This is a genomic window from Nitrococcus mobilis Nb-231 (assembly GCF_000153205.1).
Taxonomy (GTDB): Bacteria; Pseudomonadota; Gammaproteobacteria; order Nitrococcales; family Nitrococcaceae; genus Nitrococcus; species Nitrococcus mobilis.
On record NZ_CH672427.1, the window covers coordinates 2,710,376 to 2,767,326 of the forward strand.

The window sequence follows — 56,951 nt, forward strand, 5'->3', positions numbered from 1 at the left end:
CTGACCCAATTTTGGGCCGCAACGCGGCGATCGGGGGGCAGTGTTAACAGACCCTAGCTCAGACGATATTCCCGGACCATGAAAAGAGCGGCGATCGTGCGTGCTTCGGTCAATTCCTCACAGGTGAGCAAGCCCGCCAGATCAGATAGCGGCCAGGATACTACCTCGAGGGCTTCCGGTTCATCACCCTCGAGGGAGTCCGGATAGAGTTGCTCGGCCAACACCACCTGTGTCTGATGCGCGAGATAGCCCGGCGCGAGGGTCAGTGAACGCAATGGGGTGAGGCGTGCAGCCGCATAGCCTACTTCCTCGCGCAGCTCACGAGCGGCCGCTGAAAGTGGTTCCTCGTCCTGTTCTATCCGACCTTTGGGTAAGCCGAGCTCGTAACGATCCGTTCCGGCCGCGTATTCACGTACCAGTAGCACTGTGTCGCCCTCGAGGATGGGTACGATCAGTACGGCGCCGGCGGATCCGGCGCCCGGTGTGAGCCGCTCGTATTCGGCTTCGACCCCGTTGGCGAAGCGCAAGCTCACGGCTTCCACCTGGAACAGGCGGGAGCGTGCGACGATGCGCCGCTGCACGGTTATCGGTTTGGGTGGCATGCCAGGACTCCAGCGGACGATGCGGCTATTGTACACACCCCTGTCATCGAGATTACCGTCGAGCGCAACGAGACAGGCTTGTTATGGGTTTGGCAATTCGTCGCGTTGCATGGTTCGCTCCGGCACCTCGGCGTGCCTGCCAAGCGTTGACAAGAATCATGATGCTCGCTAAAATTCCTCAAAATTATACGCGCAACCAGCGCGATGTGTTTCGAACCCCCCGCATTAGCCAATCGCTTTCGCCCCAAGCCAGGTATAGTGAGAACACTAAACCTCTCCCGACGGCAGCATTTGGAGGTTACAAACCGTGAGCGGAAATATCGTCCATGCCTCGGACGAGACCTTCGAACAAGAAGTGTTGAAGGCCGCAGAGCCTGTTCTTGTGGATTATTGGGCAGAATGGTGCGGCCCGTGCAAGATGATTGCTCCTATCCTCGACGAGGTGGCCGAGGCGTACGCTGGCAAATTGAAAGTGATCAAGCTGAATATCGATGATAATCCGGAAACGCCACCGAAATATGGTATTCGGGGGATTCCAACGTTGATGCTGTTCAAAAACGGCGAAGTGGAGGCAACTAAGGTGGGCGCGGTGTCGAAGTCACAGCTCACGGCGTTCCTCGACAGCAACCTCTGATTTTGTCAGGGCGGTCGATTGGGCCGCCCTCTTCGCTCCGATATTGGCCAGTCCGTTCACCAAGCCGCCACAGCACCAGGCCTCGAGTGCGATTGTGGCAGCGAAAGCTGATAGGGCGCTCTCGCAACGCGCCTGCAAGACCAGCGCCAGGGGCTGGGACCCCGTGCGCCGGGTTTAGACCGACCTAACCCATGAAGCACTAAACAATGAATCTCACGGAACTTAAGCAGAAACCCGCCACCGAGCTCGTGGAGATTGCCCAGTCCCTTGGAATCGAGGGTATGGCACGGTCGCGTAAACAGGATGTCATCTTCTCCATTCTCAAGGCGCAAGCCAAGAAAGGTGAAGACATCTGGGGCGATGGCGTTTTGGAAATTCTCCAGGACGGCTTCGGTTTCCTGCGTTCTGCCGACAGTTCATACATGGCAGGACCGGATGATATTTATGTCTCCCCGAGCCAAATTCGGCGTTTCAGTTTGCGTACGGGAGATACGGTAGCAGGGAAAATTCGCCCGCCAAAGGAAGGCGAACGCTATTTCGCACTGCTGAAAGTCAACGAAATCAATTTCGAGAAGCCGGAAGCGGCTCGTCATAAGGTTCTATTTGAGAATTTGACGCCGTTGTTCGCCAAGTCGCGGCTCAAGATGGAGCGGGGCAACGGCAGCACCGAAGACCTCACGGCGCGGATCATCGATCTGGTCGCGCCCATAGGCAAAGGTCAGCGTGGCCTCGTCGTCTCACCGCCGAAAGCCGGCAAGACGATGATGCTGCAGAACATCGCTCAGTCCATTACTTCCAACTACCCCGAATGCTACGTGATCGTCCTGCTCATCGACGAGCGACCCGAGGAGGTTACGGAGATGCAGCGTTCGGTTCGTGGTGAGGTGGTGTCATCAACCTTCGACGAGCCCGCCAGCCGGCACGTACAGGTCGCCGAAATGGTGATCGAGAAAGCCAAGCGCTTGGTCGAGCACAAGCAGGATGTCGTGATTCTGCTCGACTCCATTACCCGCCTGGCGCGCGCCTATAATACGGTGGTGCCTTCATCCGGCAAAGTACTCACCGGTGGTGTGGATGCCAATGCGCTGCATCGGCCGAAGCGGTTCTTTGGGGCGGCTCGCAACGTCGAGGAAGGCGGGTCTCTGACCATCATCGCGACCGCTTTGGTGGAGACGGGCTCGCGGATGGACGATGTCATTTACGAGGAGTTTAAGGGCACGGGTAATATGGAGCTGCACCTGGATCGGCGTATTTCGGAGAAGCGTATTTATCCGTCGATCAATATCAATCGCTCCGGAACCCGGCGTGAGGAGCTCCTCATGGGGCCTGACGAGTTGCAGAAAGCTTGGATTTTGCGCAAGCTGCTGCACCCCATGGACGAGCTGGCGGCGATCGAATTCCTTTTGGATAAACTCAAGGACACCAAGACAAACCAGGAATTTTTCGAGTACATGAAGCGCTGATCGGGTTGACCCAAAAACTTCGGGAGCCCAAAGCGCTTTTCCTGAGTTTGTTTGCTGGACTACTGGTAAGCGTTTGGAGCGCGCCCAGCGCCGTTTCGTACCCATGGATTGCGTATTCGACCCGCGGCGCTCGAGCCTGCTGGCGAGCCACCGGTGCGTATCGATTCCTGCGGCGGGTGGGCAGCCCGAGCCGCTCTAGCCCGGGAACTTCATGAATCGCAAAAACCCTCGCTTACCAATTGAATCCACAGAAGATTTTGCTCAGTCGGGCGTGGTCACCGATACGCCGCTCCTTCACAAAAACTCCTGTGAATCCACAAGCTGCGCAATCATTAATCATCGCGCGGATTCATGAGACTTCCGGGCTAGATGCCGCGCAACAAGAAGCGTCAGAAGCGCCAAGCGGCTTGGAGCGAGAATACGTCGGCCGATACTTTATAAGTGCCAGTGAGATTGCCTCGCGCGCTGTTGCCCTCATCGCCGGCCTTCAAATTGCTATCGGCATCACTGAGAAAGGCGTGTACCCAGCTACCGGTGATATCGAAATTGGCAACTGGGCTGTAGGTGGTTCCCAGGGCAAGCCACTTACGATCCGAACCCGGTATTCGGGGGGTGCGATGCCGCGGGTCGGGGATCGGCGTTTGATCGTAGGCGAGCCCTGCGCGCAGCAGCCAGCGATTCGTGAGGCGGTAGCTCGCTCCGATCGATGCGAACCAAGTATCTTGCCAGTCATTGTCGGTTACGCTGTTGGGAGTGTTGTTATCGAATTTCACCACTAGGCGGCCGAACTCACTCCAGTTCGTCCACTGAACCTCGGCCATCAGCGCCAGCCGTTTAGTCGCCTGATGCAATACTCCGAGACTCGCTGTGGCCGGCGTGGTGAGATCCGCCTTACCGACGGTATCGGTGAAAGCGCCGCCGAGCGCTGCACCGAGCGTATTGGCGATCCCTGCTTGGTCCGGATCGAAGCTGGCTTTACCCTTGAGCGTATGCTCCACCTTGGAGCGGTAAGCTATGCCGATGCGCGTGTTAGGGGTGAGCTCGTAGAGCGCTCCGAGATTGAAGCCGAAACCCCAGTCATCGCCGGTGACGCGGGCGAAGCCGTCCTGATTGCCGGGATTCGCGCCCGGTAGGCCCTGCGCCGCACCGATCGTGCCGAAGTCAATGGCGTTGGTCAGCCGCGCATTGGCGTATTGTGCGATCAACCCAGCCCCGACAGAGAGTTGGGGGGTCGGCTTGAAGGCCAAGACCGGGTTGATGGCCACGGTGGTGAGGCTTGTGTCCACGGCATGGTAACGCCCGATCCAAGCGCGATTATAATCGGTTTTGAGACCCCAGAAGGAGTAAACGCCCAAGCCTAAGTCGAATTTCTCGTTTAGGCGCCATTTGGCGGTCAGTGCCGGCACGAGTGCGTTCACGTCGCCATCATCGGTGGGGCCCTGAATAGGCGTACCCAGCGCGGTGCTGGCGTTGGCGTGCTTGAGTCTGATTTCGGGATCGATGTAGCTCAGGTTGCCGGTTAACTGGTTTTCCGGTAAGTGCCCGATCGTTGCCGGATTATAAGCCATATAGGAGGCGTCTTCGGCGCCGGCGCTGGCGCCGGCCATCGCGTTACCCAAGGCTTTGGCACTTTGCTCGCGAATTTGAAAGCCGGAGGCGGCTGCGGTGCCTACCGAAGCTGCCAATGCAATCGTCATAAATGGCCTTGCCAGTCCCCGGTGCTTGACAGTCATTGTCATGGTACTTTTTTTCCGTCCGTGAATTTTTGTTCGCATCGTATAACATGGTGCCCGTTAGCCTATTTGTAGGCACGACGCTTTGCCAATGTTCCATCCTTAACCATGAGCGGGTCGCCAGAATGTGTGTAGGATGACGGTATATAATTGTCCGGTTCAAGATTCCATGATGCATGTCACTATGATGGCCTAAAAGACTTAGGGTTGTTCCGCAAGCCTTGCGGGTAAAATGCTCAAGCGGTTTCACAGTTGGGCTCGCTTGCGCGTCTGAGCAAGGTTAGGAAGGTCAGTGCGTAAGCGTTGTCGGCATCGGCTAACCGCGATTGCCGAGCGCTTTCTTGCCACTCGGCTGCATCGAGGTGCGGGAAAAAAGCATCACCCTCGACCCGCCCGTGCACTAGGGTCAGATAAATGCGATCGGCCCGGGCGAGAAAGAGCCGGTATATCTGTTCTCCGCCGATAATCATGATTTCCGATGCTCCTGCGGCTACCGCCAAAGCCGCTTCGAGGTCATGTACGAGCATGCAGCCGGGTACCCGATGAGCGGGGTTTCGGCTTAGCACGATATTGTGCCGTCCCGGCAGCGCTCGCCCGATGGTGTCATGGCAGCGCCGGCCCATGACGATGGGCTTGCCCCGAGTGAGCGCTACAAAATGACGCATGTCCGCCGGCAATCGCCAGGGCAGCCCGTGCGCTCGCCCGATGACTCGGTTTTCCGCCATAGCGGCAATCAAAGAAATAACGGGGCGCTGAGAATTGTGGGTCATTCAGGTGGATTCCCCCTCCTAGAGGGTTATGCCGGTGGCGCACAACATACAAGAATATTAGCTTGTCTGCCTTGCGCCGCATCTCGGAGCGCACGGTACTTGCCAGATGTCAGGTCGGCTCGAACAGCTTGCTCATCGCTGAGGCTTCGCCACTTTGATATGCTCTCGTTCCAGTGGCGAGTCATGCAATTTAACAGGTTGTTACCATTATGGGTCTTTCCTCCGAACAGGTTCATTGGTTATTCGGGGTGTTTCTCGCGCTCATCGTCAGCCCCTTGATTTTGCATGATATTCAAGTCTTTCGCCGCCAAAGGTCGGCGCTTCTTATTCCCTGTGCCTTGCTGATTGTAGGCATTGCACTTCTTCTCGATCCCATGATCCACGGCAGCGCACTTCCCGCGAACTACTCCAAAGAAACCGATCAGCATATTTTTTTATCAGCGCTATTACTATCAATCGGAGTGATTGAGGGTGCCCGTTGTTTTGGGAAATTGCCAGCCCTCTTATGGTCCATGGCGTTGCCGGTAGGCCTATTTCTAGCTGGGATAATTTTCTTTTTCCACGCGCAGCATGATACCCACGTATCGATGCTGCTGTTAATTGTTCAGCATAGAATTATGGGCGTAACCCTTATAATAGCAGCGGTAACAAAGGCCGTGGCAGAGTTGAGGCCGCAGCCTGGGTTGCATGCCGCCTGGCTCATCGTTATTCTTGTTTTTTCCAGTGAGCTAATTCTTTACACGGAAGGGGGGTCAATATTTGATGCTTTCAGTGTTTCAACGCAATAGCCCCTACTAAGGGCGCCGTTCGTCCACTTGGCTTTTAAATGGATACACAGGAAGCATTTGATCCAAAAGCGGTGCTCGGAAGTGAAGCATTTTTATTATTTCTCTCTGTAGAGATAAATTGACTTAATATTTCAGATATTTCGTAGTGGACTTCAGGGGGTTTATATGAAAGCAATCAAAGTGAAAAAAATAAAAAACAATATCCTTGCGCTCGTATCTTTTTTGCTTTTCGCGAATTTTGTGCATGCTCATGACCCAGCAGAACATGCAAAAAAATCAGAAAAGCCAGACTGTGCAGCGATAGAATCAATGAATCAATCAGGGGTGGACAAAAATGACCCTGTTCTGATGGCAATAATGATTAAATGTAAAAAGATCAGGCAGTCCGATATGACTGATTATCATACCTCGGAACAAACGACTAAAGAAGTTGAGCACGATACTGACCATCATGGCAAGTCAAAAGAATCATCTGGCCACCATTTCTACCATTAATTGCGCGGCTCGAGAAAGGTGAATCTATCGTTATTAATTGGCTCATCGTTTCTAACTAGGAAGGGTGTAATGGGTAAGGCAAGATGAAAATTATAAAAATGATTGTATTGTTAAGTGCCATCGGCGTGCTGGGAGTTGCAGGTTTTATCTATTCGGGGCTGTACCCGATAGGTGCTGATGTTCCCCATAACGCAGTAACCTATTGGGTTTTGGAAACACTCAGAGAGCGCTCGATCAAACGCGCCGCCAGTGATATCAATGTTCCAGATTTAAGCGATCCTGAACTTCTGCTCTCGGGTGGTCCAGATTATAATGAAATGTGTTTGGAGTGCCATTTAAAACCTGGAAAAAATAAAAGTGATATGAGTGTTGGGCTTTACCCTAGCCCGCCCAATTTATCACAGGATGGCGATGGAAATGATCATAACCATGATGAGCATGGAGATGAAAAATACACTGCGCAACGTCAGTTCTGGATAATCAAGCACGGCATTAAAGCCAGCGGTATGCCAGCCTGGGGTGAGACTCATGATGATCAGCGCATCTGGGCTATGGTTGCATTTTTGCAGAAATTGCCGAGGCTTACGCCAGAGCAATATCAAATTATTACCGCTAGGTCAGACGGTGAAAATAACCACTCTCATTAATAGAGTGTTATTTGGAAAAATTTTTGAGGCCGTGGCATACGATCATTTTTGATCGCAACGAGCTGACTGTTCGGTAAAATAGCGCTTGTTGCCGCTCACCCGAATGGTGAGCTCATGAGGCCGGACCGCTTTCTTATCCGCTGGACCCTGCAATTGATCACCGGACAGGTTCTCGCCAGTGGGGTATTCGAACCATTGTACATGGTTTAGGACACTTCACGTCGACACGAAATTTTCTACTATATGTGTGGCTAATCGGAGCCGTTCTTGCGCCAGAAATTCTTTAGCTGGGTTTGTGCCTAATTCGGTACAATTATTCTTGTTGCGTCAGCGGTAAGCGTGCATATATATGTATGTCAAGTCCCGAGCGCTTGCATTACAACCCATTGCAGCGGACCATGATGGGTAAAGGCATCACCTTATACATAAGTCCATAATATTAAATTGAAACAATATGTTACGAACTGACCCGCTGAACGCCGACTGGGCAGATGGGATCAGTGTTTTCAATCACTTGGCTGGCACCAGCGCGACCTGAGTCGACTGGAACAGACTTGTGTGTAATGGAATGGGGTAAAGGACGCGGTCATACATGCGCTGCCCGGCGACTGGACCAGGGCGGTTTCCCCCTGAAAAAGTCCGTTCATGCTAAGGTTCTTCGGCTACTCCTCAGGGCGGGCTTGTCGAAGCGCTCAGAGCGAACGGATCAATTAAAATTAGCATCGCTTAAATGTTTCGAGATTGGCGGAGCCCAACCGCCTACCGTTCGTTATGGCTACACGGCGATCGGAGCTTTGATGGCCGGATGTGGATCGTACCCGACGATCTCGAAATCATCATAGCAATAGTTGAAAATCGAGTCGGGTTTGCGCTTGATGATCAGCTTCGGCAATGGGCGGGGCGCCCGGGAGAGTTGGAGTCTGGCCTGTTCCAGATGGTTGGAGTACACGTGGACATCGCCACCGGTCCAAACAAAATCGCCGGGCGCTAGGCCGCATTCTTGGGCGATCATATGGGTGAGCAAGGCGTAGCTGGCGATATTAAACGGGACGCCTAGGAATACATCGCAGCTGCGCTGGTAGAGCTGGCAGGACAACTTACCATCGGCGACATAGAATTGGAACAGGGCATGACAGGCGGGCAGGGCCATCCGGCCTTGGGCAACGTTTGCTTGCGGGCTTAGGGATTCCTCCGGAAGGTATGCGACGTTCCAGGCGCTAACGATATGACGGCGCGAGTTCGGGTTTTGCTTGATGCCGTCGATCACGTCTGTAATCTGATCGATTGTGCTGCCATCCTGGGCCGGCCACTTGCGCCACTGTGGTCCATAGATGGGGCCTAGCTCGCCGTTCTCATCGGCCCATTCATCCCAAATGCTTACTCCGTTCTCTTTTAGGTAGCCGATGTTGCTCTCGCCGGAGAGCAACCAGAGCAACTCATGGACGATGGAGCGCAGATGCAGCCGCTTGGTGGTGAGCAGGGGCAAGCCCTGCTGCAGATCGAAGCGCATCTGATAGCCAAACACGGACAGCGTACCGGTTCCCGTGCGGTCGCTCTTGCGCACACCCTGGTGAAGGACATGGCGCAGCAGTTCCAAATACTGTTTCATGAGAACGTCCGTGGCCTGTTCGGTGCGATTGCGCTCATTGTCGGCACCGCTGCCATGGTTACGTTGCCTTGGACGGCTATCATACGTTGGTCGATCCGGCGCCTGCGAGTTGGCCCCGATAAGCCCAGGCGAGCAAACCCAGGCCGGCGATGATCATTGGCAGCGAGAGGATCTGCCCCATGGTGAGCCAGCCAAAAGCGAGATAGCCGAGTTGGGGGTCCGGCATGCGCACGAGCTCTACCAGAAAGCGAAACCCACCATAGCAGAGCAGGAACAATCCGGATACCGCACCGGCCGGCCGTGTTTGCCGGGAGAACAGCCAGAGAACGGTGAACAGTATGACGCCTTCGAGCAGGAACTCGTAGAGCTGCGAGGGGTGCCGGGGCTGAAAACCCAGTGGCGGGTAGACCATTCCCCAAGGCAGGGTTGTTGGCGCACCCCAGAGCTCACCGTTGATGAAGTTGCCGATGCGTCCGGCTCCGAGCCCGATGGGCACTAGTGGAGCCACGAAGTCGGCCACTCGCCAAAAGGACGTCTTGATGCGCCGTGCGAACCACCAAGTCATGGCTATGACGCCGAGCAGCCCTCCGTGGAAGCTCATCCCGCCGTGCCAGATCTGGAACAGAGCCAACGGATTGGCGAGCAGCTGATCCAGGCCATAGAAGAGCATATACCCCACGCGCCCGCCGATTACGACCCCCAACGCGACGAACAGCACCAGATCGTCCACTTGCTGGGGCTTGAGCGGGGAATCGGGCTGCCGTGCCCGGCGCCGACCCAGCCACCAGCCCGCTATGAAGCCGATGGCATACGTGATGCCGTACCAGTGAACGGCTAATGGGCCGAGCCGAAAAGCGATCGGGTCGATGTCCGGGTAGTGCAGCATTGGCGATCTCCGTGGGCCGTTTTTTGGCAGATGCTGCGCACGAGTAGCCCTGACGGGCAATCGGCTCGATGCCGTCTGCATCTTAAGAGCGCAGTACGTCGGGCGAGCGGCTCGCCGTCATCATCATGCAATTGGATTCCATTGAATGGCTTACCGCGCATGGATTGGGCGATGGTATCCAGTCGGCGTTAGTTTTGCGACCTGCGGGCATTCGCTACAATCGACGGTTCCAAGGAGGAGCTTAACCAGCTATAAGAGGCTAGTACTACAGTTGCAAATAATCATTGTCGAGATGTCCGTCGATGATTATTTGCAACTGTAGTACTAAGCCGAACAAGGAGTACCCCATGGCCGCAACCATGCCAACTCTGCGCCAGATGCTTAGCGAACTGATTCGGCTGCCGTCCGTAAGCAGCGTCGATCCGGCTTTGGACCAGGGTAACCGTGCCGTGATCGAGCGGCTGGCGCAATGGCTCGATTCCTTGGGCTTCACCATTGACATACGCGAGTTGCCCGGCCAACCGCACAAGGCGAATTTGGTGGCAACGCTTGGCAGCGGTTCGGAGGGTCTGGTCCTGGCGGGCCATGCCGACACCGTTCCATACGACGTCAATCGCTGGAGCACGGATCCTTTCCAGCTCACGGAGCGGGACGGGCGTTTATATGGGCTCGGCGTCAGCGACATGAAATCCTTTTTTGCCCTTGTGCTCGAAGCGGTCCGGGAGGTGCGGGCGCAGGATTTGCGCCGGCCGCTGACCATTCTCGCTACGGCCGATGAGGAAAGCGGCATGGCCGGTGCCAAGGCTCTGGTCGACGATGGCCGGCCGATCGGTCGCTACGTTTTGATCGGTGAGCCGACGGGACTGCGGCCGATCCATTTGCACAAAGGCGTTATGATGGAATCCGTGCGGCTGATCGGCCGTTCCGGCCATTCCAGCGATCCCGGCTTTGGCGTCAATGCGCTGGAGGCGATGATCGTAGCGCTCAATGAAATCCTGGCCTGGCGTGCGGAGCTGCAGCAGCGCTATCGGGATACCCGATTCCGGGTTCCAGAGCCCACCCTGAATCTGGGGCATATCCACGGCGGTGATAATCCCAATCGCATCTGCGCCGAGGCAGAGCTGCATTTTGATCTACGGCCGTTGCCCGGTATGGATCTGGATGAGTTACAGACGCAGCTGGTCGAGCGCCTTGAGCGGGTGCTGGCCCACTCGGCTGCGACGTTAGAGATACGCCCCTTGTTTCCGGGGTTGCCGCCGCTGTCGACACCGGCGGACTCTTATATCCTCCAGGTTGCGCGGGAGCTGACCGGAGCCGAGCCCGGCGCGGTTGCCTTCGGCACCGAAGGCCCGTTTTTTGCAGCGTTGGGTATGGAGGTGGTGGTGCTGGGCGCCGGGGATATCGATCAGGCCCATCAGCCCGACGAGTATTTATCGGTGGATCGCATTGCCCCCATGATCGATTTACTCCAGCGGTTCATCCGCCGTTTCTGCTTGGAGCCACCAGTAGTCGGGGGGGCGGGATGAAGCGGGAGTCGACCCGTTTCGTTGACTGGTTCCGCCACAGCTCGCCTTACATCAACGCCCATCGGGGCCGGACCTTTGTCATCGCCTTTGGTGGTGAAACGGTGGCCGATGGGACTTTGCCGGCACTGATCCACGATCTTGCGCTGCTGAGCAGCCTCGGCGTTCGGTTGGTACTGGTGCCGGGCGCGCGGCCCCAGATCGAGCAGCGGCTGCGTGCCCGCGGCTGCACGATGCGCTATGTCAATGGGCTGCGCATTACCGACGAGCTTGCTCTCGCTTGCGTGAAAGAAGCGGTAGGCACGGTTCGTGTGGAAATCGAAGCGTTGTTGTCCATGGGGCTTGCCAATTCTCCTATGGCCGGCTTGCGTATCCGGGTGGCATCCGGCAATTTCGTTACCGCCCGCCCGTTGGGCATCCGCGACGGCGTCGATTATCTGCATACCGGAGAAGTGCGGCGAGTGGATGGGGCGGCGATCCGCCAGCGCCTGGATGACAATGCGGTGGTCCTGATCGCTTCGCTAGGCTATTCGCCCACCGGCGAAGTATTCAATCTTTACTCGGAGGATGTGGCGTTGGCCGTGGCTCGGGAGGTCTGCGCCGACAAGCTGCTGTTTCTGCAAGAGGGCGCACAAGTGTACGAGCGTACCGGCGCTTTAGTGCGGGAGATGACCACCGAGGAGGTGCAGCTTTATTTGCATGAGCATGCCGAGCTGACTCCCGAGCTACGGCGGTTGCTTACCGGAACGCTCGAAGCTTGCCGGGGTGGTGTGCGGCGGGTGCACTTGCTTGGCGGAGGTATCGACGGGGCCTTGCTGCTGGAATTGTTCACGCGCGATGGGGCAGGGACACTGATCACCGCGCGGCCGTTCGAGATCACCCGTGCAGCCGTAATCGACGATATCGGCGGCATTTTGGAGCTCATCGAGCCGCTCGAACGCGACGGCACTCTGGTGCGTCGCTCGCGCGAGCGCCTCGAAACGGAAGTCGAGCATTTTACGGTCATCGTACGCGAGGGCACCATCATCGCCTGCGCCGCGCTTTATCGCATGCCGGATGCAGCCCTGGCGGAGCTGGCCTGTTTTGTGGTGCATCCCGACTATCGAGGCGGCGAACGCGGCGATGCCCTGCTCAGGCAAATGGAGCGTACTGCCGCGGCGCAGGGTGTGCAGACTTTGTTCGTGCTGACTACCCGCAGCGCCCACTGGTTCCAGGAGCGGGGCTTTCAGCCCGCGAGCCTGCAGAAACTCCCAGTCGGCCGGCAGCGGCTCTATAACTTTCGGCGCAATTCCCGAGTCTTCATCAAACAGCTGTGAGGGACGACGGCTACTAGTGGTTTGGCCGCCGGCGCGTTGTAGCCAAACGGACGTCTTGCAGGGCTTGGGGCAGCGCATTGTGGCGTAGCATCGTCCGGATATCGGCCACGTAGTCTGCGCCCCGTTCGGAGTAGCGATTTAGATTGCCGGTCAGGCTCGCGGCATCCGGTTGCTTACCGTGGTTGCGCAGCCGCTCTCGCAGTTGCCGCAGTTGGGCGTATGCCCGGTGGGTGTTGAGGTTGTGGACGTAGCTGTGCACCGAGCCGCGTAGGCTGTCGAACGCACGGACATAATGGCGCAGGTGGCTGGCCCGGCGGTGCGGTGTGAGCCCCTGATCCGGATTCCAGGTCCGCTCGCCGAACAGATTGTTGCCTTCACGGGCAAAGCGAGAGCTGCCCCAACCGCTCTCGCTTGCAGCCTGCGCCAAGGCCAGCGCCGGCGGAATCCGATCGACCCGGCGCAGCAGTTGCGCGCGCACATCCGAGTCGTTGAGATCGCCGTTGATGCCATGATCCCGCGCGATCGCTACCACCTGCTCCCGAAGTGATCCCGCGGGTGGGAGCCCGCCTTGGGCAAAAGCGCGCTTAAGGAGCGAGCGCTCAGCCTGCAGGCGGCGGTTTTCGGCCAGAATCAGGGGGAGGAGGCTGCGAAAGAACAACGATTTCTTGCGGCTTGCGGGTTGCTCGGCCAGGTCGGTGGGTAGTGAGGTCACCGCAAGTGGCGGTACCGCTCCGTGCGGGGGCCAGTCGTAGCCGCGTTCGGCAAACAGCGCCGCCAGTGAATCGGCATCCTCGACTTTGATCGGCTGCAAGTGCACGGTGGCGGGGGGCAGGGCGGCATGATTGGTCGTGCCGCACCACCACAACACCCCGCACAGTGTCAGCCCGGATAACAAGGCCGCACCAATGACCCATGGCGGGTGCATGCGTGCGCTGATTCGGGTGACGACATTCGGTTTTTTCATGCCTTGTTTGCTATTCCATGTCCAGGATGGCCTGCCAGTGTTCGGCGCTCACCGGCATGATCGACAGCCGGTTGCCGCGCCGGATCAGCGGCGTCTCCGCCAACGCCGGATTGGCCTTGAGCTCGGTGAGCGGGATGGTGCGCGCCAGGCGCCGTTTGAAGCGGACATCGACCATGTACCAACGCGGCCGATCGGGGTCGCTTTTAGGATCGAAGTACTTTGACTCGGGGTCAAAGGCTGTGTGATCCGGATAGCCGGCGCGTACGATCTCCATGATGCCGACGACACCGGGCTGCGGGCAATTGGAGTGATAGAGCAGCGCGAGATCACCGGGCCGCATCTGATCGCGCAGCATGTTGCGTGCTTGGTAGTTGCGCACGCCTTCCCAGTGATCGGTTTGCGAGGGCTGCGCGGCGAGATCATCAATGCCGTATACGCTCGGCTCGGATTTCATAACCCAGTAGCTCATGCGCTCCCTGCCTCGGCTGATTCATGATCGATTCGGGTTACTCGAGCACGATCGGTTCTCGATTTGGCATCGAGTCAAGCCCCGCTCGGTCGCGACGCCGGCGAGCGGTACATCCCAGGGCTCGACCGGCAGTTCGACGATTCGCTGAAAGCTAAATGCAATACCTAACAATCGGGGCCGTCGCCAACGGCCACGCTGATGGCGTAAGAAGGCGAACGTGTGGTCATAAAAGCCGGCACCCATACCCAGGCGGTGCCCCTGCTGGTCGAATGCCACGAGGGGGACCAGCACCAGATCCAGATCCCGACAGGCAATTCGATTGGCTTGCCGGGGCCGAGGTTCCGGAATGCCGAACCGATTCGCACGTAAGCGCTCACCGGGCCGATACTGGTAAAAGCGGAGGCTTTTGGTCGGTTTTTTTTGCAGAACAGGTAGATAAATCACTCGCCCGTCCTGATGTGCCCGCTGCAAAAAAGCGCCGAGATCCATTTCCCCGTCCATCGCCCAATAGCAGGCGATACGGTGACTGTGATGGTACCAGCGGCTGCGGCGCAACACCGCCGTTAGCTGGCGGGCAGCGCGGGTGCGCTCGCACAGGCCCAACTGCCGGCGCTGCCGGCGCATCCGGTGACGGAGTTCGGCCTTGGATTCCATGCGCCACCCGTTTGCTAGGCCTAGTCAGCAACGAAGCCAACAGGGTGTCTTTGACGGCTGTATTGAGCAGGTGTGTCGTATAGGCACAAAAAGACATCCCCCGCGCAGTGCCGTGCCGGCATCGCCCTTGAACCCTTTGGTCCAGGTGGGAACACCGAGCGACCCTTTAGGCTTTCCGCTCTGGGGCAGACTTGCTCACCAGTGTCGCTACCGTATTTCCCGCGGCGATTGAATGTCGGCTCAAGAAAACGTAGTGCCTGCGCTCGAACACCGCAGGGGATGTCCAAGGCGGATAATGCCGTACTACATGGCAACTCGTCCAGCCCTTGCGGCGGTGAGCCGATCCGAGCCAACCCTATCTGAACAGGAGAGAGTTGCGGATCCAATAAGCCAGGTGCAGCCCGAACAGTACGATAAGGTAAGAACAAGTAGCTGCCAGCACGTGGCCCCAGATGGAATCTTCACCGCCCTTTACATGGCTGAACACCAGCCAGGCGGAGACAATGGAGAGGATGATGAGCAGGGTCGCGACGATGAGATCGAATTTCAGTACGGTACGTTGGTCCGTTGCTTGTGGTACGACGTGACGATAAAACAAAAAACCGCCTATAAAGATCGGCAAAACGAGTAGCTGTGATGTAAGCATGGCAACACCCCGGTGCAATGCGCTAATGCGGCAGCGTTTAGCTCGACGATTCCCTCATTCGCTACGCCCCCGCGGCCCACTCGAGGAGTGCCGCGAACATGGCCTCGTCGCTTGGATCGGCCGCGACCGCGATAGGTGAGCACAAGCCTTTTGAGCGGGCAACATCAGCAATGCGGCGGCTGCCAAAGACAAAGGTGGACTGGTTGAGCAAATGGCATAGTCTGGGGCCGATTCCGCTCCACAGAGCAAGAAAAGCCTCGCCGCTGGTAATGGCTACGGCATCGGAGCGATTGTGCAGCAACAGTTGCTCAATTTGCTCGAACTGCTCCTTGCTGGGGGGCTGGCGCTCGTAGACCTGGATATAGCTCACCTCAGCGCCCCTTGAGCGCAACACGGAGCCGGCCAACTCGCGCCCCCCCGATCCTCTGAGGATGGCGATCTTCATGCCGCCAACCTTCTCGAGGATGGGGAGTTCCAAGAGTGATTCACTATCAAAGCCGGTTGCTGGGACGATATCGACCGAATAACCCAGACCGGCAATCGCATGCGCGGTTTTTGCTCCGATCGCCGCGATTTTCACCCGACCCTGGAGGCGGCGCTGGGGCTCAAGTTGAGGAAGACCGAAATTGGCGGCGTTGGGGCTGTTGAATATCAGCAGATCGAACGAGGCGAGCTCGGCGCGCAGCCGCGCAAACGAGGGGGTTTTCGGTGTGGCGGAAATGTTGAGCAAGGGGCAGCGCAGTGCGTTTGCGCCCGCGTGCTCGAGCATTCGACAAAACGATTCGGCCTGGTGCGCCGGGCGCGTGACCACGATGTTTCTGTTTTTCAATGAGTCGCGGCCGGCTGGCTTCATCCGATACACCATAGCGAGCTGCAGCGGTCTAGACAGACAAGGCCGCTGCGTTGGTTCGTTAGTCTCGGCTGCCGAAATGTGGACGTTGCTCAACCGGCATCGGTATCGCCGCCGTGCTTGTCGGTGCCGAGCGCTTCGGTCACCCGACGGCTCAAACGGCGCAACCGCTCGCTCACAGCCTCTATTTTGTCGGCACTGCGGCGGGATTCGAGCATCTCATGGGTGATGTTCAGCGCCGCCATCACGGCGATTCGGTCCATACCCACGATCTTGCCCGAGTCGCGGATCTCGCGCATCTGTTCATTGAGATAGGCGGCGGATTCGAGCAGATTGGCGCGCTCCTCATCACGGCAAGCGACAAAATACTCCCTATCCAGGATGGTTACCTTGACGGGTCCGGACATGGGCCTTAATGATTCTCCATAGCTTTGAGACGATTGATCATCGCCTCGATGCGAGTTCGAGCGGTCTCGTTTTTCTCGAGTAACGAGGCACGCTCGGTATTGAGTGCCTCTTGCGTATGGCGGAGCATTTCGTTCTCTTGGCGCAGCCGCTCCACGACCCGCAGCAACGCATCGAGGCGATGCTCTAGCTGGGTGATCTGTTCGTTAGCTGAATCAGTAACTTGGCCTACATCCTTCGTCATATGCTGAATATAGAGTGATGCGCGTGGCCGGTCAACGGCCCAGTCGGGGCCGGCTCTGTTACGATAGGTTTCATTCAATACGCCAGGCGCGCGAAATTGGGCCAGAATGACCATGTTAGAGCTCTATGAACCCCTCGATCAGGCGCTTGCGGCACTGGAGGCGGGTGCGGGCGCCGCTGCAGCCCACGGTCGGCTCTGCGGGATGCTCACGGTCTCGAAAAATGTTGACCGGGCGCGTTGGATTGCCGAGGTGCTGGAGGATACCGCCCCTCGCGGAGACGCGGCCAAAGCCTGTTTGATGTTGCTCAGTCGCCTCTACGAGGAGACCTGTGAGGCACTGGCTGATCCGGAGCTCGGCTGGCGGATTCTGTTGCCGGGCGATTCCGAGCCCCTCGCCTTACGCGCTGCCGCCCTCGGTGCCTGGAGCGAAGGCTATTTGTTCGGTCTGGCCGTGGGCGGGCTGACCGATGGTACCGGCTTGCCGGGCGAGGTGCGCGAGGCCTTGGGCGATCTTGCCGAGATCGCCCAGGTGGATACCGACCCTGAAGTCGACGAAGACAACGAGCAGGCTTATGCGGAGTTGGTCGAATACGTGCGCATGAGTACGCTTTTAATACGCGAGCATGTCGGTGGACCTGATGCCGCTGGTAGGCGGTCCGATGGCCACGAGTCCAAGCCGCGGTTGCATTGACTGAGCTTATCGTGGAGGTGCTCATGGAGCGCAACGAATTTGCCAAGCGCCGAGCCGATTTGAAGCAAATGATGGGCGAGGAGGGTATTGCCATCATACCGGCTGCACCGCAGCGGCGGCGCAACCGCGATGTGTTTTATCCCTATCGGCAGGACAGTGATTTTTTCTATCTCACCGGCTTTGGCGAGCCCGAGGCCGTGGCGGTGCTCATCCCCGGACGTCAGCACGGCGAGTGCCTGCTGTTCTGCCGCGAACGTGATCCCGCCAAGGAGGTATGGGACGGTCCGATCGTTGGCCAAGAGCGGGCGGTCAGTGACTACGGGATGGACGATGCCTTTCCGGTGGACGATATCGACGAGATCCTGCCCGGGCTGATCGAAGGGCGGCGCAAGGTATTCTACACGATGGGCATCGATGCCGAGTTCGATCATCGGGTTATCGGCTGGGTGACTCAGGTGCGCGAGCGGGTACGCTCCGGGGCCCGGGCACCGGCGGAATATGTCTCGCTCGAGCACCTGCTGCACGAGATGCGCCTGATCAAGGGGCGTGCGGAAATCGAGGTGATGCGTTGTGCCGCCGAGATCAGCGCGCAAGCGCATCGACACGCCATGACTGTTTGCCGGCCCGGTCTTTATGAGTATGCGATCGAGGCGGAATTCCACGCCATATTCCGCCGCCACGACGGCTGGCCGGCTTATCCGCCGATCGTGGGCGGCGGCGGCAACGCGTGTATTTTGCACTACATAGAGAACTCGGCGCCTTTGCGCACCGGCGATTTATTGCTAATCGACGCTGGGGTGGAGCTCGACTGTTACGCTTCCGATGTCACCCGCACTTTCCCTGTTAACGGTCGTTTCAGCGGTGAGCAACGGGCCGTCTATGAGCTTGTGCTCGCGGCGCAAGAGGCGGCCATCGCCAAGGTTCGGCCCGGCAATCACTGGAATCAGCCGCATGAGGCCGCCACCGAGGTTTTGGTCGAGGGTATGCTCGAGCTCGGTTTGCTGCGCGGTGAGCGTGACGCCATCATCGAACAAGGAGATTATCGACGTTTTTTCATGCACCGCACGGGTCATTATCTAGGTATGGATGTGCATGACGTAGGCGATTACCGCATCGACGGTCAGTGGCGCGAGCTTGAGCCGGGCATGGCGCTGACGGTGGAGCCCGGCCTCTACATTGCGGCGGGCAGTGACGGCGTAGACGAGCGTTGGTGGAATATCGGCGTGCGCATCGAAGACGACGTGGTCGTGTTGCGAGAGGGTTGCGAGGTGATAAGCGCCACGGCGCCCCGGGCGGTCGATGCGATCGAAGCGCTGATGGCGAAATGAGCGCTGCGCTGGACTACGAGGTTATTATCGTGGGCGGCGGTTTGGTCGGTGCGAGCTTGGCTTGCGCCCTTGCCACGGCGGATGTGCGGGCGGCCGTCATCGAAGCGTTTCCGCCCGAGGTCGATGCTCAGCCGAGCTTCGATGAGCGCCAGATTGCCTTGGCGCCGGCAACACGACGTATTTTCGAAGCCCTGGGGTTGTGGCCGGCGATTGCTGTGGAAGCCACGCCGATCCGTGAGATCCATGTCTCCGAGCAAGGTGGTTTCGGGATCACTCGAATGTCGGCTGTCGAGGAGGGGCTCGATGCCCTAGGCCATATATTGCCTAGCCGCCGCATCGGTGCGACGCTGTTCGAGCGGTTGCGCGCGCGGCCCGAGATCACCCTCTATTGTCCGGCCAAGGCGCAGGATGTGACGGTGGATGCGACGGCGGCAACCGTGCGGATCGAGAGCGAGCAGGGGATGCGAAGCCTGCGCGCGCCGCTGCTCGCCGTCTGCGACGGTGCCCGCTCCAGCATTCGCGAACGGCTCGGGATTCGATTGCGGGAGCGCTCTTATCAACAGGTGGCCGTGATCGCCAATGTGACGCCCGAGCGCAATCCCGAGGGGCGAGCCTACGAACGTTTTCTGGCGGGTGGCCCGCTTGGGGTATTGCCGGCCGCCGGGGGCGGGTGTGCGGTGATCTGGACGGTGCCGGCGGCAGCGGCCGAAGCGGTGCTTAAGTTGGATGAATCGGAGTTTTTGGCGCGGTTACAGGCGGCGTTCGGCTATCGTCTGGGCCGTTTCCTTGCTGCCGGTAAGCGTTCGGCCTATCCTTTGGCGGTCTTGGTAGCTGAACGCTGTGCGGCGCAGCGGGCGTTGGTGATCGGTAACGCCGCGCATACCCTGCATCCGGTGGCCGGGCAGGGTTTCAACTTGGCGCTGCGTGATGTGGCCGTTCTTGCCGAGCTCGTAACGGATACCCTCGAGGCGGGTGGTGATCCGGGAGAACCGCGGCTGCTAGAGCGCTATCAGCGTTTGCGGCGGGTCGATTACCAGCGGACGTTGGCTTTTACTGATGGAATCGTGCGGCTTTTCTCCAATCGGCTGCCCGGTTTGACGCTGGCGCGCAATCTCGGGCTGCTGCTCCTGGATTTGTTTCCGGGCAGTAGGCAGGTGCTCATGCGTCAGGCTATGGGGCGCTCAGGCTGGTTGCCGCGGCTGGCCCGCGGTCTGCCGCTTAATCGCACGGGGCGGAGGACGCGCGGATGAGTCGCACCGATGCGGATGTGGCGATTCAGGGCGCGGGTATGGTCGGTTTGCTACTCGCTGCGGCCTTGGCGCGCCACGGGCTACGGGTGATGTTGCTGGACAACGCAGGCTTGCCGCAGTGGCAAACGCAGCCGTATAGCCAACGGGTCTGCGCCATCAATCTCGCCAGCGAGCGCTTGTTGCGTGTACTGGGGGTTTGGGATGCGTTGCAGCGGGTCAGCCCCTTTCGAGCGATTCGGGTCTGGGATGCGCTCGGCGGTGGCCAGATTGTCTTCGATGCCGCCGATCTGGGTGAGCCGCATCTGGGCCATATCATAGAGAATGATCTGATTCGCAGCGTGCTGCATCAATCGGTCAGGGCTGCAACGGGGGTTCAAATTCGGATTCCGGCGTGTGTCCAACGTTTGGAGCCCGATGATGAGGCGGTGACCCTGCGGTTGAGTGACGGCACTCGCCTTAGGGTTGCTCTGGTCGTCGGCGCCGATGGCGCCCGTTCGGCAATTCGTGAGCTGCTCGGTATCCCGGTACGGCTAGGCCGTTATGCACAAAAGGCGATCGTGGCGCCGATTCGTACCGAAATTGCGCATGGGGAGATTGCTCGGCAATGGTTCCTACCCGGTGGGCCACTGGCTTTTTTGCCGCTTGCCGACGGGCGTTGCTCGATCGTCTGGTCGCTGTCGAGCGCGGAGGCAGAGGCTCGCCTCGCCTTCGACGAGACTGCTTTTTGTGAGGCGTTGGTGCATGGTTCCGCGGGCAGACTGGGTAATGTCTTGGAAGTGGGCGAGCGCGGCGCGTTTCCGTTATATCGGCTGCATGCGGCACGCTATTGTACCGAGCGGGCCGTCCTGGTTGGCGATGCGGCTCATGTGATTCATCCGCTCGCCGGCCAGGGCGTCAATCAGGGTTTTCAGGACGCTGCGGTGCTCGCCAATGCGGTGATCGATGCCCAGCGACGTGGCCGGGATATCGGCGGCCGGCTGGCGTTACGGCGTTACGAACGGGCCCGGCGCGGCGACAATCTGCTCATGGAATGGTCCATGGAAGGATTTCACCAGTTGTTTACGCGCCGCCGCCTACCCCTGGTTCGGTTACGCAGCTTGGGGCTCGGGATGACGCATCGCAGCGCCTCGGCAAAGCGGTTTTTCATGCGTAGGGCGATCGGGGCGGACGCTTCGATTCTGCCGTGACATTGAGATCGAACCACGCGAGCAAGGATCATTATGGGACAGCATACGCCACTCTACGGAAAACATTGCGAGGCGGGTGCCCGTATCGTTGATTTCGCGGGCTGGGACATGCCGATTCAGTATGGCTCGCAAATCGAGGAGCACCGGGCGGTGCGCCGCGACGCCGGTATGTTCGACGTCTCTCACATGGCCATCGTCGAGATAACCGGCGCGCGGGCCCAAGAGTGTCTGCGCCACCTGCTGGCCAACGACGTGGCGAAGCTCAAAGAGCCGGGCAAAGCTCTTTACACTTGTTTGCTGAACGAGCAGGGCGGCGTGCTCGATGATCTGATCGTCTATTATCTCGCTGAGGGGCGCTACCGCACCGTAGTCAACGCGGCCACGCGGGATAAGGATCTGAGCTGGATTAAGATCCAAGGCGAGCGATTTCAGGTCCAGGTCGAATATCGCGCTGATCTGGCGATGCTCGCGGTGCAAGGCCCCCAAGCGCGTGAGAAGGTGCTGCAAGTCTTGCCCTCCGAGCTGGCCGCCGCCGCGCGGGCACTCGCGCCGTTTACGGGGCTTGAGCGTGAGGGGGTCTTCGTTTCGCGCACGGGCTACACTGGCGAAGATGGTTACGAGATCATGTTGCCGGCCGCCGCGGCCCCCGCCCTCTGGGAGGCGCTGCGCGAACAAGGGGTGCAGCCGTGTGGGCTAGGCGCGCGTGATACGCTACGCCTCGAGGCCGGTATGAATCTGTACGGCCAGGACATGGACGAGACGGTTACGCCATTGGAGTCTGGGCTAGCCTGGACGGTGGCCTGGGAGCCGGCCGGGCGGGAGTTTATCGGCCGCGCAGCGTTGCTGGCTCAACGCAGCGCCGGAGTGCAGCGCCAGTTGGTTGGCCTGGTGCTCGAGGCGCGCGGTGTGATCCGTGCGCACCAAGTGGTCCGTGACGATGGGGGGCTGACCGGCACCGTGACGAGCGGCAGTTTCGCCCCGACGCTTGGCAAATCCATCGGCCTTGCCCGGGTGCCGGTGGACTTTGGCAGGCGTTGCGAAGTGCAGATCCGCGATCATTTTCTCCCGGCGCAAGTGATCGATCCGCCGTTCGTGCGCCGCGGCCGGGTACTGGTGTGACAACGAGTGAGTAGGGAATCTGACCATGAGCAATGTGCCGGACGATCTGAAATATACCGATAGTCACGAGTGGCTTCGTTTGGAGCAAGACGGTGCGATTACCGTAGGTATCACCGATTATGCGCAGGAATCGCTTGGCGATCTCGTCTTCGTCGAGATGCCGCAGGTGGGCCGCAGACTCAAAGCCGGTGAAGCTTGTGCCGTGGTCGAATCCGTCAAAGCCGCCTCCGACACCTATGCACCGGTTGCCGGTGAGGTCGTCGATACGAATTCTCGCTTGGCCGAGGAGCCCGAGCTTATCAATCGCTCGCCTTATGATGAAGGCTGGCTCATGCGGATTCAGCCGGATGACGCCAATGCGCTGGAGTCCCTGTTGGATCCTGAGGACTACGAAAATGTCCTTGCCGACGCGCGGTGACGTTCGGCAAGCGATTGCGTAGCAATGTCGTCTCCAGGGGTTGGTCATGCCTTTCATTCCGCACACTGAGCAGGATATTCGGGACATGCTGAGCGCGATCGGCGTTGCCGAGATCGCGACCTTGTTCGACGAGATCCCTGCGTCCTTGCACAGCAGCTTGCCTGCGAGCATGCCGTCTCAGGTCACGGAGATGGAAATCGCCCGGGTGCTGCACGAGCGCGCCGGTCGCGATGCGCAACCGGTGTGCTTCATCGGCGCGGGCGCGTACGATCATCACATCCCCGCGGCGGTTTGGGAGCTCACCACTCGGGGGGAGTTCTACAGCGCCTATACGCCCTATCAAGCCGAAGCCTCGCAGGGGACGTTGCAGGTCGCCTACGAATACCAGACCATGATGGTCGGGCTCACCGGCTTGGATGTCTCCAACGCCTCGCTCTATGACGGCGCTTCGGCGCTTGCAGAGGCGGTGTTGATGGCCGTGCGCGGCAATCGCAAGTCCAGCGCTCGGCGGGTGCTGATGCCCACCACGGTGCATCCGGCCTATCGTCGAGTGACCGAGACCATTGTGCGTAATCAGGCGATTCAGTTGGAGACGGTGGACTACGAGAAGTCTGGCGGGAAGCTGAACCGGGCAGCCCTGGAACGCTGGAGCGGCGAGGACGTGACCGCTCTCGTCATCCAGCAACCGAACTTTTTCGGTTGTCTGGAGGAAGTGGACGAACTCGTCGATTGGGCCCATGCGCATGATGCCCTGGTGATCGCGCTGGTCAACCCGGTTGCACTCGCGGTGCTGGCGCCGCCTGGGGAATGGGGGCAAAGCGGCGCGGACATCGCGTGTGGCGAAGGCCAACCATTGGGCATACCGTTGTCCTCCGGGGGGCCGTACTTCGGCTTCATGGTTTGTAAAAATGCCTATGTTCGGCAGATGCCTGGCCGCATCGTCGGCAGGACTGTAGATGTCGAGGGGCGCCCGGGCTATACCCTGACCCTGCAACCGCGGGAGCAGCATATTCGCCGCTCTAAAGCCACTTCGAATATTTGCACGAATCAGGGGCTCATGGTGACGGCCGCCACACTCTATATGAGCCTGCTCGGAGCTGTTGGGCTGGAGCGGGTGGCGGCCGCCTGTCATGCCAATACCCGATCCTTGTTGGAAGCCGTGGCGGGCATTGAAGGGGTGCGTCCGGCCTTCACCGGTCCTCGCTTCCATGAAGCGGTGCTGCAGCTCGATGCACCGGCCGGGCAGGTGTTGGAGCGGATGGCGGGCGCCGGAGTTCTGGGCGGTTATGATCTGGGTCAGAGTTATCCGGAGCTCGGCCAGGCCATTCTCGTGTGTGCCACCGAGAAGCGTACCGACGAAGATACCGCAGCCTATGCACGGGCAATGCAAAAAGCTCTCCGAGTGGCTCGGCGGGCGTGAGACCCTATCAGCGACGAGGCAACAGCAATGACTACAGTCACATTCAAGGGCAACCCCATTCGTCTTAGCGGTGAGCTTCCTGCTGTCGGCTCGAAGGCGCCGGACTTCCGCTTGACCGCAGGTGATTTGACCGAAATCAGCCTAGCCGATCTGCGTGGGCGTAAGCAGATACTCAACATCGTGCCGAGCCTGGATACACCGACCTGCGCCGCCTCCACGCGCCAGTTCAATCAACGGGCGAGTAGCTATCCAGACACCGCTGTTTTGGCGGTTTCGGCCGATCTACCCTTCGCTCAGAAGCGCTTTTGCGAGGTCGAGGGGATCAGCAACGTCAGACCGCTGTCCATGATGCGGGACAAGCAGTTTGCCCGCGATTACGGGGTATTGATCGAGGACGGGCCGTTGGCCGGCCTGACGGCGCGCGCCGTGGTCGTGCTCGATGCCGAAGGCAGTGTGCTCTACACGCAGCTGGTCCCCGAGCTGGCCGATGAGCCGGACTACGAAGCGGTCCTCGCGGCGCTCGGCTGACCGCGGCTTAGACAGTAGTGGTAGTGTGTAGGCAGGAGGAAGCCAGGCGATGCTGATTTTCGAGCACAGTCGGGAGGGGCGGCGCGCATACGCTCAGGCGCCGCAGCAGCAGGCGGAGCTTACCGATATCCCGGCCCCTTACCGGCGCCGCACGCGCGCGTTATTGCCGGAGGTCTCCGAGCTGCAGGTGGTACGCCACTATACCCGTCTGTCACAGAAGAATTTTTCTATCGATACTCAGCCCTATCCGTTGGGTTCGTGCACGATGAAGTACAATCCCCGGGCCTGCAATGCCCTGGCCATGCTCCCGGAGTTCCTGGCTCGCCACCCCTATGCGCCGGATCGTTTCGGGCAGGGCATGCTCGCCTGTCTGTGGGAGCTTCAGGAGATGTTGGCCGCGGTCACCGGCATGCAAGGCGTTTCGCTCGCGCCCATGGCCGGTGCGCAGGGAGAGCTTGCCGGAGTAGCCATGATCCGCGCTTACCATGAGGCGCGCGGCGCACATGAGCGTACCGAGATCATCGTTCCCGACGCCGCCCACGGCACGAATCCGGCTACGGCGGTGATGTGTGGTTATCAGGTGCGCGAGATCGCCACCGCCGCAGATGGGGACGTGGACATGGCTGCCCTGAAGCGGGCGCTCGGACCGCAGACCGCCGGGATCATGTTGACCAACCCATCCACGGTCGGCGTTTTCGAGCGACGGATCGAGGAAATCGCCCGTCTCGTCCACGAGGCCGGCGGACTGTTGTATTACGATGGCGCGAATCTTAATGCCATTCTCGGCAAGGCGCGCCCGGGTGATATGGGTTTTGATGTTATACATTTGAATCTGCACAAAACCTTTTCCACTCCCCACGGCGGCGGTGGGCCTGGGGCTGGCGCGCTCGGTGCCGGTAAACGCCTGTATGAGTTCATGCCGATTCCTATCGTCGCGCGCGAAGGGACGCAGTATCGTTGGCATACCGAGATCGATCGGCCACAGAGCATCGGCCGGTTGTCCACCTTCGGCGGCAACATCGGTGTGCTGTTGCGCGCGTACGTCTATGCGCGGCTGCTCGGTCGGGAAGGCATGCCCCGGGTCGCGGAGTTTGCCACACTCAATGCCAATTATCTTATGGCGCGGCTGCGGGCCGCTGGGTTTCAAATTGCCTATCCACAGCGCCGGGCGAGCCATGAGTTCATCGTCAGCTTGAAGCGGGAAGCCAAAGAGCTCGGCGTTACCGCCATGGATTTTGCCAAGCGTTTGCTGGACTACGGTTTCCATGCGCCTACCACCTATTTTCCGTTGCTGGTCGCCGAGGCGCTGCTGATCGAGCCTACGGAGACGGAGGCCAAGGAGGAGTTGGACGGTTTTGTGGCGGCGATGTGTCGTATCCGCGACGAGGCGCGCGAGGACGTAGCCTTTGTCAAAAACGCCCCTTATAAGCTAGCGGTGCGGCGACTCGATGAAGTGCGGGCCGCGCGTGATCTGAATCTGAGTTGGAAGCCGCTTACATGACCCTTCGTTCGGTCGCCGTCCAACAAACCCGGCGGCCCTAGCCCACCGCTGGTATTGTCGATAATCCGTTGCCAGTGATCGTTTGGGGTGTTTGCTTGATCCCTCGCCACGTCCTTTAAGGCGCCATTGGGCGGGAATAAGCTACCCTTGTGAGTAAGAGTGCAGTTGGTTTTTTTATGGCCACAATCCAACCGGGACCGGCGTTGTATCAGGATGATATTCAGCAAAGGGGATCGATCGAATGACGGCACTGATCAGCGGTTCACTCGCCTTCGACACGATTATGGTGTTCCGTGATCGTTTCGCGAACCACATTCTGCCGGAGCAGGTTCACATTTTGAATGTCTCCTTCCTGGTCCAGCAGATGCGCCGCGAGTTTGGCGGTTGCGCAGGCAATATCGCCTACAATCTGCAACTGCTCGGCGACGCGGCTATTCCGTTGGCTGCCGTGGGCAGCGACTTTGAGGAGTATGCCCGCTGGCTAGCGCGCTGGGAAATTCCGCAGACGCATATTCACCGGATTGATGATCTCTATACCGCACAGGCCTTCATCACCACTGATCTGGACGATAATCAGATCACCGCTTTTCACCCAGGGGCTATGGCGCAGGCGCACGAGGTGGAGGTGCCCGCCGACTATAGTGACTGCGTGGGAATCGTTGCCCCCAATGGCCGGGAGGCGATGCTCAAGCACGCGCAGCAATTTCAGGAGGCGGGGATTCCGTTCATTTTCGACCCGGGGCAGGGCTTACCGATGTTCGACGGTGAGGAGCTCATGCGCTTCATCGATCAGGCGACCTGGGTAGCGGTCAACGATTATGAGTCGCAGCTGTTGCAGGAGCGAACCGGGCTCATGCAGGAGGCGATCGCTGCCCGTATCCAGGCACTGGTGGTGACGCGCGGCGCCGAGGGCTCGTTGGTTTTCACCGATGATGAGTGTTTGGAGATTCCTGCCGTTACCCCGACTGCGGTGGAGGATCCTACCGGTTGCGGTGATGCTTACCGGGCCGGTGTGCTCTATGGATTGGCACGGGGCTTGGATTGGGTGTCCACGGGGCGGATCGCCTCACTTATGGGTGCGGTCAAAATCGCGCACCACGGCACGCAGAACCATCACTTCACCAGGGAGTGGTTTCGTGAACATTATCGGCAAGCTTTTGGGGAGTCTTTCCCGGCAGGGTAGGCGCCGCGCTCGCCGAAAAACTTCCGTTCGTACTCTGCACGTTTGCCCTGAGCGCAGTCGGGGAGCCTGTCTTGAGCCCTTCGGCTACGCTCACGGTGGACTTGTCGAAGGGCAGCCATGAGTAATTCTGATCTTCGAAGAACATCGGCTCCCTGTTATGGCTACGTTGCATGACGTGGGCCGGAATGTCAGAAAGGGGAAATCTGGGTTTTCTCGGCATCGGCCTACAGGGTTTTTCGGAACGGGTGACGGGCGCGCAATCCGGGAAATCTCAAAAACCCTTTTAGGCTGTATCAGTCACCCGCCTGGGGCGCGTATGGCGCTGAACAACGGTTATTTCGATATATTGAGGCTTCTCCGCCTGGATCCGCACGCGAGCATTTAACTTTTCTGTGGTAGGTGATAGGAAATATTTCCATTGCTCACTTTTATGTACTTTTTTTGCTCTAGCTCTTTTATCAGTGCTACTAATTGCTGCTCCGACAGATTTTCATTGAATAGCGAATTAATGGTGTTGGACAGCGTTTTCACCTTCCTCGGCCTCGATTGGCCGCGGCCTGAGAGGTTTTTAACGATAGCAACTACCTTTTCATCGTTCGATGTAGCAGCGGACATCTGGAATGCTGGAATCTCTGCAAGATCCTGCTCCCGCTGTGCTTTTATTTTTTTGCTTTTAAGGTGCTTGATAAGTGGATCAAAGCCCGAGTCATGCGAGATGATATGAAAGTAAGCGTTCGGTTCCTTCGCAGCCAGCTCGCCGATGTAATATGCGATATGGAAATCAAGTGAGTTTTTACCAGAACCGGAAATTTTTATGTATTGTGCGGCATCACCTAAAGCCTGCATCGAGGCAGCGATATCAAAAGGCACTTTAGCTTGGTTTGTGCCGACAAATACAATGACCTTGAACGAATGACATCGAAGAATTTCCAAATTTCTTGGCTGAATGTTTTCGAAATCTATTAGCACATAATTCGTTGTCAAGGAGACCTCCCTTTCTTTTTCCCTTAACCGTTGGCTCAGCCGTGCATTTTAGCACGCCGTCTTGCTGAGCCGGTACCTGCCCCCTGCCAGCTAGACCTATGTGCGGGTCAAGCACGGGTTCGCTGTGTATACCAGCCGCACCTGAACGTAGTAGACGTTGGGCATCCTTCAACGGGCTGTAAGAGGAGCATTTATGCCTGATGAATTAAGTATAAAATAAATTAAACAACCTTATTGTGTTTCGTTGGGGTCGGGGGTTGATTCCGCAGGCTGCGCTTGTAATGCTAACGTGCTTAACTCAAACGTTTGGCAAGACGATGGATTTCTTGCGTATTCTCTTTATTTTTTGAAAAGTTTCTGGTTTGGCAAGTGCGGAGTTTGCTACGTGGGGTTAATTCAAAACTAACAGGAGATAAAGCATGGCTTATACCAATCCGCATAAACATTAACCGACGCAGGCCCAGTCGCGGTGCGTGATGCTTGCGATGCGCCCGGGCTCATCGAGCAGCGCCTGCCAAGCCTGGCATACGCGATTCACGATGTCCTCGTAGTCCTGGAAAACGCGATTGCCCAGGTAAGTCTGGCGCAAGTACTGCCAGACGTTTTCAGCCGGGTTGAGCTCAGGACTGACCGGCGGTAAAAACGCCAGCGAGAGATTGTCCGGCACGTCGAGCTTAGCCGTGGTATGCCAGCCCGCCTGATCCATTAGCACGACGGCGTGCGCGCCGGGGGCAACGCGGCGGCTGATTTCGCTGAGATGGAGCTGCATGGCTTGGGTATTCGCCGTGGGCAGCACCAGCGCTGCGCCGGTATCACGTGCCGGACACAGCGCGCCGAATAAATAGGCATTGTCATAGCGCTGATCGGCGGGCTGGCGCGGGCGCGTAGCGCGCTTGGCCCACTGATAGACCGAGCTATTTTTCTGCCCGATGCGCATCTCGTCTTGAAACCACAGCTCAAGGGGTGTCTCTGGCGCGAGTGTCTCACTCAGTGCGCTGAGTTGTGCTGGGAGGCTTTTTTTTTTAAACGTATCGATCGATTCAGGGCTCTGGCGCGGGTGCCGTGACCGCGCACTCACATGGGCGAAGCCCAACTCCTTGAGTAGACGGCCGACCGTGGCCTCATTGAGCTCGATGCCATAGCGGGCCTCAATGATCGCCTTGATGTCTACACAGCGCCAGCGCACCACCCCATCCACCTCCGGATCGGGGCCGGCTTCCACCAACTCCGCGACCGCCTGCTTTTGTTCCGGCGTCAACTTGGATGGGCGCCCCGGTGGCTGCGTGTTGAACAGCCCTTGCGGTCCGTGCTCATTAAAGGCAAGCACCCAATCACGCAGCGTTTGTCCATCCATGGCGTTCAGCCGCGCCGCTTCGCTTCGACTAAACCCGTCCCGAACCGCCGCCAGCGCCAGCAGCCGCCGGGTTTGATTGGCATCATCCGAGGTCACAGCCAGCTCACGCAGTTCGTCTGCGCTGTAATCCGATCGAAGGGCAACAGCCCGACTCATGAGTCGTAACCTCTCACTGCAACAACACACTTACCATTCTAAATTACACGTCAATGCCTATGCGGGTTGGTATTATGTGACTATTGATGGGGAAAAATACGAGAAAGAGCTGCTGGATCTTGCTAAGCGTCACACAAGCGGCGCTGGCGAGGGCAAGTTGTCGAAGGACGAAGTTGCAGACCTGTTTAAATCCGCCAAGGATGGACAAGGAGTAACCGAAACTGAGAAAAGAACTCTCGCCTATATTCGGAAAAATTTCGAATTCAATGAAGCTGCTGCCAAGGATTTCGATGACGCTTATGCCAAGCTATAATAAAACAGTAATGGGTGAGGTATTTTCTGGGTAGGCTATTGAAAGTTAATAGTGCTCGTCGAAACCAGGTGTTTTGTATTGGTTACAATCTGATTGTCTATGCTGTCGAATAAAGCGTTGGGAAAACGACTTCGGATTCTGTGTCGAACACGGAACCCGAAGTGTCTCAGCGCCGGCATTAGATGCAAGCATGGATAACTGAATACTCTCTGCGATCTTAGTAGCCGCATTTAGGCTACTTTGGGTGTTTGATGACTGTAGATGTTCAGTCCCAGTTTCAGCCGGTTGGCGAAGCTATAGGGAGTGATGCTCCAGCGGAGTTCTGGCACGCGACTACTCCCGATTTTTCGGCAAACCCAGTGCCAGCGCTTTTGCCGGATCCGCATTTTGTACTACGATGCGCTTGTTGCGACTCGTCGCGCCAGTCGCCACGCTCACCTGGGAGCGGGCGACACCGAGAGCGTGGCCAAGAAAGTGCCGCAAGTGCTCATTTGCCTTGCCCTCTACCGGCGGAGCCGTGATACGCAGCCGTAGCCGTCCATCCGCATCGATCTTGAGCTCGTCACGCGCGGCCCGGGGCTGGACTCGCACGGTCAGGATCAGATCCGTTCCCTGCCAGCGCCAACCGACCATCGATTTCAGGGCTCTAAAAGTAAGGGCGGGCGAGCTGGTCGAGCGGTGGCAGGATCAGCATCTTGAGCACTCCTATAGTGATCAGAGCCGCCAAGGGGGAGAGGTCGATGCCACCGATTACGGGGACCACCTGGCGAAACGGTCTAAGCACCGGTTCGGTGAGGCTGTAGAGCAGGAGCATGGCCGGATGATAGGTGTCGGGTTGGACCCAAGAGAGCACGGCCTGGACGATGATGGCCATCAGATAGAGGTTGAGTAACATGCTGAGCAGTTCTGCGGGCGTGCGGATGATCAGGTACGACAGTTTGGGCGTCACTCCATAGATGACCATGATCAAGGCCAGTGACACCATTTGTAGGAGCACCATCAACACCACGCTGGACAGATCGATCCCGGCGAAACCCGGGATGACCCGACGCAAGGGCTTCAAGGCCGGTTGGGTGATTTGGACCAGGAACTGTGAGATGGGATTGTAGAAATCGGCGCGAACCCATTGCAGGAGAAAGCGCAGCATCACAACCAGGATGTAGAGGCTAAACAGGGTATCAATCAAAAAAGCAACTGGGTTCGACAAATAGCTACTCGGCATTTATTGCTCTCCTAGAAGCCGTCCTAACTCACCGGCGCGGGTCGTTGCCGCCTGTAAGGCCTGCTGGAACAGCTTCTGCGCGCCGCCGCTTTCCAGCACGCGGGTCGCTGCCTCCGTCGTGCCGCCGGGAGAAGTTACGCGCAGACGCAGGCGGCCCGGATCCTCATCGCTCTCCAGGGCCATTCGCGCCGCTCCCAGAGCCGTTTCCAGGGTAAGCAGGCGTGCTGTCTGCTCGGGCAGGCCGAGCTCGATTGCCGCCGCCTCGAGGGTCTCCATCAGTAGGAAAAAATAGGCCGGGCCGCTGCCCGACAACGCCGTGACGATGTCCAGCAGCGTCTCATCATCCAGCCATTGAATGATGCCAACGGCGCGGAGCAGAGATTCGGCCAGATCTCGCTGATTCTGCGAAACATACTCGTTGGCATACAGCGCGGTGGCGCCGGCGCGTACCAATGCGGGAGTATTGGGCATGGTGCGCACCACGGCGATCTGACCGCCAAGCCAACGGCTGATATCCGGCTCACGTACACCCGCGGCGATGGAGATTACCAGGCTTTTTTGCTCGCGCAAGATGGGGCCTAGCGGCTCGAGCACGGATTTGATGATCTGCGGCTTGACTGCAAGGACCACCGCAGCGGCACGCAGGACGGCCTTCCGGTTGTCTTCGTGAACGTGGATACGGAAACGGTTGGCCAAGTCCATGCGTTTAGCCGGATCGGGATCGGCGACGTGCACCCGCTCCGCCCGGTAGCCGTCCGCGATGAGACCACCGACGAGACTGTAAGCCATGTTGCCGCCACCGATGAATGTGATGCTCTCCTCCGCCATTACGCCTCCTCAGACCAAGTGCTCTATTGCCATCGAAGCCATTGTGGTCGGTACCGTGCAAGTGTAATAGAGTCGTTGCGATTCTCGTCGATGCCCCCGCAGCTACTGTTGCCAGCGGGCATTGCCATGGATAGCGTAGCCAGCCATTCCGCGCGACCAACTTCATTTGCAAAGCTGCGTTTCGCACGGAAGGGCAGCGGCCTGCTTTCGGCTACGGTGAGCCGCTGTCTTCATCGATCCGTCGCGCACTCGATGAAAAGCCGATCCCGGCGTCGGCTCCCGCGCTGTCATCTCCTTGTGTTCGAACACTGTGACTTCAGTCAAAGTTCTCTGCCGCCGTCTTTGTTTTATTGCTTAGCGTGCGGTGGGCGAGTCCAACGTCATGGGAGGGCGAGATCAGCACGTGCATCAACCTTGATCGGCGCTTCCGAGAGGTGGCTTTCGCCGAAGCCGCTTCGCCCGGTTGTCATGGTGGCCTCGAGCGCCGTGGCGGTTTCTCATCGGCCCCGCACGGCATTTAATACATCCAAGCTCTGAGATGCTCTGATTGGGAGAGGCCCCGAAGTGGATATCGCTGACTTGCTTGCCTTCTCTGTCAAAAACAATGCCTCCGACCTGCACATTTCCGCTGGGTTGCCGCCCATGATACGGGTGGACGGAGATGTGCGTCGAATCAATTTACCGGCGATGGAGCATAAGGAGGTCCATCGCCTGATCTACGACATCATGAGCGATCGCCAGAGGAAGGATTTCGAGGAGAGCTGGGAGACGGATTTCTCCTTCCAAATAAAAGGCCTGGCCCGTTTCCGAATTAATGCCTTCAATCACAACCGGGGCGCCGGGGCCGTCTTCCGTACCATTCCTTCCAATGTGCTCGCGTTGGAGGAACTCGGCGCGCCGGATATCTTCAAGACCATAGCGGATAATCCCCGCGGGTTGGTTTTGGTCACCGGTCCGACCGGCTCCGGAAAATCCACCACCCTGGCGGCGATGATCGATTATAAAAACGAGAATTATCACGAGCATATCCTGACTATCGAAGATCCCATCGAGTTCGTGCACGAATCTAAAAAGTGTCTGGTCAATCAGCGCGAGGTGCACCGGGATACGCTTGGTTTCAACGAAGCACTGCGCTCGGCGCTGCGCGAAGATCCGGACGTAATTTTGGTGGGCGAATTGCGTGATTTGGAAACCATCCGTTTGGCGCTGACGGCGGCCGAGACCGGCCACCTCGTGTTCGGGACGCTGCATACCAGTTCGGCGGCCAAGACCATCGACCGAATCATCGATGTCTTCCCTGCCGCCGAAAAATCGATGGTCCGTTCGATGCTTTCCGAATCGCTGCGCTCCGTGATCTCGCAGACTCTAATGAAGAAAATTGGCGGCGGTCGGATCGCGGCTCACGAGATCATGATCGGAACCCCGGCGATCCGTAACTTGGTGCGTGAGGATAAGATCGCGCAAATGTACTCGGCCATTCAGACCGGTCAAGCCGCCGGCATGCAGACCTTGGATCAATGTTTACAACAGCTGTTACGCAGAAACTTGGTGAGCAAGCAAGATGCTCGCGCCAAGGCGGTCAGCAAGGATATGTTCGCCTGAATACGGGGCGGGCCGGATGACAGGAAGGGGCAAAGGTCAAGCTATGGATTTCAATGCCTTGCTCGAGCTGATGGTCACTAAAAAGGGATCCGACCTGTTCATCACCGCAGGAGCAGCGCCAAGCATGAAGGTGGCGGGTCGGATCATGCCCGTCACCAAGGCGGCGTTGAGCGCCGAGCAAGCCCGCCAGGTCGTATTCTCCGTCATGACGGAACGTCAGCGGGTCGAATTTGAAGAAACTCGGGAGTGTAATTTTGCCCTGAGCGCCAAGGGGCTCGGCCGTTTTCGCGTCAGTGCCTTTTATCAGCGCAACAACGTCGGGATGGTGCTACGGCGGATCGAAACGCGGATCCCCACCATCGAAGAGCTGCGCCTGCCGCCGATCTTGCGTGAACTCGCCATGACCAAGCGGGGTATGATTATTTTCGTTGGTGCCACGGGCACCGGCAAGTCCACCTCACTGGCCTCCATGATCGGCCATCGTAATGAGAACAGCGCTGGTCATATCGTGACCATCGAGGACCCGATCGAGTACATGCATCAGCACCGTGGCTGTATTGTCACGCAGCGCGAGGTCGGTATCGATACCGCCTCTTTTGAGGTGGCGCTGAGGAATACGCTGCGGCAGGCGCCGGATGTCATCCTTATCGGCGAGATCCGTACCCGCGAGACCATGGATTACGCAATCGCCTTCGCCGAGACCGGCCACCTCTGCCTGGCGACTTTACACGCCAATAACGCCAATCAGGCCATGGACCGAATCATCAATTTTTTCCCAGTAGACCGGCATCGGCAACTGTTCACCGACCTCGCGTTCAATCTCAAGGGGGTGATTGCTCAGCAGTTGATCCCGACCCCGGATGGCAAAGGGCGCGTGCCGGCCATCGAGATTCTCATCGGCACGCCGCTCGTCTCCGACAAGATTGCGCAAGGCGAGGTCCTGGAGCTCAAGGAGGTCATGAAACGCTCCCGTGAGCAAGGTATGCAAAGCTTCGACCAACATCTCTACGAGCTCTACACCCAGGGGCAGATCACTTATGAGGATGCGCTGCGCTACGCTGATTCGGCCAACGAGGTGCGTCTGATGGCGAAGCTGGCCCAGGGCAATACGCCGGAGCAGCTAGACCAGACGACCCGGGGTATGCGCTTGCTGATGGACGACGATGTTTAATGGTCGAGCAACACGGTGCGGGGCTTGATGTAAGTGAGGTGCGTGTGGAGGGTGTAGCGGATGCCAAGCGGGGCACTACACTAGAGCGGATCGTCGTGGCGATGGATCAGGAGTCCGTCGACCAAGGTGTGATTTACCCGCCCCGGCAGTTCCCAGCCGAGGAAAGGGGAGTTCTTGGCTTGGCTGCGCAGCGTCTCCGGTGTGCACCACCACACCGCATCGGGATCGAAAATACATATATCAGCCGGTGCTCCTGGCGTTAAACACCCGGTTTCCAGGCCCAGAACCCGGGCCGGGTTGATGGTCACGCAAGCCAAGCCCTGGCGTAGATCGAAGACGCCCTCCTCGACCAGTCGTAACAGCAGCGAGAGCAGCGTATCGACCCCGCAAGCACCCGAGGCTGTGCTGGTGAAAGGACCGTTTTTGGCATCCGAATCATGGGGCTGATGATCAGAGCAGATGACCCCGATGGTCCCATCGTTCAGCGCGGCGCGAAGCGCTTTGCGATCGGCTATACTGCGCAGCGGTGGCTGTAGATGGAAGCGGGCGTCGAACTCAGCGCAGTCCGTCTCTGTTAGAAAAAGTTGATGAATGGCGACGTCCGCCGTTACCGGCAGCCCGCTGTTTTGGGCGCGCGCGATCAACTCTACGCCTTGCTGCGTTGACAGCCGCCCGAAATGAGTACGACCTTGTATATCCGCCACCAGGGCGAGGCTGCGACCCAGCTCGGCGAGCTCGGCCGTCGCTGGGATGCCCGGTATGCCGAGCCGGGTGGCGACGATTCCATCATGCAGGTAGCCGGCCTGTGAGAGCCAGGGATCGGCGGGCGTGAGCAGCACGGGTATCTCGAACGTTGCGGCATACTCGAGTGCGCGCTGCAGCACCAGAGTATCGCGTATGGTGTGGCCCGCATCGGTCATAGCGGCGCAGCCGGCTTGCTGCAGCGCGACCATTTCACTGAGCCGCTCGCCGGCGAGCCCCAAGGTCAGCGCGCCGAGGGGCAGCACTCGGACGCTGTTAGCCTCCTGCGCCCGGCGGTGCATCAATTCCACCACCGAAGGGGTATCCATCACGGGATGGGTATCGGGTAGGCAGGCTAGCGTAGTGATGCCACCCGCTGCGCCGGCACGGGTCTCGCTGGCGATGGTTGCCTTGTGCTCCGCCCCTGGTTCGCCCAGGCGCGTGGCAAGATCGATCAACCCGGGGCAAACGATTTGACCGGTGGCATCGATTTCGAGGTCTACGGTGAGATCGGTCGGGGACTCACCGACGGCCAGAATACGTCCGTCCGCGACCACTACTTCGGCCAACTCATCGCGACCGCTGGCCGGGTCGATCACCCGGCCCCCATGGATACGAATCCGATTCATGCCGGTTCCCGAGGCATTTCTTGGTAGACTCCAAGCGTCATGGACATGACCGCCATGCGTACCGCGATGCCATTGGTTACCTGTTCGAGAATGACTGAGCGCGGGCCTTCGGCGACGCGCGAGTCGATTTCCACACCCCGGTTGATGGGGCCGGGATGCATGACGATGGCGTCCGGTTTCGCGGCAGCCAGTTTATCCTCGGTCAAGCCATAGATTCGGAAATACTCGGGCTCGCTCGGCAACAGCGCACCCTGCATACGTTCGCGTTGCAGCCTGAGCATCATCACCACATCCGCCTCCTGCAGCCCCAGGCGCATGTCGTGGAAAACGCGTACCCCCAAGCTTTCGATGTCACGTGGCAGCAACGTGCGCGGTGCGATGACTCGAATTTCCCCGGTCCCCAGCGCGCTGAGGGCGTGAATCTGCGAGCGGGCCACGCGAGAGTGCATCACATCGCCCACGATCGCGATGATGAGTGGTTCGAAGTCGCCTTTGTGACGGCGGATGGTGAAGGCATCCAACATGGCCTGAGTGGGATGGGCGTGGCGACCGTCGCCGGCATTCAACACGCTGACGCCTGGCCCGACGTGCCGCGCCACGTAGTCAGCGGCGCCGCTCTCGGCGTGGCGGACTACGAACATGTCGGCTTGCATTGCCTCGAGGTTGCGCAACATATCCAGCAGGCTCTCACCTTTTACGCTCGTAGTAGCTACGTTTACATTGAGCACGTCGGCGGAGAGGCGCTTGGCGGCTAGTTCGAAAGTGATGCGAGTCCGTGTGCTGGCCTCGAAGAACAAATTGATCACCGTTCGCCCGCGCAGTAAGGGGACCTTCTTGACCGATTTGTCGATTACCCCCGCGAACGACTCGGCCGTATCGAGGATCTGCAGCAGCAGCTGGCGCGGAAGGCCTTCGGTAGTCAAAAAATGCCGTAATCGCCCATCGGCATGGAGCTGCGTAGTCATGTGCGGCCCCGCTCGATACTCAGCTTGAGCGGTGAAGGTCCCAGCAGTTTGATCTGCTCTGCCGGATTCAGCTTGAGATGCGCGCCTACGACATCCGCCGCAATGGGCAGCTCGCGGCCGCCTCGGTCCACGAGCACGGCCAGGCGTACCGCCGCCGGTCGCCCGTAGTCGAAAATCTCGTTGAGCGCCGCGCGAACCGTGCGCCCGCTATAGAGTACATCGTCGATCAGGATGATCAGGCAGCCGTCCACATCGAAGGGCAGATGGGAGGGTTGCACGCGGGGATGCACCCCGATGCGGCCGAAATCGTCCCGGTGAAAATGGATATTAAGAGCCCCGATCGGGCTCGCCAGACCGAGTAGCCGATGCAGGCGCTCGGCAAGCCAGACTCCCCCGGTGTGGATGCCGATTAAGGCGACCGGCTGCTCCGGGTCGCGCCACGCAACAAGCGCGCGCAGCGCTTGACTCATGTCGGTAAGGAGGTGGTCCACCTCGGGCAACGACTTCATAGTAGCCTTTGCTCGTTGAGCCAGGTCTCGAGAATAATTTGTGCGGCGAATTGATCGACGAGCGCTTTGCCGGTGGTGCCTCGTAGGCGTCGCCCGGTGGCTTGCAGCCGTGCGCGCGCTTCATGCGAAGACAGGCGTTCGTCTACTTGGTGGACGGGTAGCCCGCCGCGCTGCTCCAACCGCTGCGCGAAGGCAACGGCCTGTAGTGTGGTTTCCGAGGCCGAGCCGTCCGTGTGGCGGGGAATACCCACGACCAGCGCAGTGGGTTGCCAAGCCTCGATGAGGTGGAGCAACGCGGCCCAGTCCGGCTGGCCTTGCCGACAACGTAAGGTAGTCACTGGCCTTGCGCCGCCGGTCAGAGGCTGCCCGACCGCGACACCCAAGCGGCGCCAGCCATAGTCGAAACCTAAATAAATCTGTGTAGACACCAGCTTATTGCGGCTCAGGCGTGCCCGGTATCCGACGAGAGCAGGGTCAAATCCACTCCCAGTAGTCGAGCGGCCGCTCGCCAGCGCTCCGGCCCGTCCCGTTCGAAGATGATGGTGGGGTCGGGTGGGCCGCTCAACCAGGCGTTCTGCGCCATCTCGTATTCCAATTGGCCGGTGCCCCAACCAGCATAGCCAAGGGCGACCAGGTACTGCTTTGGCCCTTCGCCTTGCGCCAGCGCCTCCAGAATATCCCGCGATGTGGTGATCGTCACCTCCTCGGAAACGCGCAGCGATGAATCCCACTTGCCCGCCGGCGAATGCAGCACAAAGCCGCGTTCGCGTTGCACCGGGCCGCCCACGTATACAGGTTGTGCACCGATCGTCCTAGGTGCTTCGCCGAATCCCATATGGGTGAACAGTTCGGCGAGCGTCAGCTCCGAGGGTCGATTGATCACGATGCCCAACGCCCCGTCAGCATTATGCTCGCAGATGTACGCCACCGTCTGGGCGAAGTTCGGATCGGACAGTGCCGGCATCGCGATCAGAAAATGATTGGTCAGGTCGCTGGGCTTGTCCATAGACGAAGTATCCGACAGTCTGGCGAGTTCATACAAGCGCCATCAAGCGCAATGAAGCCGTTCAGTGGGGATAGAAATGGCGCGCGTCATCGAATTCCCAGCTTCGCGTAATGACCAGCAAGTCACGGCCTTGGAGCACCGTCTTGGGGATTTTCGCGTACGGCTCCGCTAATTTTACGATGCGCTTGGCGGCCTCGTTCAAAATATTGAAAGGTGAGGGGGCCAGCACGTTGATCGAGAAGACGCTGCCGTCCGGACGCAACGCGACTTCAAGGATGAGTCGCCCCGAGAGGTCACGCTCACGGGCCTCGCGCGGATAATTGAGATTACCGATGCGTTCGACCTTCTCTATCCATTGCCGCATGTATTCTGCAGCGGCGTGGGAATGGGTCCGGGCATCGATGTGCTGCTCGCTGGGATATTGGGCGCTAACGCTTTCCACAATGCTCGAGAGTTCCCTGCGGGCCGCCACGTGGACACTGGTATCGAGGATACCCGCCATGTTGAGGTGCGGCGTCGGCTTCGATAAGGGAGCGGCTTTGGGGGGCGCAGGCTTTTTGGATTCGACGGGACGGGTTTGTTCATCTTGTTTATGCGGTGGTTTTACCGCTCCTGGGGTCGCCTCCGCGTGAGCGGCCGCCGAGGTTGGTTGCCGCTCGTGGGGTTTGGTTTTGAGGATGGTTCTGCCACCCCCATTTTGATTGGCCTGTGCCAAGAAATCGAAATCCCGCGGTGGGGATTCCTGGGGCCGTTGGGCTAAGGTGATCTCGATTGGCGGCGTTATCCGGCGGGTGCGCTCGACCTGCCAGGTAAACCCAAGCCCCAGCAAGACCATCAGGTGCAGGGCGAGCGAGAGCAAAAAGATTAATGGGAGGCGCGCATGGAGGCCAACCTGGGACGCGCCGTTGGTCATTGGCATAACATCCTCTTGCCTGCCTAAACACCGTGCTGAACAGGTCGATCCGTGCGGGCGCAGCGTAGCACAGTCGGGTCGATCATCTCCGCCATGTGCGTCACATGTTTGCTCGATCGTTCTGGAGGTATTGCTCGATTAGGTCGAAGAGCTTGCCGCTGATGTTGATGCCGTAGTGGGCATCGAGCTCGCGCACGCAGGTAGGGCTGGTGACGTTAATTTCGGTCAGATAATCGCCAATGACATCAAGGCCTACGAACAGCAAGCCACGTTCGCGTAGCGCCGGCGCTACCTGCTCGCAGATCCAGCGATCCCGATCGCTGAGCTCGATGCCCTCGCCGCGGCCGCCGGCGGCGATATTGCCGCGGGTCTCGCCATGGGCTGGAATCCTTGCCAGCACATAAGGGACCGGTTCACCCGCTACTAGCAGAATCCGTTTGTCGCCGGAGCGAATCTCCTCGATGTAGCGCTGGGCCATCAGCTGACGCCGACCGTGATCGCTCAGGGTCTCGATGATCACGCTGGTATTCGGGTCGCCCTGCTCGAGCACGAAAACGGATTCCCCACCCATGCCATGCAGCGGCTTGAGGACCGCTTTGCCTTGTTCATGGATGAAACCGCGCAGCTCATCGGCTGCCGCACTCACCAGGGTGGGTGCGCAGCATTGCGGGAAATGAGTGGCAAAGAGCTTCTCTTGCGCATCACGCAGCCCCTGTGGACGGTTGACCACCAGTGTCCCGGCACGCTCCGCCGCCTCCAGGATATAGGTCGCATAGAGATATTCGTTGCTTACCGGCGGATCCTTGCGCATGAGAATCACTTCGAGCTCGGCCAGCGGATGGCGCTGGCGTTTACCCAGCTCGTACCAGCGATGGCGATCGTCCTGGACATGTAACTCGGAGCTATTACCCCAGGCCTGCCCGTCGCGCAACGAGAGATCGCCGAGCTCCAGGTAACGAATAGCCCAGCCGCGGCGTTCGGCTTCCAGGAGCATGGCGAGCGTCGTATCTTTGTAGGGCGTAATGGAGCCGATGGGATCCATCACCACGCCCAGTTTGATCATCGAGTTAGACCTTCCCTGTGGTGACGCCATCGGCAAGCTCTCGGGCTGCGGTCAGCAACGCCAACCGAGCAACCACCCCGTAGGCGTGCAAGCGGTTGGATTCGGCATCGGGGGCGTGGTAGGGATCCGGATCGATACGGCGGCCGATCGATGGCGTTGGTCGTGTATTTGAGGCGGATCTCCTCGAACAATGCACGCACATTGCTGGTCAAACATTCCTCACGCGCATGCCACTTGGAATTGTTCTCTCCGCCATAGCGATGCAGTGGTGTAATCAGCCACGGATCGATATGGATCAGTTCACAGAATTCCTTTACCACCCAGCGATAATAATCGAAATAGTCGCTTTTGCGCCGCTTCGTCGAATCTAACGCAAGCGGAGGTATTACAGGCTGCTCCAGCGCTTCGAGCATAGCTGAGTGGCTGCCGGAGAGATCGTTGTTGCGCAGCATGAGGCCGTGCCCGAAGCCCGCCACGCCTAGACGCGCGCCGGGGCGCACCAGCGGTTCCAAGGTGACTCGGCGTCCGCTGGGCAAATCGAACGGGGTGACTGTGCTAATGGCGGGCCGCAACGAGCCGCTACATAGGGCATAACCGGCAGTAACCAAGAGTGCGTACAACGGGGCGAGGTTTTCTAGGTAGAACAGGTTGCGGATATGGCTGTTGGGCACGATAAGGATATTGTGCGCGCTTGCGCAGCCCCGCTCCATAGCGGATTGGATGGCGCGCACACAAAGTGGCTGGAACTCGGAGTTAAGCTTATTGAAGCCCGCCGGAAACAAATTGATGTCAACCGGCGCCAGTTTGACGCCGGCGTTACGCAGATCGACCGAGGCATAGAACGGGGCCGGCGTGCGTTGCCAGTGTCGACGCAGCCAACTCTCGATGGTGCTCTGATTCGCGAGCAGCAGCGCTTCGACCCGGTGGAGAGGGCCGGTTAAGGCCGTGGTGAGATGCGCAACGGCCGGTGTGGGCATGGTCAGCATATTTGCCTCGTATGCGGCTACCAGCGCGGCGTCAGTTTGATCGACATGCTCTTGGCTCCAGGGTGTCAATTATCCGACGGAGCAATGAGGCTCGGTAAATTGGGGCGTGGGCAAATGCTACTTGAACTCGGAATTATCACGCAATCAGGTGGCGAACCGGGCAATTTCAGCCATGCGATCGTCATGACGCTAGAATAGATAAGGGGACAGCAGGTGGACCAAGCTATCAATAATACCGATTTGGCTGGCCTCAAGGTGATGGTCATCGATGATAGCAAGACCATTCGGCGTACGGCCGAGACCCTTCTCAAGCAGGCGGGCTGCGAGGTGATTACCGCGACGGACGGCTTTGAGGCACTGGGGAAAATCGCCGATCACCATCCGAGGATCATCTTCGTCGATATCATGATGCCGCGGCTCGATGGCTACCAAACCTGCGCGCTTATCAAGCACAACCGGATATTCAAAGAAACCCCGGTCATTATGCTATCCAGCAAGGACGGTCTGTTCGATCGGGCCCGAGGGCGCATCGTCGGCTCCGACCAGTATCTGACCAAACCATTTACCCGAGAGGAGCTGCTGGCTGCGATACGGCGTCATCGAGACAAGGCCGCTTGAGCGCGCCACCGCTGCGAGCCGGCAGCGTGCCGCCTTCGCACCATAACGCCGTGGATCTCTCGATTGTCCGGTCGGCCCCAAGTGAGCCTTACTAAAATGCTAACGCCCATGCCAAGGGAGTACTGCGAATGACCCGGATACTCATTGTGGATGACTCGCCCACGGAGACCCACATCCTCAAGACCATGCTGGAGAAACATGGTTTTGCGGTCAGTATCGCCGTCGATGGCGATCAAGGCATGAGCAAAGCGCGCGACGAACAGCCGGATCTGATTCTGATGGACATCGTAATGCCGGGCGTCAACGGTTTTCAGGCTACCCGCAAGCTCTCCAAGGATTCGGCGACCGCTTCGATCCCGATCGTGATGATCTCTACCAAGGACCAAGACACCGATCAGCTCTGGGCTAAGCGCCAAGGCGCTTTGGACTACATCGTCAAGCCGGTGACCGAAGCGGAGCTGCTAGCAAAAATCGGCCCGGTACTGAAACGCAGAGGCAGCACAAATGGTTAGCCGACAGAGCGCGCCCACACACCCCTTCGAACTGCTCGCCAGGCTTGAGCGGCTAGCTCGCGCGCATCGCGCCGAATCGGCGGATCGGGAAAAGAAGCGGGATGAATGGCGCGGAGTGGGATTTCGCCTCGGCGGGCAGCGTTTCGTCGCGCCGTTGGGTGAAGTCGTCGAGATCCTGACGCCGCCCCGTGTCGCCCGTGTCCCGCATACCAAAAGCTGGGTATCTGGAGTCGCCAACGTGCGTGGCAATCTCCTGCCGATCATGGACCTCAATGCTTATCTCGGCAAGGGTCCGATTAACCTAAATCGACTCTCGCGGGTGCTGGTCATCGAACGGGAAGCCGGTTTCACCGGTTTGTTGGTCGATGAGGTGCTAGGGATGTGTCATTTCCTCTACCCGGAGCAATGGCGGGTACTCGTCGACCCCGGCATGGAGCAGGTGGCGCCTTATTTAGATGGCGTTTTGCACCGCGACGGCAGCGATTGGTTGATTTTCCGCCTGACGCGGCTGACGCAGCACCCGAAGTTTCTCAAGGTGGCGGCTTGAATCCAGTATTCCAATAGAGCGACTGGATGCCAAGGCGACCGATAAACGCAGTTGGCCATGACTTAATCGCATCAACGGAGCCAGCGTCTTCCACGGAGGGGTAAAACCATGAAGACGTCACTACAACCACGGCAGGCGGTAGGGCTGCGCAGGACAGCGCATATTCTCGCCGTTCTGGTTATTCTCGCGACCCTGCTGATGACCGCGAGCCTCGGTTACGTAGTCTATTACGGAAAATTTGCTCGGGAGTCCATCTCGCGGGTCGAAGCGATTCGAGTACAAGCCCAGCAGATCGTCCAGCACACGGCCGAAGCGGTCGACGGTAACGCCAAGGCCTTCGATCGGTTGCAACAGGCCAGGGACGAGCTTCAAGTTAACGTCGAGGCGCTGGCCGCGGCTAAGTCGGTCACCGATCGACAGGTCTCATCCCGGACCGTAGAGGCTTTGCACGATGTGGCTCAACCTTGGCAGAAGATGCGCGGCGAGATCGATACCATTCTCAAGGGCCGCGATCAAGTGCTTGCTGCCGCCTCGGGTATGGGGGCTAAGAATACCCTTGCGCCCGCCCCGGAGCTGATTCAAGTGCAGCAGGCTGCGGAGGCAATTGCCGTCGGCTCCGATAAGCTTCTCGCCCGTGTTGATACGCTGGCCGGCGTCTACCGTAACCTCGAGGATGCGCGTCCGGTCAAGGGTTGGCACGGCGTGGTTTTCGGCGTGTTTGCCTTGATCCTGCTGACATTGCGGGGCGTTGTCTCCTGGCGTTTGTCCCAGAGGGAGCTGCGGGCGGCCGAGGAGGCGCGTGCGCGAGCCGACGAACAGAGCAATAAAACTCAAGCAGCTATCCGCGTCCTGCTCGACGAGATCGAAGGTCTGCGGGAAGGCGATCTTACGGTACAGGCCTCGGTGGGTGAGGCGTTCACCGGCGCCATCGGCGATGCCTTCAACGACGCTATTGAAGAGCTGCGCGGTTTGGTGGCTACGATCAATGAGATCTCAGGAAAAGTCTCTTCCGCCGCGCAGCAGACCCAGGCGACGGCCATGCATCTAGCCGAGGCCTCCGATCACCAGGCGCACCAGATTACAGGCGCCTCGGCGGCGGTCAGCGAGATGGCGGTGTCAATCGATCAGGTCTCACGTAATGCCGAGGAGTCCTCCCAGGTCGCACAACAGGCCGTGGAGATCGCGCTCAAGGGCGCGGCTACGGTCAAACGAACCATCGCCCAGATGGATAACACCCGCGAACAGATCCAGGAGACCTCGAAGCGAATCAAGCGGCTGGGCGAGAGTTCGCAGGAAATTGGCAATATCGTCGAGTTGATCAACGATATCGCCGACCAAACCAACATCCTGGCATTGAACGCCTCGATTCAGGCGGCTATGGCAGGTGAGTCCGGTCGCGGCTTCGCTGTGGTAGCCGATGAAGTCCAGCGGCTAGCCGAACGCTCCGGTAATGCGACCAAGCAGATCGAAGGTTTGGTGAAAACCATTCAGGCGGACACCAACGAGGCGGCGATCTCGATGGAGCAGAGTACCACCGGTGTGGTCGCCGGTGCGCGCCAAGCCGAGGAGGCCGGCGATGCGTTGCACGAGATCGAGAATGTCTCTCAGCACTTGGCGGGTTTGATTCGCAGTATCTCCGAGGCGTCGCGGCAACAGGCCAATGCCGCGGGCAATATCTCCGATTCGATGAACGTCATTCAGGAGATCACCTCCCAGACCTCGGCAGGGACTAACGAGACGGCGAGCTCGATCGGTAACCTGGCGGATCTGGCCGCGGAGCTGCGTGGTTCCGTAGCCGGCTTTAAGTTGCCCGGTCAGCGTGAGGCACAAAATTAAGCGAGGCTTGCGGATATGCTTGCGTATCGTTTTTGGTGGGGCCTATTTCCAGGTTGCGCTCAGCGCGCCTTGGCTTGTGCAGGATGACCGTCGCCGCGACGCGCGCGGGAAGCGTTAATACGCCCTGGTGATGTGATCATGAATAAACAGACTGATTTCGATTACGATTACAGCGCCCTTGGGTGGGTTAAAAATGAGCTCGATGCGACCCTGCGCCAAGCGGCCGAAGCTCTAGAATCGTGTGCCGAGAACTCGACCGATCGCGCCGAGTTGCAGCGCTGCATCACAAGCCTGCATCAGGTGCGCGGCATACTGCAGATATTGGAGCTCCATGGCGCGGCGGCGCTCGCCGAGGAGATGGAGCAGCTCGGTCAGGCGCTGTTGGTCGACCCTTCGATGGGCGGCGAGCTGGCTCAGGAAACCCTGATGCGGGCCATCCTGCAGCTCCAGGACTATCTGGAGCGGGTAGTGAGCGGGCAGCCGGATGCCACCATCCTGCTGCTGCCGCTGATCAACGAGCTAAGGAGCGCGCGCGGCGCTCCCATTATCGCCGAGAGCGCACTGTTTGCCCCGCATCTGAAGCTATTGTGCGAGCAGCCGGAGCAGTCGCGGTGGCCGAGAGACGGCACCGACAGCGTGACGTTAACGGCTCGTCGGATGCGCTCGTTTTATCAGCGTGGACTGTTGGCCTATCTCCGGGGGCAAGACCCAGCGAGCGGGTTGAATCAAATGCGCGAGGCCTTGCTGGCTATGGATCAGGCCAGTCCCGATGATCGTGACGGCACTTTGTGGTGGCTTGCAGCTGGATTGATCGACGTGTTGGATGCCGGGGAACTCGTTGAGCATGCGGCCGCGGCGCGCCGTCTGCTGAGTCAAGTGGAGCACCAGTTCAAAGCGGCGCTGGAAAGCGGTGCCGGGGTCGCCATGGCCGAGGATCTATTGCGTGGCTTGCTCTACCATCTGGCTCTGGTCAGTCCGGTGACGGAGCGAGTAGCGGCAATCCAGACATTCTACGATCTTCCGAGCCTGATGGCCGAGCACGCCCGGATCAAGCAAAGTCGTGAGCGGTTGTTCGGCCCGGGTCGCGATGCCTTGGTCGGTGTAGCCCGTGCTATCTGCGAGGATCTGGCCCATGTGCAAGATACCCTCGACCTGCATGCCCGTGGCAGCGTTCGCAATGCCGAGGATTTGACCACCACCGCCGATTCGCTGAGCCGTATTGCCGACACGCTGGGGGTCATCGGCCTGGCTGACGCCTGCAGTTTGGTGCAGGAGCAGGCGGTGCAGGTGCGTGCGCTGCATGACGAGGGAGGTCTAGAGAATCACCGCGCTTTGCAGGTGGCCGAGGCATTGCTCTATGTAGAATCATCGCTTGCCAATCTGGTGGACGGTCGCCAGCAAGTGGGGCAGGACGACGATGATGAGGTGGGCGCCGCGCAGGGAGCGATCGAGGAGAGCGAGTATCGGCCGGTGTTCATCCAGGCCATCAGCGAGGCGATCACTGAGCTTGGCTATCTCAAAGAGTCGATTGTCCAGTTTGTCGAAAGCGGCGAACGCCAGCGTTTAGAGAGCATCGAACGGCGCTTTGGTGCTGTGCGGGGCAGCCTGATTCTGTTGGAGTTGGAGCGGGTTCCGGAGTTGATCGGGACAACCGAGCATTGCCTGCGTGAGTGTATGCTTAGTACCGCGGAGTTCCCCTCGCCGCAGATACTTGAGGCGCTCGCCGATGCGATCACGGGTGTTGAGTATTACCTGGAGGCAATGCGGGACGGCCGTCCGTACGGCGAGCAGGGTCTCGATGTGAGCGAGGATCGGTTGCGCTGCCTGGTTGGTTTGAGCCCGGGCTCCGGGGAAGCCTCCCAGGCGTTTGCCAGCGAGCCAGCGCCTGCCGTGGCGGAGGAGGCCCGTTCATCGCGCGCGCCCCCGGCGGTTGCCGAGCAGTCGATGTTTTTAGCGGACGCTGGTATCGACTCCTCTAAGAAACGCGGTCGAGTTGATCCAGAAGTACCGGTTTGGGGCGAACAGGTCGATCCGGAGATTCTAGAGATTTTTCTTGAGGAAGCCGACGAGGTCCTGGACACCCTGAGAGAGGTGTTTCCGCGCTGGCAGCGGGAGGTCGACGATACCGAGGCGCTGCTGACGATACGGCGTTTGTTCCATACTCTCAAGGGCAGCGGTCGGTTGGCCGGCGCGCTGTTGCTCGGTGAGCTCGCCTGGTCCGTGGAGAATCTGCTCAATCGGGTCCTCGATCATACCTTGGAGCCCTCGTCGCAGGTATACGCTAGCGTGGCCGAGGCTTTGAGCGTGATTCCCGAACTCATCACGGAGCTGCGCGACGCCACTTCCCCAAGCTGCGATGCCCGGCACTTGATACGCAAGATTTCGATACTGAGCGAGCCCACGCGGCATAACGAGCTGGCCGATCTAACTCCTGGAGCCGCCGGTGCGGCGGAACACTCGGCCAAGACTGAGCGGGGGACTGTTCGGCAAGAGCCTGCCGTCTCAGCGCCATGTGAGCCCGGCCACGCGATGCGGGCGACGCCCGCGCGCGGTGAGTCCGCGCGAGCCGAGAGCGATGCCGAGGCACTGCGTGTGGCGAGGAGTGCGGTCGAAACGCTCGGCAAGACCGGTGACGCGCGATTGGATCCAGTCCTCTACGAGATCTTTGGCAAGGAGACCGGGGATCATCTGGGCTGCATAGAGGAGTTTTTGGCGGAGTGTGAAAAATCGAACACTGGTCAATGTCGGGTTGCCGAGCGTCTTGCGCGCTCGTTGCATACTTTGACGGGCAGTGCGCGGATGGCGCAGGTCGGTCCCATAGCCCAGGTGGGCCGCGAGCTCGAGGAGCTCGTCTCCAGCCGCTATGCCGAGGGCCGCGCATTGGATGCCCCCGATCAAGCCGTGCTCAAACGGGGGGCGCGGGTGATACGGGCGGTCGTCGAAGCCCTGGGTCGAGAGGGGGCGGAACTGCCCGATGTCTCGGAGCTGGTGCGGGACATTGGGACCCGTAGGGCCGCCCTGCCCAAGTCGGCTGCCAAGCACGAGGATCGGTACGAGGCTGAATCATCATTGGCGCCTCCCGGGGCGGATGCGCTCGAAGCTCAGCCGATTGACGCGAATGAACCGGTGCCGAAAGGAGCGTCGGCAGCGCCGGCGCCCCCGCCCGTCCATCCCAGTCCCGAGGCGGCACGAGCACATACCCCGGGCCCTGTCTTCAGCCCCGTGAAACAGTCGGTAGAAGACGCGGAGTTGGTGCAGATCTTCCTCGAGGAAGCCGACGATATTCTGCGTTTTCTCGAAGGTGCAGTGGAGCGTTGGGAGGCAGCACCGGAGGATGAGGCTCGGGTGGCCGAACTGCACCGCTCGTTGCATACCCTAAAGGGGGGGGCACGGCTGGCTGGCTTCGAGGGCATCGGTCATCTCTGCCATGCGTTGGAAAGCGTGCTCGGTGATGTGGGAGCGCAGCGGGTACCTGCCGACGATAGGTTTTTTGATCTGCTCCACGCCAGCTTGGACCGACTGACCGATTTGCTGGAACAAGCCCATGGCGGCGAGCGCTCGTCGACACCGCAGGGGTTGATCGCACGGATCGAGGATCTGCGTGGCACCGGTGTCCCGCTGTCAGCGCCCCGCGGCGACCCGAACCGTGAATTGGTGGAGGTTTTTTTACAAGAGTCTGCCGATATCCTTGCCAACACGGAGACGTTGCTCTACGACTGGCGCCAGAATCCAGAAGCGTTTACCGGCGTGCCTGAGCTGCAGCGGGCCTTGTATACCCTCAAAGGGGGGGCCCGGATGGCGGGGTTCAAGCCGATCGCCGACCTCAGTCAAGGATTGGAGACCCTGCTCGAGGCGGTCGCAGAAGGCAAAGCTGAATTCGGTGAAGCACTGTTCGATGGATTGGAAAGCGCCAATGACCATCTGATGACTCTGCGTAGTACGGCTCTCAACGGGGCCTCTTTGCCTGACGTGCAGCAAGTGTTGGAGGGCCTTGCTCATTTACATCCAGGCGAGCGTGCAGTGGCCGCTGTCGAGCGGGCTGCGGGAGACACTGCACCGGCGGTGGACGAGGCCGAACAAGACAGCAGTCATGCGCCGCGCCGCCAGCCCGATCAGGTCCGGGTCCATTCCCAGCTGCTGGACAGCCTGGTCAATCTAGCTGGTGAAGTCAGTATCTATCGCAGCCGGTTAGAGCAGCAGGGGGGCGATATTGTATTCAATCTGGCGGAGCTGGGGCAGACAGTGGCCCGTCTGCGTGAGCAGCTCCGTGCCTTGGAGATCGAGACCGAAGCCCAGATTCTCTATCGCTTCGAGCGCGAGCATGGCCCAACTGATCCAGGGAGTTTCGATCCCCTAGAGCTGGATCGCTTCTCGCGAATCCAAGAGCTCTCCCGCGCACTGAGCGAGAGCGTTAACGATCTCACCAATATCCAGGGCAGTCTGAACAACCTCAACCGCGAGAGTGAGACCCTGTTGCTGCAGCAGTCACGCGTGAATACCGAGCTACAGGACGGTCTCATGCACACTCGGATGGTGCCCTTCGCCAATTTGGTACCGCGCATGCGCCGGGTGGTGCGCCAAGCCTGTGAGGAACTCGGCAAGCGGGCCCAGCTCAAGGTTTTCGGAGCCCAGGGAGAGATGGACCGTACTGTGCTCGAGCGTCTTATCCCACCATTGGAGCACATGTTGCGCAATGCTGTGGCGCATGGAATCGAGGCCCCTGCCGTACGCGGCAGTTTTGGCAAAGCCGAGCTCGGCACGATTTGCGTAGCTTTGGAGCGCGAGGGAGCCGATGTCACGATCCGGGTCAGTGATGACGGCGCTGGCCTGAATCTGAATGCCATCCGCAGCAAGGCCATCAGCCAGGGGTTGATGAGTGAAGGATCGATGCTCTCCGATAAAGAGATCATGCAGTTCGTGCTCGAACCCGGGTTCAGCACGGCCGAGAAAGTAACGCAAATTGCGGGGCGCGGTGTTGGTCTGGATGTGGTCAACGCCGAGATCAAGCAGTTTGGCCGCAGCCTCGAGATCGACTCGGAGCTGGGTGTGGGGACTCAATTCACCGCCCGTATGCCTTTCACTTTAGCACTCAACCAGGCATTACTCTGCCAAACGGGCGAAGAAGTCTACGCGATTCCGCTCTCCAGCATCGAGGGGGTGGTACGCGTGGGACAAGACGAGCTGCGCGATATTTACACCAGCGCAGACAATGGTTTTTATTCTTATGCTGGCGCGCGTTACGAGGTTCGCAGTTTGGCTGTCATGCTGGGTGTCGGTGATGGTCGTCCGCCGCCCGAACGGCCACGAGTGCCGCTGATTCTGGTTCAGGCCGGAGATCATCGCACCGCTCTGCAGGTGGATGCTCTGTTAGGTCGGCGCGAGATAGTGGTCAAATCCGCCGGTCTGCAGATCAGTCGGGTGCCGGGGCTGCTCGGTGCCACGATATTGGCTGACGGCCGCGTGGTTTTCATCCTCGATGTCGGCGCTCTGGCTCGCTATGACATCGGCTCAAGCGATGAGGACGAGGCCGATGAGTGGCCCATTGCGGCTATGCCCTCGCGCCGGAAGCGCCCGTGGGTGATGGTGGTTGACGACTCGATCACCATGCGCAAGGTGGCGACTCGGCTCCTGCAACGCAATGAGATCGATGTGATCACGGCCAAAGACGGAGTCGATGCCGTAGCCGCGCTGCAGGACGTGGTCCCCGATGCAATGCTACTCGATATCGAGATGCCGCGGATGGATGGTTACGAACTGGCCACTCATATGCGCAATGACGAGCGCCTGCGCGCGGTGCCGATCATCGTCATTACCTCCCGCACCGGCGATAAGCACCGGTTAAAGGCCACGGAGATCGGCGTGGATCGCTATCTTGGCAAACCCTACCAGGAAAGCGAACTGTTGGCGGCTTTGCACGAGCTGCTGACCCCGACCCAGTCACACGCATAGGCCGCAAGGAGCAGGAAATGGCGCATTCCCAGGTCGAGAGCATTCGCTGCCTGCTGATTCCGGTTGTCGAACATAATTTGTTATTGCCGGCCGGTGTAGTGGCCGAAGTCGTTGACTATCAGGAGCCTGACCCCCTTCCCGATCATCTCGCCGATCAGGAATGGTTGCTTGGTTTCGCAGGTTGGCGTGATCAAAAAGTACCATTGATTTCCATGGAGGCGGTGATGACCGGCGAGCGTGCCGCGCCAAGCATCCGGGCCCGGATTATCGTTTTAAAGGGATTAGGTCAGCGATCACAGTTGCCGTATTTCGGTATGCTGACGCGGGAGTTGCCGCGGTTGACCACCCTCTCCGAACCGACCGTTGAGCGTTTAGACGAGTTTGCGCCGCAACCGGGAATTCACTGCCAAGTGCTTGCTGGAGGCGAGCCGGCGTTGCTGCCGGACCTCGAGGAGATCGAATCGCAGATGCATACAGTTTTGTTCGGCTGAGCTCCTCAGTCACTTGCGTTTTGGGCGGGGCACTACCCTAGCGCTAGGGGATGACTCGAACGGGTGGGATGATCTGCTCGGTTCGGTCTTAACCTGAGCTACCGCTGCGGTGTGCTTGTTACGGAGTCGCGTCATTTTACCCTGGGAGGGCCTTTGCAGGATTTGCGAAGGCCCTCCCAAGATACGTGAGTGTGGCTCAGTAGCGGTAATGATCGGGTTTATACGGACCGGTCACGGGTATCCCGATATAGTTGGCCTGTTCTTCGGTCAGTTCAGTGAGCTGAGCATCGATTTTCGCCAGATGCAGCCGTGCCACTTCTTCGTCCAAATGCTTTGGCAGCACGTAGACCCGCTTCTCGTAGTCCCGTTCGCCGCGGAACAGCTCTATCTGGGCTAGGACCTGGTTGGTAAAGCTGTTGGACATAACAAAGCTGGGATGGCCTGTGGCGCAGCCCAGATTAACCAGCCGTCCTTCGGCGAGCAGGATGATTCGCTTGCCGTCCGGAAAGATCACATGATCTACCTGGGGTTTGATGTTTTCCCAAGTATATTGCCGCAGGCTGGTGACATCGAGCTCGCTGTCGAAGTGGCCAATGTTGCACAGGATGGCTTGATTTTTCATGCGCAGCATATGGCCCTGATCGATCACATGGTAGTTGCCAGTGGCCGTGACGAAAATGTCGGCTTGTTCGACGATACCGGGTTGCTCTAGATTGACCACGCGGTACCCTTCCATGGCGGCTTGCAGCGCGCAGATCGGATCGATTTCAGTGACCCACACGGTGGCGCCCAAGCCGCGCAACGACTGCGCACAGCCTTTACCGACATCGCCATAGCCGCAGACGATGGCGATCTTGCCGGCAATCATGACATCGGTGGCGCGCTTGATGCCGTCGACCAGTGATTCGCGGCAGCCGTAGAGATTGTCGAATTTGGATTTTGTCACCGAATCGTTGACATTGATTGCCGCGAACGGCAGGCGCCCTTCCTTTTCCATTTGATACAAGCGGTGGACACCGGTGGTCGTCTCTTCGGTTACCCCGCGGATGCTCTCGAGCAGCCCCTGGTAAAATCCCGGTTTGTCTTTGAGCCGCTGGCGAATGGCTGCGAATGCCGCGCGTTCCTCCTCATTATCGGGGTTATCCAGCACGCTCGGATCGGCTTCTGCACGAGCCCCTAGAGTCGCCACCAAAGTGGCGTCCCCGCCGTCGTCAAGAATCATGTTGGGGCGGCGGTCTTCCGGCCATTCCATGATCCGATGAGTGAACTCCCAGTACTCCTCCAGGGTTTCACCCTTGTAGGCGAATACCGGGATACCCCGCTGGGCGATCGCTGCAGCGGCGTGATCCTGGGTGGAGTAGATGTTGCATGAGGCCCAGCGCACCGTGGCGCCGAGCTCGACCAGAGTCTCGATCAGCACCGCGGTTTGTATCGTCATGTGCAAGCTACCGGCGATGCGAGCACCTTTGAGCGGTTTCTCAGCGCCGTATTTCTCCCGAAGCGCCATCAGGCCGGGCATTTCCGTCTCGGCGATGGCAATTTCCTTACGACCCCAAGCGGCTAGGGTCAAGTCCGCAACATGGTGATCGGTTCGGGTGCTTTCCACGACAGCGTTCATGGTGTTTCTCCATACCTGAACCGAGCGCCGTTGGTTTAAAGGTCCCGATAATCGCCGAGCCTGGCAGGAATCCAAGACGTGTCCTGTTGCAGCGCTCCTCGGCGAGATCGACCATTTCTCGCATAAGCAGGGCGTTAAGGTGAATGTGTTTAGGTGAGGGCGAAGCATGCCATGCTATGAAATCCCTTTTCCCTAATCGTTTGCTTTGGGTAGAACAACTCCTGTTCCTTGCGCTATACGCCCATTGCACCGAACAGCATCGTGCCCTGTCGACTATAATCCGGCGGCTTCCCGCAGCATCTCGGCTTTGTCCGTTCTCTCCCAGGTGAAGTTCTCCTCCTCGCGGCCGAAGTGTCCGTATGCGGCCGTTTCCTGGTAGATCGGTCGAACCAGATCAAGCATCTTCAGGACCGCGTAGGGGCGCAGATCGAAAAACTCGCGTACGAGCTCTACCAGTCGAACCTCGGATAACCGGCCCGTCCCGAAGGTCTCGATACTGATCGAGGTGGGCTCGGCCACGCCGATTGCATAAGAAACCTGAATCTCGCAACGCTCGGCCAAGCCGGCGGCGACAATGTTCTTGGCGACGTAGCGGCAAGCGTAAGCAGCCGAGCGATCCACTTTGGATGGATCCTTGCCGGAGAATGCGCCCCCACCGTGACGTGCCATGCCGCCGTAGGTGTCGACGATGATTTTACGACCCGTCAGACCGCAGTCTCCCACCGGGCCGCCAATGACGAACTTGCCGGTGGGATTGATTAGATACTTGGTCCGCTGGTCGATCCATTCACGCGGAAGAATCGGCTTGATGATCTCTTCAATCACCGCCTCGTGCACATCGGCTTCTTTGATCTCCGGGGCATGTTGGGTGGAGAGCACCACGGTCTCTATTCCGGCCGGTCGGTTATCCGCGTAACGAAAAGTGATCTGACTTTTGGCATCCGGGCGCAGCCAAGGGAGTCGCCCACTTTTGCGTACATCGGCCTGGCGCCTGACGAGGCGGTGCGCATAGGTGATCGGTGCCGGCATCAGGACGTCCGTTTCGTTAGAGGCATAACCAAACATAAGTCCCTGATCGCCTGCTCCTTGTTCCTCCGGTAGCTGTCGATCGACTCCTTGGGCGATATCCGGTGATTGCTTGCCGATGGCGTTGAGCACCGCGCAGGCATCGCCATCGAAACCCATGTCGCCGTGGTCATAACCGATCTCTTTGACCGTCCGGCGCGTTAATTCCTCAAGATCCACCCAGGCGCTGGTGGTAATCTCGCCGGCGATGATGACCATGCCGGTCTTCACCAGCGTCTCACAAGCCACGCGAGCCTGCCGGTCTTGCGTGAGGATCGCATCCAGCACGGCATCGGAAATTTGGTCTGCGACCTTGTCCGGATGGCCCGCGGATACGGACTCTGATGTGAATAGGTATTGATTGCTCATTGTTTCGACTCTCTTGGCCTGATCCGATCGAGTACTGGCCACGGTCCGCTGTTGAGTCCTATCCGAGCCAGGCACTCAAAAGGCCGTATTTCGTAGGAAAAGGGATAACTAAAAATGTGGGTATCGGCACGGTCAAGGCGGTTTTACATCCGACCGTGCGGCATTGCGTGCATTGCTGGAACCTCCCTTTTCCGTGACCAAGCGCCAAACCATCGTCGCTCTAGGTGTGGGGCGGCGCACTACGTTAGGGCCTGTTAACATCTCTTCCGAATTGTGGGAGAGGTTAATGGTTTATCGCAATCGGCCCAACGATAAAGAACCGTGCCGCCCAAGCGCATGGGTTTCATTGTGGCATAGGCTTGCGAATATAAGAGACTTTCCGTCGCATCGCGGGTAGCTTAAAAGGTTCTCCCAGTTCGCCAACAATTTCAAGTCAAGCGATCGGCTCTTTTGAGAATGTCGCCTTGCCTGAGCTGGGCATCTCGGCGAGAATTACGCGCTTGCCAATGCGGGTGCTATAGGCGGTGCTCGCGCCTACGTTATTACAGGCTGCCCTACAGGTGGCGTCTTTGCGGTCCTGCTTAAGAGCCAACAATCGGATCGGGAGCTAGTGAATGCCATCGCGCCGAGAACTTGCCAACGCCATCCGTGCGCTCAGCATGGATGCCGTTCAGCGTGCCAAGTCGGGTCATCCGGGTGCCCCTATGGGCATGGCCGATATCGCTGAGGTGCTTTGGAACGACTTCCTGCGCCATAACCCCGGCAATCCGCAGTGGTGCAACCGAGACCGTTTCGTGCTGTCCAATGGGCATGGTTCGATGCTGCAGTACGCGCTATTGCATTTGACCGGCTACGGTTTGACGATCGGCGATTTGCAGCAGTTTCGCCAATTACACTCCAAGACGCCTGGCCACCCTGAATTTGGCTACACTCTCGGCGTGGAGACGACCACTGGACCGCTCGGCCAGGGGTTAGCCAATTCGGTGGGAATGGCGATTGCCGAGAAAGTCCTGGGTGCACAATTCAATCGACCAGGGCATGCCATTGTCGATCACTACACGTACGTTTTCCTCGGTGATGGCTGCCTGATGGAAGGCATCTCCCATGAAGCGTGCTCGCTTGCCGGTACCTTGGGGCTTGGCAAACTCATTGCAGTCTACGACGATAACGGCATCTCCATCGACGGCAAGGTGGCGGGCTGGTTTACCGATGATACGCCAGGCCGGTTCGAGGCCTACGGCTGGCACGTAATTCGGGAAATCGATGGGCACGATGCCGAGGCCGTGAAGGCAGCCTTTGAACAGGCCCGCAGCGTTGCGGATCGACCCACCTTGATCTGCGCCAAGACCATAATTGGTTTTGGTGCACCGAATGTCTGTGGCACCCACGGAGTGCACGGTGCCCCGTTGGGCGATGATGAGATTCGCGCTACGCGAGAGTTTCTCGACTGGCCGCATCCGCCGTTCCACATCCCCGAAGCAATCTATGCGGGTTGGGATGCACACGAGAGTGGCGCACGCTGGGAACGAGAGTGGGATGAAATTTTCGCAGACTATAAGCGAGCCCATCCTGAGCTGGCGCGTACTTTCGAGCGCCGTATTCGCGGTGACTTGCCGGGATCTTGGCAATCGCTGGCACGGGAGTTGGTACAGCAAGCCGATGAGCAAAGGCGAACTGTAGCCACTCGGAAAGCCTCGCAAATGGCGTTGAACGGGTTCGGCCAGCATCTGCCCGAGTTGATCGGTGGCTCCGCCGACCTCACGGAATCCAATAACACATGGTGGGATGACTGTACGGCGGTGAGCCGGCAGGACGGCGACGGCAACTATATTTATTATGGCGTGCGCGAGTTCGGCATGTCAGCCATTGTCAACGGCATTGCGCTTCATGGTGGTTTCGTGCCTTATGCCGGCACCTTCCTAGTATTCTCAGATTATGCGCGCAACGCTGTGCGTATGGCGGCTCTGATGAAGATCCGAAGCATATTCGTCTATACCCATGACTCCATTGGTCTAGGAGAGGACGGGCCGACGCATCAGCCGATCGAACATCTGGCCACTTTGCGTTTGATTCCGAACATCAGCCTTTGGCGGCCGTGCGATGCGGTGGAGACTGTGGTCGCTTGGCAAGCCGCGCTGGAGCGTCGTACCGGGCCTACCTGTCTGAGTCTGTCGCGGCAGA

General features: G+C 59.0%; 54 protein-coding genes, 1 other RNA gene and 1 riboswitch (1 of these 56 cut by a window edge). Of the genes, 27 read left to right on the forward strand and 28 right to left on the reverse strand.

The features are described from left to right. Positions 1-53: 53 nt before the first annotated feature. Complete coding sequence (gene nudE / locus NB231_RS12315) at positions 54-602, reverse strand: ADP compounds hydrolase NudE (RefSeq protein ID WP_005003331.1); 549 nt, start codon at positions 600-602, stop codon at positions 54-56. A 307-nt stretch (positions 603-909) separates the two neighbouring features. Between nudE and trxA the strand changes: the two genes are divergently transcribed. Next, positions 910-1,236, forward strand: a complete 327-nt coding sequence (gene trxA / locus NB231_RS12320; RefSeq protein ID WP_005003332.1) for a thioredoxin TrxA — start codon at positions 910-912, stop codon at positions 1,234-1,236. Between the two features lie 206 nt (positions 1,237-1,442). Continuing rightward, positions 1,443-2,699, forward strand: coding sequence for a transcription termination factor Rho (gene rho, locus NB231_RS12325; RefSeq protein ID WP_005003334.1), 1,257 nt, complete (start codon positions 1,443-1,445; stop codon positions 2,697-2,699). Positions 2,700-3,088: 389 nt separating this feature from the next. Here rho and NB231_RS12330 read toward each other — a convergent pair whose 3' ends face one another. Together NB231_RS12330 and NB231_RS12335 are read right to left on the reverse strand one after the other, a co-directional pair. Then, positions 3,089-4,438, reverse strand: coding sequence for an OmpP1/FadL family transporter (locus NB231_RS12330; RefSeq protein WP_156777007.1), 1,350 nt, complete (start codon positions 4,436-4,438; stop codon positions 3,089-3,091). A gap of 230 nt (positions 4,439-4,668) precedes the next feature. Next, the gene (locus NB231_RS12335) at positions 4,669-5,202 is read right to left on the reverse strand and encodes a dihydrofolate reductase (protein WP_040662349.1); all 534 of its coding nucleotides are present in this window, start codon (positions 5,200-5,202) and stop codon (positions 4,669-4,671) included. 209 nt (positions 5,203-5,411) lie between these two features. Here NB231_RS12335 and NB231_RS12340 point away from each other — a divergent pair, with 209 nt between their 5' ends. The 3 genes from NB231_RS12340 to NB231_RS17890 all read left to right on the forward strand — a co-directional run bounded on the left by NB231_RS12340 (position 5,412) and on the right by NB231_RS17890 (position 7,132). After that, positions 5,412-5,990, forward strand: coding sequence for a hypothetical protein (locus tag NB231_RS12340; RefSeq protein WP_005003337.1), 579 nt, complete (start codon positions 5,412-5,414; stop codon positions 5,988-5,990). Positions 5,991-6,155: 165 nt separating this feature from the next. Then, positions 6,156-6,485 (forward strand): hypothetical protein, encoded by a 330-nt coding sequence (locus NB231_RS18700; RefSeq protein WP_156777008.1) that lies wholly within the window; start codon positions 6,156-6,158, stop codon positions 6,483-6,485. A gap of 83 nt (positions 6,486-6,568) precedes the next feature. Continuing rightward, on the forward strand, positions 6,569-7,132 hold the full coding sequence (locus tag NB231_RS17890) for a c-type cytochrome (protein ID WP_084766328.1): 564 nt from the start codon (positions 6,569-6,571) through the stop codon (positions 7,130-7,132). A gap of 775 nt (positions 7,133-7,907) precedes the next feature. On the opposite strand, the gene thyA is transcribed toward NB231_RS17890, so the two are convergent. Further along, complete coding sequence (gene thyA / locus NB231_RS12350) at positions 7,908-8,741, reverse strand: thymidylate synthase (RefSeq protein WP_005003347.1); 834 nt, start codon at positions 8,739-8,741, stop codon at positions 7,908-7,910. A 79-nt stretch (positions 8,742-8,820) separates the two neighbouring features. Further along, positions 8,821-9,627: a prolipoprotein diacylglyceryl transferase gene (gene lgt / locus NB231_RS12355; protein ID WP_005003348.1), complete on the reverse strand. Its 807-nt coding sequence runs from the start codon at positions 9,625-9,627 to the stop codon at positions 8,821-8,823. Positions 9,628-9,974: 347 nt separating this feature from the next. On the opposite strand from lgt, the gene argE reads away from it, so the two are divergent. Next, a complete protein-coding gene (argE, locus tag NB231_RS12360) occupies positions 9,975-11,153 on the forward strand; it encodes an acetylornithine deacetylase (protein ID WP_005003350.1) in 1,179 nt (392 codons plus the stop codon). Then, positions 11,150-12,466: an amino-acid N-acetyltransferase gene (argA, locus tag NB231_RS12365; protein WP_005003353.1), complete on the forward strand. Its 1,317-nt coding sequence runs from the start codon at positions 11,150-11,152 to the stop codon at positions 12,464-12,466. Before argE ends, argA begins: the two co-directional genes overlap by 4 nt. A gap of 13 nt (positions 12,467-12,479) precedes the next feature. Here the strand turns inward: argA and NB231_RS16995 are convergent, their stop codons facing one another. From NB231_RS16995 to NB231_RS12400, 8 genes are all read right to left on the reverse strand, one after another. Continuing rightward, positions 12,480-13,430, reverse strand: coding sequence for a glucosaminidase domain-containing protein (locus tag NB231_RS16995; protein ID WP_005003354.1), 951 nt, complete (start codon positions 13,428-13,430; stop codon positions 12,480-12,482). A 10-nt stretch (positions 13,431-13,440) separates the two neighbouring features. Then, the gene (locus tag NB231_RS12375; protein ID WP_005003356.1) at positions 13,441-13,899 is read right to left on the reverse strand and encodes an EVE domain-containing protein; all 459 of its coding nucleotides are present in this window, start codon (positions 13,897-13,899) and stop codon (positions 13,441-13,443) included. Between the two features lie 21 nt (positions 13,900-13,920). Next, complete coding sequence (locus tag NB231_RS12380) at positions 13,921-14,553, reverse strand: 5-formyltetrahydrofolate cyclo-ligase (protein WP_005003357.1); 633 nt, start codon at positions 14,551-14,553, stop codon at positions 13,921-13,923. Positions 14,554-14,646: 93 nt separating this feature from the next. Further along, positions 14,647-14,835: non-coding RNA, 6S RNA (gene ssrS, locus NB231_RS17895), on the reverse strand. Positions 14,836-14,908: 73 nt separating this feature from the next. Beyond that, entirely contained in the window at positions 14,909-15,199 is a 291-nt protein-coding gene (locus tag NB231_RS12385) for a hypothetical protein (RefSeq protein WP_005003360.1), read from the reverse strand. Positions 15,200-15,260: 61 nt separating this feature from the next. Next, the gene (locus NB231_RS12390; protein WP_040662356.1) at positions 15,261-16,052 is read right to left on the reverse strand and encodes a uroporphyrinogen-III synthase; all 792 of its coding nucleotides are present in this window, start codon (positions 16,050-16,052) and stop codon (positions 15,261-15,263) included. Positions 16,053-16,141: 89 nt separating this feature from the next. Next, positions 16,142-16,456: a cell division protein ZapA gene (locus NB231_RS12395; RefSeq protein WP_005003364.1), complete on the reverse strand. Its 315-nt coding sequence runs from the start codon at positions 16,454-16,456 to the stop codon at positions 16,142-16,144. A gap of 5 nt (positions 16,457-16,461) precedes the next feature. After that, complete coding sequence (locus NB231_RS12400) at positions 16,462-16,698, reverse strand: TIGR02449 family protein (RefSeq protein ID WP_040663978.1); 237 nt, start codon at positions 16,696-16,698, stop codon at positions 16,462-16,464. 106 nt (positions 16,699-16,804) lie between these two features. Here NB231_RS12400 and NB231_RS12405 point away from each other — a divergent pair, with 106 nt between their 5' ends. The 10 genes from NB231_RS12405 (at position 16,805) to NB231_RS12450 (ending at position 27,323) form a co-directional block, all read left to right on the forward strand. Continuing rightward, the gene (locus tag NB231_RS12405) at positions 16,805-17,389 is read left to right on the forward strand and encodes a UPF0149 family protein (protein WP_050756105.1); all 585 of its coding nucleotides are present in this window, start codon (positions 16,805-16,807) and stop codon (positions 17,387-17,389) included. Between the two features lie 23 nt (positions 17,390-17,412). Continuing rightward, positions 17,413-18,717, forward strand: coding sequence for an aminopeptidase P N-terminal domain-containing protein (locus NB231_RS12410; protein ID WP_040662359.1), 1,305 nt, complete (start codon positions 17,413-17,415; stop codon positions 18,715-18,717). After that, positions 18,714-19,967, forward strand: coding sequence for a 2-octaprenyl-6-methoxyphenyl hydroxylase (ubiH, locus tag NB231_RS12415; RefSeq protein WP_005003373.1), 1,254 nt, complete (start codon positions 18,714-18,716; stop codon positions 19,965-19,967). The genes NB231_RS12410 and ubiH overlap by 4 nt, the downstream gene beginning before the upstream one ends. Continuing rightward, the gene (locus NB231_RS12420) at positions 19,964-21,154 is read left to right on the forward strand and encodes a UbiH/UbiF/VisC/COQ6 family ubiquinone biosynthesis hydroxylase (protein WP_005003375.1); all 1,191 of its coding nucleotides are present in this window, start codon (positions 19,964-19,966) and stop codon (positions 21,152-21,154) included. The genes ubiH and NB231_RS12420 overlap by 4 nt, the downstream gene beginning before the upstream one ends. Positions 21,155-21,187: 33 nt before the next feature. Continuing rightward, positions 21,188-22,273, forward strand: a complete 1,086-nt coding sequence (gene gcvT / locus NB231_RS12425) for a glycine cleavage system aminomethyltransferase GcvT (protein ID WP_005003377.1) — start codon at positions 21,188-21,190, stop codon at positions 22,271-22,273. A gap of 25 nt (positions 22,274-22,298) precedes the next feature. After that, the gene (gene gcvH / locus NB231_RS12430; protein ID WP_005003382.1) at positions 22,299-22,691 is read left to right on the forward strand and encodes a glycine cleavage system protein GcvH; all 393 of its coding nucleotides are present in this window, start codon (positions 22,299-22,301) and stop codon (positions 22,689-22,691) included. A gap of 46 nt (positions 22,692-22,737) precedes the next feature. Then, entirely contained in the window at positions 22,738-24,111 is a 1,374-nt protein-coding gene (gene gcvPA / locus NB231_RS12435) for an aminomethyl-transferring glycine dehydrogenase subunit GcvPA (RefSeq protein WP_005003384.1), read from the forward strand. A 27-nt stretch (positions 24,112-24,138) separates the two neighbouring features. Next, positions 24,139-24,639 (forward strand): thiol peroxidase, encoded by a 501-nt coding sequence (tpx, locus tag NB231_RS12440; RefSeq protein WP_005003386.1) that lies wholly within the window; start codon positions 24,139-24,141, stop codon positions 24,637-24,639. 49 nt (positions 24,640-24,688) lie between these two features. Beyond that, positions 24,689-26,140 (forward strand): aminomethyl-transferring glycine dehydrogenase subunit GcvPB, encoded by a 1,452-nt coding sequence (gene gcvPB / locus NB231_RS12445; protein ID WP_005003388.1) that lies wholly within the window; start codon positions 24,689-24,691, stop codon positions 26,138-26,140. Positions 26,141-26,381: 241 nt separating this feature from the next. Next, positions 26,382-27,323 carry a carbohydrate kinase family protein gene (locus tag NB231_RS12450; RefSeq protein WP_005003389.1) on the forward strand — a complete coding sequence of 314 codons (942 nt, stop codon included), beginning with the start codon at positions 26,382-26,384 and terminating at the stop codon, positions 27,321-27,323. A 381-nt stretch (positions 27,324-27,704) separates the two neighbouring features. Here the strand turns inward: NB231_RS12450 and NB231_RS12455 are convergent, their stop codons facing one another. Both NB231_RS12455 and NB231_RS12460 read right to left on the reverse strand, forming a co-directional pair. After that, on the reverse strand, positions 27,705-28,307 hold the full coding sequence (locus NB231_RS12455; RefSeq protein ID WP_040662362.1) for a PIN domain-containing protein: 603 nt from the start codon (positions 28,305-28,307) through the stop codon (positions 27,705-27,707). Between the two features lie 445 nt (positions 28,308-28,752). Further along, positions 28,753-29,817: an IS630 family transposase gene (locus tag NB231_RS12460; protein WP_005003391.1), complete on the reverse strand. Its 1,065-nt coding sequence runs from the start codon at positions 29,815-29,817 to the stop codon at positions 28,753-28,755. Here NB231_RS12460 and NB231_RS12465 point away from each other — a divergent pair. After that, the gene (locus NB231_RS12465; RefSeq protein WP_005003392.1) at positions 29,816-30,130 is read left to right on the forward strand and encodes a hypothetical protein; all 315 of its coding nucleotides are present in this window, start codon (positions 29,816-29,818) and stop codon (positions 30,128-30,130) included. The genes NB231_RS12460 and NB231_RS12465 overlap by 2 nt on opposite strands. Before the next feature lie 333 nt (positions 30,131-30,463). Here the strand turns inward: NB231_RS12465 and NB231_RS12470 are convergent, their stop codons facing one another. From NB231_RS12470 to proC, 3 genes are read right to left on the reverse strand one after another with little or no spacing between them, the layout of a single operon-like run. Then, on the reverse strand, positions 30,464-30,763 hold the full coding sequence (locus tag NB231_RS12470; RefSeq protein WP_005003394.1) for a DUF167 domain-containing protein: 300 nt from the start codon (positions 30,761-30,763) through the stop codon (positions 30,464-30,466). A 13-nt stretch (positions 30,764-30,776) separates the two neighbouring features. Next, the gene (locus tag NB231_RS12475; RefSeq protein WP_005003396.1) at positions 30,777-31,352 is read right to left on the reverse strand and encodes a YggT family protein; all 576 of its coding nucleotides are present in this window, start codon (positions 31,350-31,352) and stop codon (positions 30,777-30,779) included. Then, entirely contained in the window at positions 31,353-32,180 is an 828-nt protein-coding gene (gene proC, locus NB231_RS12480; protein ID WP_005003398.1) for a pyrroline-5-carboxylate reductase, read from the reverse strand. 564 nt (positions 32,181-32,744) lie between these two features. Here proC and NB231_RS12485 point away from each other — a divergent pair. After that, positions 32,745-33,782, forward strand: a complete 1,038-nt coding sequence (locus tag NB231_RS12485) for a type IV pilus twitching motility protein PilT (RefSeq protein ID WP_005003401.1) — start codon at positions 32,745-32,747, stop codon at positions 33,780-33,782. Positions 33,783-33,825: 43 nt separating this feature from the next. After that, positions 33,826-34,953, forward strand: coding sequence for a PilT/PilU family type 4a pilus ATPase (locus tag NB231_RS12490; RefSeq protein ID WP_005003403.1), 1,128 nt, complete (start codon positions 33,826-33,828; stop codon positions 34,951-34,953). A gap of 80 nt (positions 34,954-35,033) precedes the next feature. On the opposite strand, the gene NB231_RS12495 is transcribed toward NB231_RS12490, so the two are convergent. The 8 genes from NB231_RS12495 to NB231_RS12530 all read right to left on the reverse strand — a co-directional run bounded on the left by NB231_RS12495 (position 35,034) and on the right by NB231_RS12530 (position 41,765). After that, positions 35,034-36,323 carry a dihydroorotase gene (locus NB231_RS12495; RefSeq protein WP_005003404.1) on the reverse strand — a complete coding sequence of 430 codons (1,290 nt, stop codon included), beginning with the start codon at positions 36,321-36,323 and terminating at the stop codon, positions 35,034-35,036. Then, positions 36,320-37,288 carry an aspartate carbamoyltransferase catalytic subunit gene (locus NB231_RS12500; protein WP_005003406.1) on the reverse strand — a complete coding sequence of 323 codons (969 nt, stop codon included), beginning with the start codon at positions 37,286-37,288 and terminating at the stop codon, positions 36,320-36,322. The genes NB231_RS12495 and NB231_RS12500 overlap by 4 nt, the downstream gene beginning before the upstream one ends. Continuing rightward, complete coding sequence (pyrR, locus tag NB231_RS12505; RefSeq protein ID WP_005003407.1) at positions 37,285-37,797, reverse strand: bifunctional pyr operon transcriptional regulator/uracil phosphoribosyltransferase PyrR; 513 nt, start codon at positions 37,795-37,797, stop codon at positions 37,285-37,287. The genes NB231_RS12500 and pyrR overlap by 4 nt, the downstream gene beginning before the upstream one ends. Next, on the reverse strand, positions 37,794-38,225 hold the full coding sequence (gene ruvX / locus NB231_RS12510) for a Holliday junction resolvase RuvX (RefSeq protein ID WP_005003411.1): 432 nt from the start codon (positions 38,223-38,225) through the stop codon (positions 37,794-37,796). Before ruvX ends, pyrR begins: the two co-directional genes overlap by 4 nt. A gap of 14 nt (positions 38,226-38,239) precedes the next feature. Then, positions 38,240-38,803 (reverse strand): YqgE/AlgH family protein, encoded by a 564-nt coding sequence (locus NB231_RS12515; RefSeq protein ID WP_005003413.1) that lies wholly within the window; start codon positions 38,801-38,803, stop codon positions 38,240-38,242. 61 nt (positions 38,804-38,864) lie between these two features. After that, positions 38,865-39,716 carry an energy transducer TonB gene (locus NB231_RS12520; RefSeq protein ID WP_005003415.1) on the reverse strand — a complete coding sequence of 284 codons (852 nt, stop codon included), beginning with the start codon at positions 39,714-39,716 and terminating at the stop codon, positions 38,865-38,867. Between the two features lie 100 nt (positions 39,717-39,816). Next, positions 39,817-40,779 carry a glutathione synthase gene (gene gshB, locus NB231_RS12525; protein ID WP_005003418.1) on the reverse strand — a complete coding sequence of 321 codons (963 nt, stop codon included), beginning with the start codon at positions 40,777-40,779 and terminating at the stop codon, positions 39,817-39,819. After that, positions 40,776-41,765 carry a glutamate--cysteine ligase gene (locus NB231_RS12530; protein WP_050756106.1) on the reverse strand — a complete coding sequence of 330 codons (990 nt, stop codon included), beginning with the start codon at positions 41,763-41,765 and terminating at the stop codon, positions 40,776-40,778. Before NB231_RS12530 ends, gshB begins: the two co-directional genes overlap by 4 nt. A gap of 258 nt (positions 41,766-42,023) precedes the next feature. On the opposite strand from NB231_RS12530, the gene NB231_RS12535 reads away from it, so the two are divergent. The 6 genes from NB231_RS12535 (at position 42,024) to NB231_RS12560 (ending at position 51,718) form a co-directional block, all read left to right on the forward strand. Continuing rightward, on the forward strand, positions 42,024-42,383 hold the full coding sequence (locus NB231_RS12535) for a response regulator (protein ID WP_050756171.1): 360 nt from the start codon (positions 42,024-42,026) through the stop codon (positions 42,381-42,383). 128 nt (positions 42,384-42,511) lie between these two features. After that, a complete protein-coding gene (locus NB231_RS12540) occupies positions 42,512-42,895 on the forward strand; it encodes a response regulator (RefSeq protein ID WP_005003424.1) in 384 nt (127 codons plus the stop codon). Further along, positions 42,888-43,442, forward strand: coding sequence for a chemotaxis protein CheW (locus tag NB231_RS12545; protein ID WP_005003427.1), 555 nt, complete (start codon positions 42,888-42,890; stop codon positions 43,440-43,442). Before NB231_RS12540 ends, NB231_RS12545 begins: the two co-directional genes overlap by 8 nt. Before the next feature lie 108 nt (positions 43,443-43,550). Further along, positions 43,551-45,278, forward strand: a complete 1,728-nt coding sequence (locus tag NB231_RS12550) for a methyl-accepting chemotaxis protein (RefSeq protein WP_005003428.1) — start codon at positions 43,551-43,553, stop codon at positions 45,276-45,278. Positions 45,279-45,416: 138 nt separating this feature from the next. After that, positions 45,417-51,227 (forward strand): Hpt domain-containing protein, encoded by a 5,811-nt coding sequence (locus NB231_RS12555; protein ID WP_005003430.1) that lies wholly within the window; start codon positions 45,417-45,419, stop codon positions 51,225-51,227. Between the two features lie 17 nt (positions 51,228-51,244). After that, on the forward strand, positions 51,245-51,718 hold the full coding sequence (locus NB231_RS12560) for a chemotaxis protein CheW (protein ID WP_005003432.1): 474 nt from the start codon (positions 51,245-51,247) through the stop codon (positions 51,716-51,718). 196 nt (positions 51,719-51,914) lie between these two features. On the opposite strand, the gene ahcY is transcribed toward NB231_RS12560, so the two are convergent. Then, the gene (gene ahcY, locus NB231_RS12570; protein WP_005003433.1) at positions 51,915-53,336 is read right to left on the reverse strand and encodes an adenosylhomocysteinase; all 1,422 of its coding nucleotides are present in this window, start codon (positions 53,334-53,336) and stop codon (positions 51,915-51,917) included. Positions 53,337-53,351: 15 nt separating this feature from the next. After that, a riboswitch (S-adenosyl-L-homocysteine riboswitch) is annotated at positions 53,352-53,442 on the reverse strand. A 167-nt stretch (positions 53,443-53,609) separates the two neighbouring features. Further along, entirely contained in the window at positions 53,610-54,770 is a 1,161-nt protein-coding gene (gene metK / locus NB231_RS12575) for a methionine adenosyltransferase (protein ID WP_005003434.1), read from the reverse strand. Between the two features lie 614 nt (positions 54,771-55,384). Here metK and tkt point away from each other — a divergent pair. Continuing rightward, positions 55,385-56,951, forward strand: partial view of a transketolase gene (gene tkt / locus NB231_RS12580; RefSeq protein WP_005003438.1) — the 5' portion only. Its footprint extends 428 nt past the window's final position; only the first 1,567 of its 1,995 coding nucleotides appear in the window; its start codon is at positions 55,385-55,387; its stop codon lies beyond the right edge, outside the window.

Bases quoted from the DNA above. Each gene is read 5' to 3' on its own strand.
- nudE (WP_005003331.1), bottom strand. From the start codon at position 602: ATGCCACCCAAACCGATAACCGTGCAGCGGCGCATCGTCGCACGCTCC.
- rho (WP_005003334.1), top strand. From the start codon at position 1,443: ATGAATCTCACGGAACTTAAGCAGAAACCCGCCACCGAGCTCGTGGAG.
- NB231_RS12330 (WP_156777007.1), bottom strand. From the start codon at position 4,438: ATGACAATGACTGTCAAGCACCGGGGACTGGCAAGGCCATTTATGACG.
- NB231_RS12335 (WP_040662349.1), bottom strand. From the start codon at position 5,202: ATGACCCACAATTCTCAGCGCCCCGTTATTTCTTTGATTGCCGCTATG.
- NB231_RS12340 (WP_005003337.1), top strand. From the start codon at position 5,412: ATGGGTCTTTCCTCCGAACAGGTTCATTGGTTATTCGGGGTGTTTCTC.
- NB231_RS18700 (WP_156777008.1), top strand. From the start codon at position 6,156: ATGAAAGCAATCAAAGTGAAAAAAATAAAAAACAATATCCTTGCGCTC.
- NB231_RS17890 (WP_084766328.1), top strand. From the start codon at position 6,569: ATGAAAATTATAAAAATGATTGTATTGTTAAGTGCCATCGGCGTGCTG.
- thyA (WP_005003347.1), bottom strand. From the start codon at position 8,741: ATGAAACAGTATTTGGAACTGCTGCGCCATGTCCTTCACCAGGGTGTG.
- lgt (WP_005003348.1), bottom strand. From the start codon at position 9,627: ATGCTGCACTACCCGGACATCGACCCGATCGCTTTTCGGCTCGGCCCA.
- argE (WP_005003350.1), top strand. From the start codon at position 9,975: ATGGCCGCAACCATGCCAACTCTGCGCCAGATGCTTAGCGAACTGATT.
- argA (WP_005003353.1), top strand. From the start codon at position 11,150: ATGAAGCGGGAGTCGACCCGTTTCGTTGACTGGTTCCGCCACAGCTCG.
- NB231_RS16995 (WP_005003354.1), bottom strand. From the start codon at position 13,430: ATGAAAAAACCGAATGTCGTCACCCGAATCAGCGCACGCATGCACCCG.
- NB231_RS12375 (WP_005003356.1), bottom strand. From the start codon at position 13,899: ATGAGCTACTGGGTTATGAAATCCGAGCCGAGCGTATACGGCATTGAT.
- NB231_RS12380 (WP_005003357.1), bottom strand. From the start codon at position 14,553: ATGGAATCCAAGGCCGAACTCCGTCACCGGATGCGCCGGCAGCGCCGG.
- NB231_RS12385 (WP_005003360.1), bottom strand. From the start codon at position 15,199: ATGCTTACATCACAGCTACTCGTTTTGCCGATCTTTATAGGCGGTTTT.
- NB231_RS12390 (WP_040662356.1), bottom strand. From the start codon at position 16,052: ATGAAGCCAGCCGGCCGCGACTCATTGAAAAACAGAAACATCGTGGTC.
- NB231_RS12395 (WP_005003364.1), bottom strand. From the start codon at position 16,456: ATGTCCGGACCCGTCAAGGTAACCATCCTGGATAGGGAGTATTTTGTC.
- NB231_RS12400 (WP_040663978.1), bottom strand. From the start codon at position 16,698: ATGACGAAGGATGTAGGCCAAGTTACTGATTCAGCTAACGAACAGATC.
- NB231_RS12405 (WP_050756105.1), top strand. From the start codon at position 16,805: ATGACCATGTTAGAGCTCTATGAACCCCTCGATCAGGCGCTTGCGGCA.
- NB231_RS12410 (WP_040662359.1), top strand. From the start codon at position 17,413: ATGGAGCGCAACGAATTTGCCAAGCGCCGAGCCGATTTGAAGCAAATG.
- ubiH (WP_005003373.1), top strand. From the start codon at position 18,714: ATGAGCGCTGCGCTGGACTACGAGGTTATTATCGTGGGCGGCGGTTTG.
- NB231_RS12420 (WP_005003375.1), top strand. From the start codon at position 19,964: ATGAGTCGCACCGATGCGGATGTGGCGATTCAGGGCGCGGGTATGGTC.
- gcvT (WP_005003377.1), top strand. From the start codon at position 21,188: ATGGGACAGCATACGCCACTCTACGGAAAACATTGCGAGGCGGGTGCC.
- gcvH (WP_005003382.1), top strand. From the start codon at position 22,299: ATGAGCAATGTGCCGGACGATCTGAAATATACCGATAGTCACGAGTGG.
- gcvPA (WP_005003384.1), top strand. From the start codon at position 22,738: ATGCCTTTCATTCCGCACACTGAGCAGGATATTCGGGACATGCTGAGC.
- tpx (WP_005003386.1), top strand. From the start codon at position 24,139: ATGACTACAGTCACATTCAAGGGCAACCCCATTCGTCTTAGCGGTGAG.
- gcvPB (WP_005003388.1), top strand. From the start codon at position 24,689: ATGCTGATTTTCGAGCACAGTCGGGAGGGGCGGCGCGCATACGCTCAG.
- NB231_RS12450 (WP_005003389.1), top strand. From the start codon at position 26,382: ATGACGGCACTGATCAGCGGTTCACTCGCCTTCGACACGATTATGGTG.
- NB231_RS12465 (WP_005003392.1), top strand. From the start codon at position 29,816: ATGAGTCGTAACCTCTCACTGCAACAACACACTTACCATTCTAAATTA.
- NB231_RS12460 (WP_005003391.1), bottom strand. From the start codon at position 29,817: ATGAGTCGGGCTGTTGCCCTTCGATCGGATTACAGCGCAGACGAACTG.
- NB231_RS12470 (WP_005003394.1), bottom strand. From the start codon at position 30,763: ATGGTCGGTTGGCGCTGGCAGGGAACGGATCTGATCCTGACCGTGCGA.
- NB231_RS12475 (WP_005003396.1), bottom strand. From the start codon at position 31,352: ATGCCGAGTAGCTATTTGTCGAACCCAGTTGCTTTTTTGATTGATACC.
- proC (WP_005003398.1), bottom strand. From the start codon at position 32,180: ATGGCGGAGGAGAGCATCACATTCATCGGTGGCGGCAACATGGCTTAC.
- NB231_RS12490 (WP_005003403.1), top strand. From the start codon at position 33,826: ATGGATTTCAATGCCTTGCTCGAGCTGATGGTCACTAAAAAGGGATCC.
- NB231_RS12495 (WP_005003404.1), bottom strand. From the start codon at position 36,323: ATGAATCGGATTCGTATCCATGGGGGCCGGGTGATCGACCCGGCCAGC.
- NB231_RS12500 (WP_005003406.1), bottom strand. From the start codon at position 37,288: ATGACTACGCAGCTCCATGCCGATGGGCGATTACGGCATTTTTTGACT.
- pyrR (WP_005003407.1), bottom strand. From the start codon at position 37,797: ATGAAGTCGTTGCCCGAGGTGGACCACCTCCTTACCGACATGAGTCAA.
- NB231_RS12515 (WP_005003413.1), bottom strand. From the start codon at position 38,803: ATGGACAAGCCCAGCGACCTGACCAATCATTTTCTGATCGCGATGCCG.
- NB231_RS12520 (WP_005003415.1), bottom strand. From the start codon at position 39,716: ATGACCAACGGCGCGTCCCAGGTTGGCCTCCATGCGCGCCTCCCATTA.
- gshB (WP_005003418.1), bottom strand. From the start codon at position 40,779: ATGATCAAACTGGGCGTGGTGATGGATCCCATCGGCTCCATTACGCCC.
- NB231_RS12530 (WP_050756106.1), bottom strand. From the start codon at position 41,765: ATGCTGACCATGCCCACACCGGCCGTTGCGCATCTCACCACGGCCTTA.
- NB231_RS12535 (WP_050756171.1), top strand. From the start codon at position 42,024: ATGGTCATCGATGATAGCAAGACCATTCGGCGTACGGCCGAGACCCTT.
- NB231_RS12540 (WP_005003424.1), top strand. From the start codon at position 42,512: ATGACCCGGATACTCATTGTGGATGACTCGCCCACGGAGACCCACATC.
- NB231_RS12545 (WP_005003427.1), top strand. From the start codon at position 42,888: ATGGTTAGCCGACAGAGCGCGCCCACACACCCCTTCGAACTGCTCGCC.
- NB231_RS12550 (WP_005003428.1), top strand. From the start codon at position 43,551: ATGAAGACGTCACTACAACCACGGCAGGCGGTAGGGCTGCGCAGGACA.
- NB231_RS12555 (WP_005003430.1), top strand. From the start codon at position 45,417: ATGAATAAACAGACTGATTTCGATTACGATTACAGCGCCCTTGGGTGG.
- NB231_RS12560 (WP_005003432.1), top strand. From the start codon at position 51,245: ATGGCGCATTCCCAGGTCGAGAGCATTCGCTGCCTGCTGATTCCGGTT.
- ahcY (WP_005003433.1), bottom strand. From the start codon at position 53,336: ATGAACGCTGTCGTGGAAAGCACCCGAACCGATCACCATGTTGCGGAC.
- metK (WP_005003434.1), bottom strand. From the start codon at position 54,770: ATGAGCAATCAATACCTATTCACATCAGAGTCCGTATCCGCGGGCCAT.